Genomic DNA, 57,041 nt, shown 5'->3' with positions numbered 1-57,041 from the left:
AAATACGACCAGGACGGCCAGCCCGAAGAGGGCCTTCTTGTTCGTGAGGATGCCGTGGACGAACCCTCCGTGGGCCAGTCGTCCGGGGACCGGAGGTTCGGGTACTTGAACGGTGGGGTTGCCGGCCGTGGTGGTCGCGGTAGGTGTTGAGTTTGTAAGTGACATGGGGGACCTGTTTCTAGCTGACCCGGACCCGGGGGTCCAGCCGTACGTAAATGATGTCGACCAGGAAGTTAGCTGCCAGCACGGCGGCGGTGATGGTCAGGAAGATGCCTTGGGTCAGCGGGTAGTCCAGCGCCTGGACGGAGGTCAGGAGCTGGTAGCCGATGCCCGGGTACGCGAACACGGTTTCGGTGAGGAGAGCGCCGCCGACGACGAAGCCAAGGGACATGCCGAACGACGTCACTGAGGGCAGCATGGCGTTGCGCGCCGCGTACTGGAACATGATCCGTGCCGGACGGAGTCCCTTGGCCCGAGCCATCGTGATGTAGTCCTCAGAGGTAGTGGCGATCATCGTGTTGCGCATCCCCAGCATCCAACCGCCGATGGAGACCAGGACAATGGTCAGGGCCGGGAGGATGAGGTGAGCGGCTACGTCGCCGATGTATTCGAAGGAGAACGAGGCGCTGAGCCCCGTGGAGAAGGCATGGCTCAGAGGCAGCCAGCCCAGGGTTATCCCAAACAGATATAGAGCGGCCATGGCCAGCCAAAAGTAGGGAAATGATCCGACGAAAATCAGCAGCGGAGGAAAGACGGAATCCAGGAACTTTCCGCGCCGCCATGCTGCCAGGACGCCGAGGAAATTGCCCAGAATGACGGCAATAACCAGGGAGGTGCCGCCGAGCAGGAGGGTCCATCCGATCTGTGATCCGATCACCTCCGAAACGGGGGAGGGGAACCGGGACAGCGAGATGCCCATGTCCCCACGGAAGATGTTGCCGATGTACGCGAGGTACTGTTCCCAGAGGGGCCGGTCGTCCAGACCGAAGAGCCGGCGGAGCGCATCCACCTGGTCCGGGCGCATCTGAGACTGGACTTGGGAGAACATTCTGCTGACGGGGTCCCCGGGCATCAGCCGCGGGAGGAAGAAATTCAGGGTGATGCAGGCCCAGAAGGCGATTACGTAGAACCCCAGGCGGCGGAGGAGGAATACCATGATTCCGCTTCTTTCTTGATGATTGTTGCGCCGCCCGGGGATCGGTCCGGGTCCGGCAGGTGGTAACGGTGCGGTGCGTGTGTGCAGCGGCTTTGGTGGCTGTTCGGGGCCGGTGGCCCCGAACAGCCACGTGATGCCTACTGGGCCGGCTTGAGTGAGGTCAGAACCAGCACTGTGGTGGCCGAGCGGGCCGAAAGAGTTGCATACGGGTTATCGTTGCTGGGCCAGCCCGTGAATCGCTGGTCGGTGTAGGCGCCCCACGCCGGACCGGAAAACAGCGGGATCACCGGGGCCACGTCATTGAAGCGTGCCTCCAAGGAGTCAATGAGGGTCTTCTGCGCTGCCGGGTCTGCCGTTGCCGCCAGCTTGTCGAGCGTTGCGGTCGCTTCCGCGTCGCCGAACCGGTGGTAGTTTTCGTTGGCTTTTTTGCCGACCGGCACAACAACCTTCTGTGACATTACGCCGCGGTAGAACTCGAAGGGCGTCGCGGCGGAGTTGCTCCAGACGATGCCGCTGTCGAAGGATCCGTCAGTGTACCCGGAGACGACCTGGGACCAGTCAGGGGAGTTGACCTCGACCTTCACACCGAGTTTTTCCATGTTCTTGGAGATGATCTGACCGACGGAGAGCCAGTCCGAAGATGCCGAGCCGACAGAGAACTTGAACTGGAACGGCTTGCCGTCCTTGAGGGTGCGGATACCGTCGGTTCCCTTTTTGTAGCCGGCGGCATCGAGCATCTGGTTGGCTTTGTCCGCGTTCAGCTTCGTCCAGTCGCACTGCTCGACGATGCCCTGGTCGCGCCAGCTGTTGTAGGCGTCGCTGAGGCCGGTGCAGTCGGCGGGGTGGGTGTAGCCTGACATGCCCAGGCTGGCGACCTGATCGCGGTCCACGGCCATGCTGAGTGCTTTGCGTACGACTGGATCGTTAAAGGGAGCCTTGGTGGTGTTCAGCTGCCAGTTGATCGTGCCCCCGGTGGTGGGGTACCAGAAGTGGCGGTGTGCCGGATCCTTGTCGATGAAGGTTTTCTGGACGTTGGGGATGAACTGGTCGCTCCAGTCCACGTCGCCGTTCTGCAGGGCGAGGTTGGCCCCGGAGTTGCCGGCGAATGCCAGCATCCTGATCCCGGTAAGCTGCTGCTTTTCCGGCTGCCAGTAATTGGGGTTCTTATCAAGTTCGAATGACTGTGTCTGGAAATGGGAGACCTGTGTGTAGGGGCCGGTGCCCACCGGGTTGTCGTTGGTGGCCTTTGCCGGGTCCGCGATCTTGGACCAGACATGCTTCGGGGCGATGACCTGCTGGCCGACTTCGTAAAGTCCGGGTGCGTAGGGCTTGTTGAAATCGAAGCGGACGGTGTGTGCGTCGACGGCGGAGACCTTGGCCAGGTAGTCGAATCCGCCTTGGATCTTTTTCTGGAGTTCAAAGGTGTACACAACGTCGTCGGCGGTCAGAGGCTGTCCGTCTGACCACTTAACCCCGTCGCGGAGGGTGAATGTCACTCCCTTGCCGTCTTTGTCTGCTTTCCACGATGCCCCGAGCCAGGGTACGGGTTCGCCCTTGACAGGGTTGACGATCAGCAGGGCCTCAAAGACCGACTGCTGCGTCATCGGAAGCGCGTTCGGGGAGAACGGGTTGAAGTTGCTGGTGAACGTTGCGGTGTCCTCCCGGGGGATTGTCAGGAGCCCGTTGGAGGAGCCTCCACCTTTTGCTGCGCCTCCAGATGTGTTTCCGGCGCTGCAGCCGGTCAGAGCCAGCGCGCCGATCGCCAGTGTGGCTGCAACCACCGACAGCGACCTTTTGGGATGGATTTTGGGCATGAGGGAACTCGATTCGTCAGTGAAATGGAGATGGGGTTAGCGGATGGTGGACGTCAGGACGCCGGGACCGGCAGGCGCGCGGATGTACGCTCCACCAGAGGGCATTCGATAACGTGTTGGAGCGGGGCCAGATCGCGGTTCGCTGCCAGTTTTGCCAGCAGCGCGACGCCGGTTGCGCCCATTTGCCGGAACGGCAGTGCGACGGTCGTCAGGCTCGGTCGCAGGTAGTTGGCGATAATTTCCTGGTTGTCGAAGCCAACCACGGAGATATCGTCCCCGATACGAAGCCCTCGTTCTTTGATGGCGTCGTAAGCGCCCATGGCCATACGGTCAGTGGCGCAGAAGATCGCGGTAGGCGGCAAAGCGCTGTCAAGGAGGGAGGACGCCGCGCGGTAGCCCTGATCTGCCTCGCCGTCCTCGTTAATGATCAACTTCTCATCTAGACCTATACCTGCCTGTTCAAGGGCGCGGATGTAACCGGACCGGCGGCCGATGGCTGCTGGAATGACCGGATCAAGGTTGATGAGCCCGATCCGGTCGTGTCCGGCCCCGATGAGCCTCATCGTGGCGGCGTAGCCACCCTGAGCCTCGTCAGGAATGACGGAATGGAGTTTGGCCGCCTCGTCAAAACAGTGAACCAGGACCGTCGGCACCTCGTCCGCAACAGCAGGCAACCGCACACCCCTATGCCAGCTTGTTGCATAGATCAGACCCTCGACACGGTGCTCGAGCATCGTCTCGATGGCCTGCCGGTCGGCGTCAATGCTGCAGTCAGTGCTGGCGATGAGAAGTGTCTTACCCTCCCGCGCGGCCTGTTCCTGGGCGCCCCGGACGATGTTGGCGGCAAAAGGCGCGGTCACGATTTCCGTAATAAGCCCGTACAGCCTGGTCTGCTTGGACGCCAACGCTCGTGCTCCCGCGTTCGGGCGGTAGCCCAGTTCGGTCACGGCCCGGTGGACGCGGTCACGGGTTTCTTGTGGAATCCCGTTTCCCGTTCCACCATTCAGGACAAAGGAAACCGTCGTCCGGGAGACCCCGACATGGTCCGCGACATCCTGCATCGTCACTTTGGCCTGCCGTGAGTTCGTCTTCATTGACCGTCCGATGTCTAGTAACTAGGGCTGAACTTTGGATAAGAGTCTAGCTGGATCCACTTATGCGCGTTACTAACGCGCGTTAGTGGATGTGAGGTAAAACATATCCCGCGTTGGGTTGGGGTGTCAAGGAGCATGTGAGCGACCACTGTAATAACCAGCCGCCTGAGTGCATGGCAGATCACAGCGCAGGAAGGGGACATACCGGCCCTGGGGCGCATGAAGTGGTCGCCATGGTCCAGCTACCGTGCTTGTTCATGCGGCGCCGTCGAGGGGCAGCAGGTCCTGTCTTGCAGATTATGCAATCGGAGCACTTCAGGTTGGCGTAATCTTCGCTATCGGTACTCACCGTGAGGGCGGCGGGTAGCGCGGTCTGACTCACGTCAGGGGGCCGGGACCATCCAGAAACCGGCGACAGCAGCGCTGCCCGGTTCAGTGGTCATGCGAAAGGCATGTGCCGATACCGGCCCTACGTTAAGGTCCAGATTCACGCTTTTTGCCTTTCCGCAATCGAGGGCCAGCTCGTGCCCCGTTCCTCCTCGGCGATCGGGCTGCGAGATGGTGAGCGATGCCTTGAGTACGCCGAGGCATGCAGCGGTTACCTTGTAGCTTCCCTTGGGTATGCCAATGACCGAGGCGCGGTACCCGTCGCCGCCCAGTCCGCCTGAGCCGCCCAAAACGACACCATCAGGTCTAGGGCCCAGGCGGAAATCCAGTTGCGCCTGGTTACTTGCCCGGACGGCGGCGAGGTCGGGGTCGGCCTTTGGCGGGGGAGGGGGTGCTGGCCGGGAGGTGCCGGCGTGTGCGGTAGCCGGAGCCGCCTCCTCGTTCATGTATTCACAGGAACATAAAGCCACTCCAGAACTGGCTAAAACCAGTAACATCGCGATACCGCGGATCCAACATTTACCCCCAAGAGTTGACATGCCCGAAGCCTATCTCCATCCTGGCGGAGGTAAACCGTACTTTTGCACTAGTGAAGTTGCACCGGAGCCTTCCTCAGTTCTTCAACCGTCCTTAGTCAAGATTGATGCGTTTCCCGTGCGGTTTCAGTCTGCGCCTCGTCAGGAGTGGGGATCGCACGGGTAGGCAATGTGGGTCTAGCTGTTTCGCCGGCCCGCCCCGGCGGGCAGTTGCAGACCATCGCACCACGGGCCCCCTTCCGAGCCGCAGCTTGACATAATGTAGATTATCGGCGTTTAAACAACGGGAGTAGAAGTGGATGCGAGAACTCCCGCCCCTGGGAGAATCCGGTGTTTCCGCAGGTCAGACGTAGTTTCGCAGCCCTTCATGATTCTGGCGCGTCATTTGGATTTGATCCACTGCGGCCGAAAGTTATAGGTTTCCTGCATCTAATGCATGTTTCCATGGTTTAGGGGTTGCAGTGAGTGGTGCCGTTCCGGGTTTCGTCCCGCGGATGCTGGTGGATCCGGATGTTGGGCTTTTTCGAGCCGATGAGCGGGTTTTCACGGCCATGCTGGATGGCTGGCGGGCACAGATGCTGGCCCGCGGGCTCACGACGCAGACCATCAAGCAGCGCTGCCAGCTGCTGGAACGGTTCCAGGGATTCACCGGTGAGTTTCCGTGGCAATGGCGTCCGGCAGACGTCGATGATTTCCTGGCCGGACTGCGTTCCGGTGAGAAGCCGATCAGCCTGAAGACGCTGCGCTCCTATAGCAATGCCGTGGCGATGTTCTGCTCCTATCTGACGCATCCTGGCTATGGATGGGGTGAGTTCTGCGAACGGACTTTTGGCGATATTCCGAGCCAGATCTGCTTTGAATGGAACACGCCCAGGCACACGACCGATGACGCCGTCCCGGCAGCGAGGCGGGCGTTCACCAAGGTGGAACTGCAGCGGATTTTCGATCACATCGACGATCTCGTTGACCGTGAGTACGCGGCCGGCACCAAGCGCTGGCTGCCACTGTTCCGCGATTCGGTGGCGTTCAAAGTCTGTTATGCCTATGGGCTTCGCCGGCGTGAGATGACGATGCTGGATCTGGAGGATTTCGGCCCCAATCCCCACGTGAGTGAATATGGCCGCTTCGGTGCCATCCAGGTGCGGTTTGCCAAAGGCACGGCAGGTTCCGGGCCCCGGCGGCGCACTGTTCTGACGGTGCCGGAGTTCGACTGGGTCGTCGATCAGCTGAGGACGTGGACATCCGGAGGGATGCGGGCGAACTTCGCAACAGCGGACCGGTCATCGGCGATGTGGCCAAGTGAGCGGGGCGCCCGGATGTCGCTTGGTTCGTTCGGGGATGCCTTCGCAGCTGCACGTGACGCCGTTGGATTACCCAAGGAACTGGGACTGCACTGCCTCAGGCATTCCTATGTGACCCACCTGATCGAAGCCGGCTACGACCCGGCGTTCGTGCAGACACAGGTTGGCCACTCGTACGCCTCGACCACCGGCCTCTACACATCGGTATCGTCGGACTTCAAGCAGAAAACCGTGCAGCAGATGATTGCACGCCGCATCACGACCTTGGAGGACTCAGATGCCTGAACAGCGCCGGATCGGCTACCGCTGGAACTTGCGTGCCCTCATGGCCAAGCGCAACCTCTGGAAGACCACGGAGTTGATGCCCCTTCTGAGATCCCGCGGAATCAATCTCTCCGAGAGCCAGGTCTACCGGCTGGTCACGGCCACGCCCGAACGCATCCCGGCCAGGACGTTCGCGGCGCTCTGCGACATCCTGGACTGCACCCCAAACGACCTGTTCGAACCATTCGTTGAGATGCGCGCCGCGGCGACAGCCAACGCACCGCAGCGCAGCGAAGACCTCGGAATCCAACCAGGTAACCCGATCGCCAAGCGTATCCGCCTCGTCACACCCGAGGACGGTGAGTAGGCCACGTAAAGCAGAGGACCCCATCCGCTGGCCGGTCCCCTGCAACCGCTGCGGCCAACACCACCAAACCGTCGCACGATGGCCCGACGGCGGAGTCTGCGGCTACTGCTACCAGCAAGCCAAACGCACCCGCGGCACCTGCGCCTGCGGCCACGAAGGCGTCCTGCCAGGAATTATCGATGAGCAGCCGGCATGCCGCCGGTGTTCGGGCGTTCGGCTCAACGTCGACTGCGTGGGCTGCGGAGAAGAGGATGAACTCTACAGCGGTGGACGCTGCTGGACCTGCGTCCTCGGCGATGTCGTAGATGACCTGCTTACCAACCAGGCCACTGGTTCAATGGCCAAGGAGCTGATCCCGCTGGCAGCTGCGCTGAAGTCGATGAAACGGGCCAACAGCGGCCTGACCTGGATCCAACAAAAGCACGTCACAGCCTTCCTCCGGAACCTCGCCGTCGCGCCAAACATCAGCCACGAAACCTTCGACGGATTACCCAACACACGCACCCGCGAATACGTCCGCGGACTCCTCATAGAACACGGGGTGCTCCCCCAACGCGACGAGCTGCGGATGCGCTACGACAGCTGGGCGGCAGAAGCCATCGAACGCGTGAAGGACCCTCAGCACCTTGACGTGATCCGCCGCTACATCCGCTGGCACCACCAACGACGGATGAACCAGATGGGCGAAGTCACCCGCGGCACCTTCCTGCGCGCCAAGCAGCAGGTGACCGTCGCCATCGACCTGCTCAACTGGCTCACCGGCCACGGCACCAGCCTCGCCGAGCTGACCCAGGCTCATCTCGACCTCTGGCAGGCAGAAGGAGCCACAACCAGGCGGATTGCTGAACACTTCCTGAAATGGGCAATCAAGACCAAAACCGCACCCGCAGGACTGACTATCATCCCGCATCGTCGAGGAACGAGCGCCAAGCTCGACAAGACAGGGCAGGACGAAGCACTCGGCCGCGTGCTCCACTCCGGCGGCGAAATCGAGGCACGAGATCAGGCCGCCGCGATACTGGTCCTTGTTTTCGGGCAACAGGCAGAACGCATTGCCCGCCTGACCTGGGAAGACGTGGCGATTACCGAAGAACTCGTCACCATCCAGCTCGGATCAATAAACATTGCGATGCCGGCCCCGTTGGATGAGCCTTGGCGGGAATTGGCCGAGAACCCCAGACATGGCCTCACGGCCGCGCATCCCAACAGCAAGTGGGTCTTCACAGGACACTCCCCTGGAAACCACATCCACCCCGGATACCTAACGCAACGCTTGACCCGGATCTTCAGCACTCGCGCCGCCCGGCTCGGAACCCTCCACGAGCTCACCAAACTCGCGCCCGTCGCCATTATTGCCGAAGCCCTGGGCTACTCCCCCAAAACTATTGAACGGCACGCCACCAACGCAGCTTCCACATACATGCGCTATATCGCCGCCCAGCAGGGCGGGTGAGTTACTCCGGCTCACGAAAAACCGTGCATGCCAGTTAATGCTGCTGCCCTACGGCCGCCTGCCTCCGCCATCTTGTCGACCCTAGCCCGAGGGTTGATTGGAGGATGAGCCTGCGTTGCCGCACGGCATCAAAAGTGAACTCGAGGTTGTGCCGCTTATCTGGCTTTGTCGGCATCCCATCCGTCGTCGCTTTCCAGATTTCTTAATTGTTCTAAGAATGTCTCGGACCGCAGCTCAGGATGGTCTGCGGTCACGGCTTCGACTTGGTCCGCGACGGTCCGCCACGCGCCAGCCATCCAAGCCATCGGATCCGCGCCGTTTTCCCGGAGAAACGCATCGAGCGCTGACCGGCGATATACCAAACTCTGGCCCTCTTCCTCAGTGACAGGGCCACGACCAAGTGCATTCAGGCTCTCCAGCACCTCAGCACTGACACCGTACCCGACTAAACCGCTCAGGTAAGCTGCGGCTTCCGTGCTCGACATCGTTTTGTCGGGTGCCGGGTCATTCATATCGTTCGCGTCCATCAAGCTCAATCCGATGCATGGAATACTCTCTGGCGAGCGTAGCAGTGGCCTGGAAGCGGGTCACGCGTGCAGCCGAAATGCTTCGCTGAAGCAGCTCTCTTGGCGCCCACGGCCAGCCCGCCTACGGCATGCGGAAGAAACAATGACGCCGGCGCGAGCCGTCGTCTTCTGACGATTCCACCAGGAGAACGGATCCTGGGGACGGAGGAGGGAACTCCCGTCTCACGAATAACCGTGCATGCCAGTTCTATAATCAGCCGGAAGGGGCTGATCGGCGCAGTATCAAGTCGCGTCGTTGCACGCGTCGTGTACGCGTTGATGGCGCGACTCCAACTTCAGTCGGTGACCAACCTGCCGACGTCGGCTGTACCGAAGTTGAGCGCGGATCGAACGCCAAAGCCGAAGTTGAGCGCGGATTAAACGTCAAACCTGCAAGCGCCGCACAAAAGAAACCACTTCGAACCTGATATGGCGTCATCGAGTCCAAGCTCAACGTGGTGTCCAAGTGCCGCAACCGGCTCATTGCAGCCGTCTGATCGAATCAGCCGGCCACGGCAACGTCGGCTTCGCCATTCCCGGGCTTCGCCAGTACCTCGGGGCCCAGACCCAACCCTGAACCAATCAGGGTCGGGTGGATCTCCCGTATCTCACGCGCCGACGTAGGCCGCGAGGTGCTCGCCCGTCAGGGTGGAACGGGCGGCGACGAGGTCGGCCGGTGTGCCCTCAAAGACGATCCGGCCGCCGTCGTGGCCGGCTCCCGGACCGAGGTCAATGATCCAGTCGGCGTGCGCCATGACCGCCTGGTGGTGCTCGATGACGATGACCGACTTGCCGGAGTCGACGAGGCGATCGAGCAGGCCGAGCAGGTTCTCGACGTCGGCGAGGTGGAGGCCGGTGGTCGGTTCGTCGAGCACGTAGATGTCGCCCTTTTCTGCCATCTGGGTTGCCAGCTTGACCCGCTGCCGCTCGCCGCCGGAAAGCGTCGTGAGCGGCTGGCCAAGGGTGAGGTACCCGAGCCCGACGTCCACGAGCCGGTCGAGGATCTTGTGGGCGGCCGGAGTACGTGCCTCCCCGTCGCCGAAGAACACCTCCGCCTCGGTCATTGACATGGCCAGCACCTCGGCGATGTTGCGGCCGCCCAGCGTGTACTCCAGCACCGGCGCCTGGAACCGCTTGCCCTCGCAGTCCTCGCAGGTGGATTCGACGGTGGCCATGACGCCCAGCTCGGTGAAGATAACTCCCGCCCCGTTGCATGTGGGACAGGCGCCTTCAGAGTTGGAGCTGAACAGTGCGGGTTTCACGCCGTTGGCCTTGGCGAACGCCTTGCGGATTGGTTCGAGCAGCCCCGTGTACGTCGCCGGGTTGCTCCGACGCGAACCCTTGATCGCGCCCTGGTCGATCACCACGACCCCGTCGCGGCCGGCGACCGAGCCTTGGATCAGCGAGCTCTTGCCGGAGCCGGCGACGCCCGTGAGCACACAGAGCATGCCCAGCGGGATATCGACGTCGACGCCCCGGAGGTTGTGTGCCGACGCCCCGCGGACCTCAAGCGCGCCGGACAACGTCCGCACCGACTCCTTGAGCCTTGCCCGATCGTCGAGGTGGCGACCGGTGATGGTGTCGCTCCCGCGCAGGCCCTCGACGGTGCCCTCGAAGCACACGCTGCCACCTGCCGTGCCCGCCCCGGGGCCGAGGTCGACCACGTGGTCGGCGATGGCGATGGTCTCGGGCTTGTGTTCAACGACGAGCACGGTGTTGCCCTTGTCGCGCAGCTGCAGCAGCAGCTGGTTCATCCGCTCGATGTCATGCGGGTGCAGGCCGATCGTCGGTTCGTCAAAGACGTAGGTGATGTCCGTGAGGGACGAGCCCAGATGTCGGATCATCTTGGTGCGCTGGGCCTCTCCCCCGGACAGCGTGCCCGCCGGCCGGTCCAGCGAGAGGTAACCCAGCCCGATTTCCGCGAACGAGTCGAGCAGGTGCTGCAAGCCTTTGAGGAGCGGCGCGACCGAAGGCTCGTTGAGCCCGCGGACCCACGCGGCCAGGTCGCTGATCTGCATCTCACACAGCTCGGCGATGTTCTTGCCCTGGATCTTCGAGGACCTGGCCTCCGGGCTGAGCCGCGTGCCGTCGCACTCGGGGCAGGTCTGAAACGTGATGGCGCGCTCCACGAAGGCCCGGACGTGGGGCTGCATTGCTTCGACGTCCTTGGAGAGCATCGACTTCTGGATCTTGGGGATCAGCCCCTCGTACGTCAGGTTGATGCCCTCGACCTTGATCTTGGTCGGCTCCTTGTAGAGCAGGTCGTGCATTTCCTTTTTGGTGAACTTCGCGATGGGCTTGTCCATGTTGAAGCCGGCACCGCTGAAGATGCGGCCGTACCAGCCGTCCATGCTGTAGCCGGGGATCGTGAGGGCACCCCCGGCGAGCGATTTGCTGTCGTCGTACAGCGCCGTGAGGTCAAAGTCAGAGACCGAGCCCATGCCCTCGCAGCGTGAACACATGCCGCCCAGATACACGGCACCCTGCACCACACTCTTCTCGACCCGGCCACCGGCTTTCTCGGTGCTCATCACCCCGCTCGCTTTGCGCGTCGGGACGTTGAAGGAAAACGCCGTGGGCGGCCCGACGTGCGGCTGCCCGAGCCGGCTGAAGAGAATACGCAGCATCGCATTGGCGTCGGTGGCGGTGCCCACCGTGGAGCGCGGGTTCGCACCCATCCGCTCCTGGTCCACGATGATCGCCGTCGTCAGGCCTTCGAGCAGATCGACGTCGGGCCGGGCCAGGTTCGGCATGAAGCCCTGCACGAACGCGCTGTAGGTCTCATTGATCATCCGCTGCGACTCCGCGGCGATGGTGCTGAACACCAGCGAACTCTTGCCTGAGCCGGAGACACCGGTAAACACCGTCAGCCGGCGCTTGGGGATCTCGATGCTGACGTCCTTGAGGTTGTTCTCGCGTGCGCCCTGCACGCGGATCAGGTCGTGGGTGTCGGCAATCGGCTGCGCTGGCGACTGCGTGTCCGTCTGGGTGGCCGTGATCATCGTGTCTCCATCTGTTAGCGGGCCGCGTTCGCGGTCTCCGTCGGCGTCCACTGGCTCCATCTAACCAGCCTCGAGCGGTACGCCCGGTTCACCATCGTGGGCGCGTCACCCCTCCGGGGCCCGGCACTTATCGGTCCTGAAGCAGCCCCAGGACGTTCCCGACGTAGTAGGACTCATCGGTCTGCGGCGGTACGCCGAGCAGGGCGGAGTACACCGCTTTGGCAGCCGCCAGGTCGGAAACGGGATGCAGCACTGTCTTGATTCCCTGGGTGGAAGAGCCGGTCATGGTCACTCCTGAAGTCGCGCATCGGGATTATCTGGCTCAGTCTAGCCGCGGCACGTGACCGTCGCTTCTCGATTCCTGACCGGTCTGGACATCTGATCCATGACGCACGACGGCCAGCCGGCCCATCCATTGTCTTAAGGCGTGCTCTCACTAAGAATGAACGAATGACGGTCTACGTGAGAGCACTCGAAACAGCTGTTCCGCCCACATTGCTCATCCAGACGGAAGCACGCGACGTGTTTGCTGCCCAGCCCGGCCTCACACGGCTCGGCTCACGGCTGGTTTCCACCTGCTTCGACTCAGCCGCCATCGATACCCGCTACACGGCAGTCCAGGAACTGACCATGGATTCGCGGGCGGAGAACCCGCAGTTTTTCGATCCCGCCACGGGACTGCTCCGGAGCCCCAGCACGAAGGCCCGCAACGACCTGTTCGCGAGGGAAGCCACGAAAATCTTCATCGAGGCCGCCTCTGCTGCCGTCTCCAGCTGCGCCGGGATCGATCCAGTTGACATAACTCATCTCATCACCGTTTCGTGCACGGGGTTCTTCAACCCGGGCCCGGACTACAAGATCGTCCGTGCGCTCGGTCTCAATCCTGCAGTGCAGCGCTACCACCTCGGGTTTATGGGCTGCTATGCCGCGTTCCCGGCGCTCCGTGCTGCGAAGTCCTTCTGCGAGGCGGACCCGGAGGCGGTCGTCCTCGTCGTCTGCGCCGAACTCTGCTCGCTCCACGTCCGTACCTCCAACGATCCGGACGCCATCATGGGCTCAGCTCTCTTTGCGGACGGCGCGGCAGCCGCCGTCGTCACAGCGCGCGAAGTACCCGAATCAACGCCGCTGCTGCAGCTGGACCACTTCGAAACTGTCCTCACGCCGGTAGGTGAAGACTCAATGGCCTGGAACATCGGTGATGAGGGCTTTGAAATGGTCCTCGGCAACTACGTTCCGCACATCATCGACGACCACATTGTGGGCGCCCTGGAACCGCTGCTGGCCCGCGACAGTTCGCTCACCGGACTCCCCTACCGGGACATCACCCACTGGGCCATCCATCCGGGTGGTCGCAGCATTCTGGACAAGGTGCAGTCCCGGCTGGACCTCACCGACAAGCAACTGGTCCCGGCACGTGAGACCCTCCGGAACTTCGGCAACATGAGCAGCGCCACAGTGCTCTTCGTCCTCAGGCACATCCTCGATCTTCCGCCGCAGGAAGGCGACGAACGCATCTGCTCCATGGCCTTCGGACCCGGGCTGACGGTCGAAACCGGACTTTTCACGAAGATAAACCAACCGCTCCAAGACCCTCGGCTGGCGGACGAGGCCGAATCCTCCCTGGCCTGACCGCGCCATGGGACTACTGGGCGCGCGCGACGCCGAGGCCATCGAGGACATGGACCGGCCGGACTGCGATCCGGAACGCCTTAACCGCACATACAGCCAGTTTGCACTCGTCAACCGCGCCGTCTCGGGCTGGCACCCCCTGTACCGCAGCAGGCTCCGGCCGCTCCTCACGCCCGCCGCACCGGCCACCCTGCTGGACATCGGTTGCGGCGGCGGGGACCTGGCGCTGATGCTCGCCAAGTGGGCGGCCAGGGACGGGATTCAGCTCAACATCACGGGCATAGATCCCGACGCCCGCGCCTACCGGTTTGCAGCGAGCCGGGAACCCGTGCGGGGGGTTCAGTTCCGCCAGGCCACGAGTGCCGAGCTCGTCGCGGAGGGCAGGGCCTACGACATCGTCATTTCCAACCACGTGCTGCACCACCTCACCCCTGCCGAACTGCAGAACCTGCTCAGCGATTCCGCGGTGCTGTCCCGGCGCATCGTGTTCCACAACGATCTCCGGCGCAGCGCCCTGGCCTACGCCCTGTTTGCGGCGGGCGCGCTGCCACTGGCCGGCTCGTACATCCGCCGCGACGGCCTGACCTCCATCAGGCGCAGCTACACCGTGGCGGAACTTGCCGCCGTCGTGCCTTTTGGGTGGTCAGCGGAGCCCCACTCCCCTTTCCACTGCCTGCTCACCTACTTGCGGGATGCCAGCCGTGACTGATGTCCTGATCGTTGGCGGCGGCCCGGTGGGCCTCTATCTCGGCGCGCTGCTGCTGCAGCATGGAGTGGCCGTCCGCATCCTTGAAAAGCGGACCGGGCGGAACCCGCATACACGGGCCATCGGCATCCATCCCCCGGCACTGGCCGCCCTGGACCGCATCGGCGCAGCCTCTCCGCTGGTCGCCCGGGGGATCCCCATCCGCCGTGGACGCGCCGTATGGCTGGGCCAGGAAATCGCGCACATGCCGTTCGCGCCGGTGTCGGAGCGCTACCCGTTCGTCCTGGCCGTCCCGCAGCCGGTCACTGAGGCCGTCCTCGAGGCCCGGCTCCTGGAACTGGACGGCGGTGCCCTGGTTCGCGGAGCGCAGGTGACGGACATGCACGACGACGGCGGCAGGGTCACTGCAGACGTCACGGTCGCCGGCACCCGGCAGAGGTTCTCCGCCTCGCTGGCGGTGGGGGCGGACGGCGCAAATTCCACAGTGCGGCGGCTGCTGGGCGTGCCCGCCGCGGAGCGGCGATACCCGGACCACTATCTGATGGGCGACTTCCCTGACTCGAGCCCGTATGGAGAGGACGCTGCCCTGTTTCTCGAGGCCGGCGGGATCGTCGAATCCTTTCCGCTGCCGGGCGGAGTCCGCCGCTGGGTTGTCAGGCTTTCCCGGCCGCCGGACCGTCCCGACCCTCATCTGCTGGCCGGCCTCGTGGGCGACAGAACCGGCATTGCCGTGGACGCCGGCAGCAACAGCATGCTCAGCAGCTTCGGCGTCCGCTCCCGCCTGGCGGCCCGCATGGTGGCCGGGAGGACCGCCCTCATCGGAGATGCCGCCCACGAGATCAGCCCCATCGGCGGCCAGGGCATGAACCTTGGCTGGCTGGACGCGGAATCCCTGATGCCGGTCATCCTGGCCGCTTTGCACGGCCGGCCATCCGGGGCGGACCTTCGCCCGTTCGACGCGTCGAGGCGCCGGGCAGCCGCGGGCGCGAAACGCCAGGCCGAGGTGAACATGGCGCTGGGCAGGCCGCTCCCGGACGGTCTGCTGCGGATGCGGAACGCCGCGATCGCGCGGATAGGAGCGGCGCCGGCGCTGAACGCCCTGGTGGCCAGACGGTTCACCATGCAATGACAGGCCCATGACCGTGCAACACAAATTCCGGCTGGCGGGGAGCGCCCCCAAGGCTCCCATGTCCCGGACTTCCCACTCGGTAAGTGCCGCAGGCGGCTGTGTTCTCGCCATTGCTGCGCTGCTCGGTGCCGGCGCGTGCACCCCGCAACCTGTTCAGCCCGACGGGCAGCCGAGCCCGGGCGCGGGTTCCTCCTCCGCCGCGCCGCTCACCGCGATGGTGAACCAGTTCCGTGACAACTACGGGAACCAAATCATCGAGATCCAGTTGACCAACAACGGCAAGGACACTGTGACGGTGCAGTCAGCGGGCGTCGCCAGCCCGTTGTTCGCAGCAGGGATCGACTGGCACGGCTCCCCGGACGGAGTCGACCTCCCGCCCGGCCAGGGCAAGAGCCTGCCTGCGAAGTTGACGCCTGCCAGCTGCAGCCCCGGCCCGGCTCCGGATGGCGGCAAAAGCCCTGGCGCCGACATCCCTCCGCCGGTCGTGACCGTCACGCTGGTGCCCGGCTCTGCGCCAGGCCCCGCACAGCGGAACCTTCCTGCCACGGACCCCTTCGGCGTGCTGGCCCGCAACAATTCGGAGCAGTGCCTGGCCAGTGATGTACGTGCCGTCGCCGGGATCGTCCTCGGACCGGAACTCACTGTGTCCGCCGACGGCGAGCGTGCCGCGCTTCATCTGTTCATCCGGCCCGGCGTTCCGAAGCCCTCCGCAACCGCCAGCGGGCCGGCTCCCGGTTCTCCAGCGGATGGCGCACCGGCCCCCGGCCGCGGCGGGGCCGCCACGAGCCTGGTCATCGAGCGCATAGAGACCACAACGCTGTTGGCCGAGGATCCCGCCAGACCCTGGCCCCGGGACCTCATGGTGAAAGCCGGCGGCCCGGCCCTCAACCTGGACCTGGGAATCCGTCCCGCCCGCTGCGATCCGCACGCGGTTGCCGAGGACAAGGTGGGCACGCTCGTTCCGCTCCGCGTTGCCGTGGGTGCCCGCACAGGCCTCGTGAAAGTCGCCGCCGGGACCGCCTTGAGGGGCAAGATCTACGACTTCGTCACGGCGGCCTGCGCGCCCCATTAGGCTTTCCCCATGAACCAAGCATCTCCGCCAACCTCCTACACCCCTGACCGCATCCGGGAGACCGTGCAGGAACTGCTCGCGCTGGAAACGCTGCCGCCCATAGTCCAGGCAGGCCATCCTGTCCTGAGGCAACGCTGCGCTCCGTTCGAGGGGCAGTTAAGCGCGGCCGAACTCGATCAGCTGGTTGAGGTGATGAGGAAGGTAATGCACGCGGCACCCGGTGTGGGCCTGGCGGCGCCCCAGCTCGGGATTCCGCTTCAGCTGGCCGTCCTCGAAGACCGGTTTGAGGTCGATGACGACATGGCGGCAGCAAGGGGCCGGATACCGCTTGAGTTCTTCGCCGTCCTCAACCCGGCCTACCAGCCGCTGGGAGACCGGACTGCTGCCTTTTTCGAAGGCTGCCTGTCCCTTTCCGGGCTGCAGGCCGTGGTGGAGCGGCCGGAAAGTGTCCGGCTGGACTACCTGACGCCGGCAGGAGATCCGATGAGCCGGGACTTCAGCGGCTGGCAGGCGAGGATCGTCCAGCACGAGACTGACCACCTCCACGGAACGCTGTATATCGACAGGGCCGAGCTCCGCTCGCTCAGTACCAACAGTGAGTACGCGGCGCGCTGGGCCGAGCCTGGCATTGGGAAGTCCCGCCAGGAGCTTGGATTTCTGCAGGACTCCTCAATACCCGGGCTCCCAAGTGCGGGCCACCCAGACGGCCGCTAGTCCTCCACCCGCTAGTCCGCGGCCTCCTCGTTCCGCGCCTCTTGGCCTTCCGCACCACGGTTGGACTCCGTCGGCAGGTACCGTGCCCACCACGCCAGGATGTGCTCAAAGCGCTGACGGCGGTGATGAGGCGTGCCGGACCGGGACAGTTCATGGTCTTCGCCGGGGAATACCAGGAACGCCGATTCCACGCCTTGCTGCTTCAACGCAGTGAAATACCGCTGGCCCTGTTCCACCGGGCAGCGGAGATCGTCCTCGCTGTGGATGACCAGGGTGGGCGTCCGGACGCCGGCGATCGTGGCCATGGGGCTTTGGGCCGCCACCTGCTCGGGTGATTCCCCGGTGTATTCGCCGCCGAAGAACCAGCCGATATCGGATGAGCCGGCGAAGCTGACCGGATCCAGGAAACCCCGCTCCACGATCGCGGCCTTGAAGCGGTGGTCCTGGCTGATGGTCCATGCGGTGAGATATCCGCCGTAGGAACCTCCCATGATCCCGAGGGCCTTGGCGTCCAGCGCGGAGAATTTGTCCAGGGTACCCTCCAGGAAGGCGAGAACGTCCTGCATGTCCACAGTGCCCATCCGCTCCTTGATGGCCCTTCCGTGCGCCTGCCCGTAGCCTGCCGAACCGCGCGGGTTGCACATCACCACCGCGTAGCCGGCCTCCGCGTAGACCTGCGCTTCGTCAAAGAGAGCCACGGTGTATTGGGCGAACGGACCGCCGTGGATGTTGAGCAGCACCGGGTGCGGGCCCTTGCCCGGCGGCATCAGCACCCAGCCGTGGACTTCGTACCCATCCGGCGACGGGACGACCAGCTCCCGGGGCTCGATGATGCCGGCCTCCGTCCGCAGGGCGGCCGAGAAATCCGTCAGTAGCCGCAGCTGGCCGTTGCCGAGGAAGGCGACGTCGCCTTCCGTGGCGGAGTCCGTGAAGCTGATGAACAGTGACGCGCCGGCGGCGCCGGCTCCGGTGACCACCCTGTCGCCGTGGACCAGCAAGGCATGGCTGCCCGTGGCGCTGAACTCAAGCAGTTCCACCGTGCCTTGGGCGGTGTTCAGGGCCAGGGCGGCGTCGCTGCCGCGGAGCTCGATCCGGGCACCAGGGGCGGCAACGTCCATGTTTTCGGCGTCACTGAGCGCCCGGGCATCTCCGCCCGCCGCGGGCATGACGTGGAGAACGGTGTTCTTTGCGACGAAGTCCCGGCTGGAGCCGCCAAGGTCCTGGGCGGTGAAAAACAGCCACTTCCCGTCCTGCGACTCGCGGACGTCAAGAACGGTCTGGGGCCCAACGTTTGGGGCCTTGACCGGCACCGGATCACCGCCGCCGGAGGGAAGGCGGTAGATGCCGCTGACCAGGTCCTGATCGCTCGCCTCGTGCAGTTCGGCCACAAAGTAGACCGATGATCCGTCGCTGCTGAAGGATTCACCGGTGTGGTCCGTTGCCGCCGTCGTGAGTTGCCTCGCGTCCGGAAGGCCGATGGCCGCTCCTGCGTTGCCGGCGGACTGCCCGGGCCGGTCCCCAGCGGTGCGCGCACCGTCCCTGAGCGCGCGGCCTGCGGGCCTGATTTCGGGCTCCCCGCCAAGTTCCGGAACATCCAGAATGAAGAGCTGCAACGGCTTGTCGCCCGTGTAGCCAACGCCGTTCATCCTGTACTTGAAGCCGGTGATGAGGCGGGCATCTTCACCGCCTGCGCTGACGCCCTCGATGGTGCCATAGCGGCCGTCGTCAGGCTCCCTTGAGCCAAAGACTATGCGCTGCGAGTCCGGTGACCAGGCGTAGGAGGAGACCCCGAGGGGCCTGTCCGTCAGGAGCTGGGGCTCTCCCCCGGCGGCTTCCACCACGTGCAGCTGCGGCTTGCCGCCGGGGGTGGCCCGCAGGAAGGCGAGGACCCGGCCGTCAGGGGAAAAGGCCGGAGCGGTGTCCCGGAAGCCGCGTGTTATTCGGCGCGCCGGTTTTTCGGGATCCTGGGGGACGCTCCACAGTTGGCCCACGTAGGCGTCGGCATCGAAGTCGGGGCGGGTGACCGACACAATGGCGCGTGAGCCGTCGGGGTGGGCGGCAGGGGCGGAGACGGACATGAGCAGCGGCAGGTGTTCAGGCTTCATCCACGTGAGCCTAGCGTCTCGGCCGAGGCGTGTGAAACACCTCACGGTTCCCTTTCCCCACGGCTTTACCTTCTGGCGCACCCGGTCAACAGCCCTAGGATTGTCCCCATGCCATCCCGCCTGCCTGCCCTGCTGTGTCCTGTCTGCCGCGCCGGCCTCGCTCCCGTCCCGGCCGGGGCGGATGGAGGCGCCGCCTCCCGCGCCCGTGCCCTCACCTGCCAAGCGGGCCACAGCTTCGACGCCGCCAGGCAGGGCTACTTCAACCTGCTGGTCGGCAAGGGAACTGCATTCGAGGCGGACACTGCTGACATGGTGGCCGCCCGCACCGCCTTTCTCGACGCCGGACACTATCGGCCGCTTGCAGATGCGGTGGCTGCCGCGGCCGTACCTGCCCTGCGCGGCCCGGAACCAGCAGTCCTTGATTCCGGCACCGGAACCGGCCACTACCTGCGGGCGGTACTCGACCGCGTGGGCACAGCGGTGCCTGTTGCCGCCGTCGGACTGGACATCTCAAAGTTCGCGCTCCGGCGCGCGGCACGGCTCAACCCCGAGGCCGTAAACCTGGTGAGCGACGTGTGGCAGCCGTTTCCGGTGGCGGACGCCGCCGTCGACGTCGTGGTGGTGGTGTTTGCGCCGCGCAACGCCGCTGAATTCTCCCGCGTACTCAAGCCCTCCGGCCGGCTGGTTGTGGTGACGCCCCGGCGGGGGCACCTCGGCGAAATCGCCAGCCAGACGGGAATGCTCGGGATAGAGCCTGGAAAGGATGAACGGCTGGCCGACGCTCTCGCGGCCCATTTTGAACTGCTGTCCGCGGAGGACCTCGACCTAAATCTTGAGCTCTCCCCGGCTGACGTTGCCAACCTGGCCCTCATGGGCCCTGCCGGCCACCACACCGACCGCGGCGAATTGGCGGCCCGGCTGGCCCGCTTCCCAGCTCTGACCGGTGTCAGCTGTAAGTTCCGGATCAGTGTCTTTCTCCCCGCGGGGGTGGCCGCTAAATAACGGCTTGGCCACGTTCTGGCCGCGGGCTCGCCGGTCACCTGCCCGGCGTTGCCGGTTCGATCTAGGATGGAAGAAAGTTACTGAGGGTCTGCCCCGCAGCCCCCGGGATCAAGGGGGAACCGAATGTTCGAATGGCTAGGCGAAAACTGGTGGGCACTCTGGCTCACGGTATTTCTCGCGTTCGCAGCCGTGGAGATGCTGACCCTTGATTTGTTTTTCATCATGCTCGGCGGAGGCGCCCTGGCCGCGCTTGTGGCCGATTTCACCGGGGCTGACCTGTGGCTTCAAATCGTAGTCTTCTGCGTAGTGTCCCTGCTGATGATCGCCTTCGTCCGGCCGGTCACGCTCAAGCACCTTCACAAAGGACCCGCTGAACAGCGCACGAACATTGACCGCCTGATCGGCGAGACGGCGCTTGTCATGGAGGCCGTGTCCTCCACCGGGGGCCTGGTCAAGATCGGCGGCGATATTTGGAGTGCACGCTCCGACTCCGGTGTGCTGGCGGAAGGCCAGCGCGTGATCGTTGCCGCCATTGAAGGCGCGACGGCGGTCGTGGCACCACAGTCGGAAACCGCCATCCAGTAACCGCCGGACATCAAGATTTCTGCTGTCTCCGAGCAGGCGGCAGCAGATATGGCGGCTGAGCCGTCAACGTACAGCTTCACTGAAAAATTGGGGAATGAAGGAGAAGTATGGATAGTCCAGGAGGATTCGCCGTCACGATCGTGATGCTGGTCCTGATCGTCTTTGTCGTCATCGTGCTGGTTCGTTCAGTGCGGATCGTGCCACAGGCCCGGGCCGGTGTTGTTGAACGCCTGGGAAAGTACCAGCGGACCCTGAACCCTGGCCTGACCATCCTGATCCCGTTCGTTGACCGGTTGCTGCCGCTGCTGGATCTTCGCGAGCAGGTGGTTTCGTTCCCGCCCCAGCCCGTGATCACGGAGGACAACCTGGTGGTGTCCATCGACACCGTGGTCTACTTCCAGGTGACGGACCCCCGCGCTGCAACGTACGAAATCGCGAACTACATCCAGGCTGTGGAGCAGCTGACCACCACGACGCTCCGCAACGTGGTGGGCGGCCTGAACCTCGAAGAGGCGCTGACGTCCCGCGACCAGATCAACGGCCAGCTACGCGGTGTGCTGGACGAGGCCACGGGCCGCTGGGGCATCCGGGTTTCCCGAGTGGAGCTGAAGGCGATCGATCCGCCCCACTCCATCCAGGATTCGATGGAGAAGCAGATGCGGGCCGAACGTGACCGCCGTGCCGCGATCCTGACGGCCGAGGGCACCAAGCAGTCGGCCATACTGACGGCGGAAGGCCAGCGGCAGGCGGCCATCCTCAAGGCAGAGGGTGACGCCAAGGCGGCCATCCTCCGCGCCGACGGTGAAGCCCAGGCGATCCAAAAGGTGTTTGATGCCATCCACAAGGGCAATCCGGACCAAAAGCTCCTCGCCTACCAGTACCTGCAGACGCTTCCCAAACTCGCCGAAGGTTCTTCCAACAAGCTGTGGATCATCCCCAGCGAGGTGGGCGAAGCCCTCAAGGGAATCGGCAACGCGCTGGGCGGCACCAATCCCGACCCGCGCTCCGGCGACCTGTTCGGCGCGGGTGACGACGCCGACAAACAGCCTGCATCCTAGATTGCGGAATACGAGGGAGGCACGCCGCCGGGCGGGCCTCCCTCTTCCATGGCGTGGAGGGAGCAGGCCCTTGGAGCCGCCTCCGCGTTGCTGGAGAGGCAGCAAATCCGTATAATGAGATATTTGTCCGGTCGGTTCACTCCGCTCGGAACAACATTGCTTGGCAGAGCGTTCCAATTAGTGATGCTACGTAGAGCACAACGTAGTCCGGAGGCAGCTTTGAAACCTCCGGCTAGCGCGGAGCCCGCTCCGCGAACCGACCAGAGGGAGAAATCATGAGCGATCGCAGCCTGCGGGGCATGCGTCTTGGCGCCCAAAGCATGGAGACCGAATCCGGCGTGGAGCCGGCTCCGCGTCAGCGGGTTGAGTACCGGTGCGAGGACGGCGAGCAGGTCTTTGTAACCTTCTCCTCCGAAGCCGAGATCCCCCCTGTCTGGGTTTCCAAGACCGGCAAAGAAGCGCTGCTCGTTGATGGCGAACGCCCGGACACCAGCAATGAAAAGGCTGTCCGCACACACTGGGACATGCTGCTGGAACGCCGGTCGCTTCCCGAACTTGAGCAGATCCTCGAAGACCGCCTCACCATTCTGCGCGAACGGCGGGGCGAAAGGCGCTCAGCCTAGCCCCCAGTGAAGCGCCAAAAGGCCGGATCCGCTGCGCACATGCAGCGGATCCGGCCTTTTGTGTAGCCGGCGAAAGTTGAGCCGGTCCAGCCGGGCGGAGCGGCTATGCCCGGCTGGACGCCGGCCGCCTTCCCGTCAGTTTGTTCCAGCGGGCCGTCAGGCCCCACTTCGTCACATTGATCATGGCTTCGACCACGATGTTTCCGCTCATCTTCGAGGCGCCCAGTTCACGCTCCACGAACGTGATGGGGCACTCGACGATTTTCAGGCCCATTTTGGCGACGCGCCACGCCAGGTCCACCTGGAAGCCGTAGCCCACAGACTCGATCTGGTCCAGGTTCAGCTTCTCCAGGGTGGTGCGTCGGAAGGCACGGTAGCCGCCCGTCACGTCCCTGATCTTGACTCCCAGCATGATCCGGGAATAGGTACTGCCGATGCGGGATATCGCCTGCCGGTACAGCGGCCAGTTAACGACGCTTCCTCCGCGTACCCAGCGTGAGCCCATGGCGAGGTCGGCACCCTGATCCACAGCGTCCAGCAGCAGGGGCAGCTGCTCCGGCTGGTGCGATCCGTCGGCGTCCATTTCGACTAGGACGTCATAGCCGGCTTCGAGACCCCACTTGAACCCCGCAATGTAGGCTGCGCCCAGCCCTTCCTTGCCCTTGCGGTGCAGGACATGGACCTGGTTGTCTTCGGCAGCGATACCGTCCGCCAGCTGTCCGGTGCCGTCCGGGCTGTTGTCGTCCACAACGAGGACGTCGGCTGCCGGCACCGCCGCACGCAGGCGTCCCAGCGTGATGGGGAGCGACTCCAGCTCGTTGTAGGTGGGAATGATGGTGAGGACACGCACGGGGGAGGCCTTTCCTGGATGGGAGCGGTCAGCACGCGTGGAGTGTGGCGGGGCCGCCGACTCGCAAAGCGCAACTCTCCATTATACGGGCGATCCGCAGACCGTCTTTCCGCCGCTCCCTGCACACCTTGTCCTCAGCCGGGACTCCGCTGCGACTGTTCTGAGTGCGCCCAGCCATGCCCGCCCTGTGCCGGACATGCCACGGGCAGGTCCACACACGCCTCGGGCCAGTTCCGGTTTACGCGGTTGCCGGTAAGGGAACTGTTTTCTGATGCGTTATGGACCCGCCCACGGGGTGCCACCGCCGCGTGTCGCCGGGTGGCTTGCGCGTCCGATTTGTCTCGCTGGTGGCCAGACAGACACCGCTCCAAATGCATCCGTCCGTTGACCCTCAATGCTACGGACTGCCGATGCCCTGTCAACCGGCACCTGACCTGCCCCTTAATGTATAGCCGCTGGTCAGGGTCGGATTCACCGCGGGCAATCCACCGCAAATTCACGGCTCCGTGGCGCTTTGTTGCGGTGCCGTCCGCCGCTGCAGCCCTTAGCCGCGGAAGCCCGCCGAGGAGTGCAGTTCCAGTCCGTCCCGAACGGTCTGGAGGCAGCGCGGATCGGAACCGGTGTCCAGGGCCGGAAGCAAGGGTGTGCGGGCACGCGGATCGGTGCTCCAGGACTGGACCCTGCCGTCGGCGACCTGGACCATGAGCTCCTCGACATCCCAGACCGCAAAAGTGGCAGGTGCGCCTGGCACTAACTGTCCTGCCATCGGATTGGCGTGCCTGGCTGCCCGCCAGCCGGCGCGTGTGTGGCCAAGGAAAGCTGCCCGGGCCGAGATCCGCTCGGCAGGGTTATTGTGCTCCAGGCAAGCTCTCACCGTGGCCCAGGGCCGCAGCGGGGTGACGGGGCTGTCGCTGCCGAAGCAGACAGGGACGCCGGCCGAGTAGAAGGACGCGAACGGGTTCATATGCCGGCTTCTGGCACCAAGGCGCTGCTCATAGAGCTTGCCGGGACCGCCCCAGGCAGCGTCGAAGGCGGGCTGGACGCTCACTGTGACCGCGTACTTGCCGAGCCTCGCGATTGCCTCCGCGTCAGCCATTTCGACGTGTTCAAATCGGTGTCCCGCCGCGCGGATTCGCTGTTCTCCTACCTCCGCGGCGGCCTGCTCCAGCGCGTCCAGGGCGGCATCGAGGCCGGCGTCGCCGATCACATGGAACCCGCCCTGGATCCCCAGAACGGAACAGGCCGCCAGGTGGGCAGCCGCCTCATCCGTGGAGAGGTACGTCGTTCCTCTTTCCCCCGGTGCATCCGCATACGGCTCCCGGAGGGAGGCGGTGCGAGAGCCGATTGACCCATCGATGTTCAGGTCGCCTGCCAGCCCGCGGACCGGAACCCCAAGCTCAGCCAGCAGCGCCTCGGCTTCCGCCTTCGATGAGACCAGCTGCCCCCAATACGGCAGAACCTCCGGCATTGCCGTGTCGGATTCAGCGGCAATATTCCACCCGGCTGCAAGCTGCAGGTCCAGCACGCTTCCGATGTGCGGGGCGCCCATCTCCACCAGTGCGACATAGCCGTTCGCGGCAGCTTCTTTCAATGCACGCCGCTGATATCCCCGAAGGGCCGCAGCGGGAAGACTCCGGGCCGCTTGCCGGGCCGCGGCGTGTGCCTGCCGCTTGACATGCCCGCTGGTGGCGAAGCCGTCGAGTTCGTCGAGCCGTGCCGTGGCTGCCAGGGCCGGCGAGACAAGCGCCGAATGCGCATCGACGCGGGACAGGAAGACCGGCCGGCCCGCAGCGGCCCGTTCCAGCTCGTCCGGGTCGGGGAGGGCAGGATCTTCCCACAGCGACTCATCCCAGCCGTGACCCAGGACGGGGCCGGCCGTGGCTGCCCCCGCAACAGCGTCGAGGAGCTCCCGTGCGGAACGGACACCGCCCAGCTGCAGCGAATCGAGGGCAATGCCGGTTTCCGTCAGATGCGCATGGGAATCGACGAATCCGGGTGCCAAAAGCGCGCCGCGGAGGTCAATGACGTCCATCGAACTGTCAGCAATCGACGTAGCTGCCTGTTCCGAACCCACCCACGCGACAGTGTCACCGTCCACGAGCATGGCGGTGGCGAACGGATCGGCCGCCGTGTAGACGGAGCCGTTGCGGTACAGCGTCACTCGTGACGGGCCGGGACTGGCCTTGCCGCTGGTGGTTGCGTCGGTCATGAGGGATGGAACTCCTTGCTGCTTGTTCTGGTGTCGCAGGATGAGGCGCGGGTCAGGCCACCGTGGAGTATGCCACGACCCCGCGCCGGACGATCTTGATGGCTTCGCTGCACAGCCTGGCAAGCCGCGGATCCAGCCCGGGGATCTTGGCCAGCTGGTCGAGCAGGTCAATCACCTGCTTGACCCAGCGCACGAAATCGCCGGCGGCCAGGTCAGTGCCGCTGAGTACTTCCTGAAGGTGCCGCCCGCGGGCCCACTTGTACATGGGCCAGACCAGACCAAGCTCAGGCTCACCGGTCAGGGGCAGCTTGTTCTGCTCCTCCACGTCCTCCAATGCCGACCATTCGCGGACCACGACGTCCACCGCTGTTTCCAGCGAAACACTGGGCATGCGCGGGCGCAGGCCGCGGTCTTCCCGCTTCGCCTGGTACACCAGCACGCTGGCAAGTGCGGCGACCTCCACGGCGTCGAGATCATCGAAGGCACCCTGGCGCAGAGCCTGTGAAATCAGCAGGTCCTTCTCGCCATAGATCCTGCGGAGGCGCTGGCCGTCAGCGCTGATTTGGTGCTTTCCCGGCTCTGGTGTTTCGAGGTACCCGTAAGCGGACAGGACGTCACAGACGCGGTCGAACGTCTTGGCGATCGTGTTGGTGCGGCCCTGGATCTGGCGGATTAGCCCGTCCGTTTCCTTGCGCAGTTTCCACCACCGTTCGGACCACCGGGCGTGGTCCTCGCGTTCGCTGCAGCCGTGGCACGGGTGTGACCGCAGGGCACGCCGAAGTTCGGCGATCTTCTTTTCCTGGTTCGGAAGCCCGGCCCCCAGCCCAAAGTCGTTGTTGCGGGGGCTGCCGGGCGCCGGCGGGCGGTTTTCACGCAGAGCATTGCGGACGGACGAGGCCAGGTCGCGCCGGGACTTGGGGACCTTCGCGTTGAAGGACTTTGGAATCCTGATCCGGGTCAGCGGGGAAATCGGGCCCTCGAGGTCATCGATGCCGATTCTGCGCAACTGGTTCTCCATGGTGAGCACGGCCGGCCGGGGTTCGCGCGAGCTGTGGTCGGAGCTCAGTACTACAGCGTAGCCGGGGGCGCGGCCGGCCGGAACATTCACTACATCACCCGGCAGGAGGCGGCTGAGCGAATCTTCGTTGAGCGACTTCCGGGCCCGGGACTTGCCGCGCGAGGCGAAGTTCTCGGCGTCGGACAGTTCGCGCCTCAGCCGGGCATATTCGGTGAAGTCACCCAGGTGGCAGGTCATGGACTTGGCGTAGCCGGCCAGCGATTCCTCCCGGCTTCTCACCTGCTTGGCCAGGCCCACCACAGACCGGTCAGCCTGGAACTGGGCGAACGAGGACTCAAGAATTTCCCTGGCCCGGGGCCGGCCAAACTGGGCAAGGAGGTTGATGCTCATGTTGTAGGTGGGCCTGAAGCTGGAGTTCAGCGGGTAGGTCCGCCGGGACGCGAGGCCCGCAACTGCCGCCGGGTCGGTGCCGGGCTGCCACAGCACCACGGCGTGGCCTTCGACGTCGATGCCGCGCCGGCCTGCCCGGCCGGTGAGCTGGGTGTACTCCCCTGCCGTGATGTCCACGTGCGCTTCGCCGTTGAACTTGTCCAGTTTCTCCAGGACCACGGACCGGGCAGGCATGTTGACGCCGAGGGCCAGTGTTTCCGTGGCGAAGACAGCTTTGACGAGTCCATCGGCAAAGAGTTTCTCTACGACTTCCTTGAACGTGGGCAGCATGCCGGCGTGGTGGGCCGCAATACCCCTGAGCAGCCCGTCCCTCCAGCTCCAGAAGCCCAGCACCTCAAGGTCGTCGGACGGGATGTCCTGCCCGGCTTCGTCGACGCGCTGGGCAATGATGCGCTGTTCCCGCTCCGTGGTGAGCCACAGTCCGGCTGCAACGCACTGGGACACCGCCGCGTCGCAGCCTGCCCGGGAGAAGATGAAAGTTATGGCGGGGAGCAGGTCCTGCCGGTCCAGGCTGGCAATTACCTGTGGCCGGCTGGCCTTCCGGACGGCAGTGCGGGGAGCTGCCTGCTGGGACCGGTCGTCAGCGCGCTGCCTGTGCTGCCTGCGCTGGCTGCGGCCGCCGTGCCCGAACCGGCCCTGGAAGTTCAGCTGGCTTTCCGACCGGGCCATGGACAACAGTTCAGGGTTGACTTCGAAGCCGCGTTGACCGGCGTCGTCCCGACTGGGCGCTTCCGGCAGCGCCGAGGCGGCCGCCGGTTCCCCCTCGGGGGCGATTTCGTCGAAAGTGGTTTCTCCGGCGAACAGATCCACAATCTCCTTGCCCACCATCACGTGCTGCCAGAGCGGAACCGGCCGGTGCTCGGACACGATGACGTCGGTGTCCCCCCTGACGGTGTCCAGCCATGCACCGAATTCCTCGGCGTTGGAAACCGTGGCGCTGAGCGAGGCCACCTGGACTTCGCTGGGCAGGTGGATGATGACCTCCTCCCACACGGCGCCCCGGAAGCGGTCCGCAAGGTAGTGGACCTCGTCCATGACGACAAAACCAAGGTCATCCAGCGAATCGGAGTCGGCGTACAGCATGTTCCGCAGGACCTCGGTGGTCATCACCACCACCGGGGCTTCGCCGTTGATGCTGGTGTCTCCGGTCAGCAGTCCGACGCTGTCCGCACCGTATTTTTCCGCGAGCTCGGCGTACTTCTGGTTGCTCAGCGCCTTGATCGGGGTGGTGTAGAAGGCCTTCAGCCCGCGCTGCAGGGCCAGGTAGATCGCGAACTCACCCACGATGGTCTTGCCGGCGCCGGTAGGCGCAGCCACCAGGACGCCGCGTCCCTCCTGGAGTGACCGGCAGGCCTGCCGCTGGAAGTCGTCCAGCTCAAAGTCCAGGGTTCCGGCGAAGGACCCCAGATAGGTTTTGGATTCCGCGGTCCGTTCGGCGCTGGCCCGGTAGCGTTCGGACGGCGACGGGGACCCGGTGGTGGTGGACATGCTTCAAGCCTAGCCGGGACGGAGCTAGAGATTCCTCAGCTCGCTGCCCGGAGTCGCGATATCGGCAGTGGCCTCGGTCTCAGCTGCCTGCTTGGCGGCGCGGCGGTCGCGGCGGCGGTCATTGAGGATGCAGAGGCCGATGGCGGCGAAGAAGAGCAGGAGGAGCGGCCCGGCCAGCAGGAACATGGACAGGGCATCGGCTCCCGGGGCTGCCACGGCGGCCAGGACGAAAACGAGGAAGACCGTGATGCGCCAGGCTTTGAGGATCGTTTGGCCGCGGATGATGCCCGCCATGTTCACGCCGACCAGCACCACGGGCACCAGGAAGGCGAGGCCCAGGAACAGCACCATGCGCGTGACGAAATCAACGTAGTCTCGCGCGTCGATGAGGTTGGAAAAACCGGACGGGGTGAATTGGGTCAGCGCACGCACAACCTGTGGCGTCACCATCCAGCCCACCCAGACGCCGGCCAGGAACAGCGGGACGGCAGCTGCCATGTAGCCGAGCGTGTACCGCCGCTCCTTTGACGTCAGCCCGGGCGTGATGAAGGCCCAGAGCTGGTAGATCCAGATCGGGCTCGAAATGACCGCACCGATCAGCAGAGACAGCTGAAGTTTAAAGTCGAAGGGAGACGCGATGCTCGAGAAATTCACCGACGACGTGCCGCCGGTATGCTCGGCAATCCGGTCCACGGGTTCCTTGAGCGCGCTCAGCACCGGATCGTAAAGGATCCAGCCGCCAATGCCGCCAATCACCAGCCCGATCGCCGATTTGATGAGCCTGTTCTTAAGCTCATTCAGGTGGTCCATGAGAGCCATGCGGCCCTCAGGGTTGGCTTTGCGGCCCCTCGTCACTGCCACTTCAGGTCAAGCGCGGTTCGACGGCGGAACGTCTGTGCCGTCAGTCGGCTCGCCGTTCGTCGTCCGGGACTGCGGGTGGTTCACCACTCGACCCTCAACCGGACCGGTGCCGTCCGGGTTTTCCGGCTTGCCGTCGTTCTTCATTTCCTTGACCTCGGATTTGATGATCCGCATGGACTGGCCGAGGCTGCGTGCCATGGCCGGAAGCTTGGGCGCGGCAAAAAGAAGCAGAGCCACGATGATGATGATTACGATGGGCCAAGGGCCATCAAAGAGTCGTCCCACTGGAAGTCCTTTCCTCTAACTACATCCTACGTTTATCTGAATTCGATGTCGTGCAACGCCTGGGGCTGCCCCCGTTCGGCCTTGCGACGGATCCGGCGCTGCCGCCGGGCTTCCACACGGGATGACTTGGATGCGTGGTAATCATGGCGCATCTGGTGCGGTGAGGCAAAGACTGCGGTTCCCGGCACTGTTTGTGTCGCTGCCGCTGGATCCGCGGGCGGATCTGTTGCCGGGCCAGGAACAGCAGCGGGGTCAGGCAGATGCCCGAGTTTGTCTCCGGCTGCACCCAGTTCCGTCACGGTGGCCATGAACTTCCGCCATAGCCGGATGCCCATGAGCACGTAGAACAGCAGGGAAAGCGCTATCAGCGCAATCCAGATCAGGATCCATGACCACCAAGGCATGCTGAGTAGTCTAGCTGGCGTACCGGGCCAGGGCCGCCTCGATCCAGTCCCGGGCCGCCCCCGCCAGCGCAGCCGGTTCGAGAATCCGCACGGCCCCGCCGTGCTGTGCCACGAACATGGGCAGCCAGGACGTGCTCCCGAACCTTATTTCCGCCACCAGCCCGCCATCGGGCAGCGGGGCGGTGCGTTCGGCGTAGTAGTCGTCCGCAAGGCCGGCACCGTGGCCGGTGAGCTGCACCGTCACAAGGATGTCGTCGTCGTTAGGGGTGAAGAGCTTCGCCGGGAACCCGCCGTCGGGCCTGACCGGGGAGGAGACCGGCTTTCCGTTCGGCTTGAGCTCTTCGATGCGGTCCAGCCGGAAGTTCCTCAGGCCGGCCGCCGAATGGCAGTACGCCTCGAAGTACCAGGTGTTGTCCATGGAGTAGAGCCGCAGGGGGTCGACGTCTCGCTCCGAAAGGGAATCCTTCTGCGCCGAAAGGTAGACGAGGTGCAGCTGTGAAGCAGAGGCAATGGCGCTGCGGATCATCTCCAGGCTGGCGGAATTGGCGGGGCCCACTTCCGGCCCGGACAACGCACCCGCCCTGAGCCCCTCCTCCCCCGCCGCCGCCATGAGTTTGAGGGTGACAGACTCCAGGGCACTCCCTTCGGCGAGCTCGGGCAAGCCGTTGAGGGTCTCGAGCCCCGTCAGCAGGGCGCAGGCCTCGTCCACCGTGAAGCGGACCGGCCGGTTCAGTTCCAGCGACTGGGTGATGAAGACGTGGTCGTCCTCCCATTGGATGTCGAGCAGCTCGTCGGGATATCCCTGCGGAAGTCCCGAGCAGATGAGGATCAGCAGATCGCTTTCGAGTTCCTTGCGGGTGATGCCGAACTTGTCCGCCACGTCCTGGATATGGAGTCCCTGGTTGTGCACGAGGAACGGCACCAGTTGGAGCATGCGCGTCAGCTGGTCTTCGGAGGTGCGTTTGCGGGCACGCTTTCCGGGGCCCGCGTCGGAGAATGCGTAGGACGGCACGGGTGCGGCAAGGAAGGCGGCGGCGCCCGCCAGGCGACGCTGTACTGCGGCGGCGAGCTCTTCGGGTGCCACGACAATGGCGTTGGGACCGTAGGAGGCCAGTTCCTCACCCAGCAGTTCAGCGTCACGGTAGGGAACCGCCAGCCGGTCCCACCCGCCGTCGGGCGTTCCTTCTGCCGGGCCGACGGCGGCGGCCCGCTTCCGCAGCCCCAGCAGGCGGTCCTCGCGGACGTCCACGGCGGCGGACCGGAGCGGCAGTTCCGGGAGGCTGTCAAGTTCGGCGCGGACGTTGAATCCGGCCGGAGGCGTAAAGGTCTCTTTCGCCAGCACCGAAACCGCCGATGTGAAGCGCGAGAGCCGGAAGTACCGCTGCGCGCCACGGACCCGGTCAAAGCCCACGAGGTACCACTGGCCGAACCGGCTGCCCAGCCCCCAGGGCTCGACCACCCGCTCTTCCTCCCTGCCGGTGCTGCCGGCGAGGTAGCGGAACCGGACGGCGTGCTGGGTGTGCATCGCGGCAATCAGGTCCTCGAACGCCTGGCCTGCGGGCTTGATGCGGGGCTGCACGCCGGCAGGCAGCTCGACGTCTGCCAGGCCACCCGACGCTTGGAGCTTGCGCATGGCATTCGTGGCGGCAGGGCCGAGGGCTGCCTGCTCCCAGAGCTGGGAGGCCAGCAGAAGGACCGTCCATTCGTCGGGCGTGAGCTCCACGTCAGGCAACCGGTTCGACTCCTTGCCGATGCGGTACCGCGTGGTGGCGGGATCGTCCGAGCTCCAGCCGTGGTCCGTGACCGTTTCGACCTCGAACCCAAAGTCCCGCAGGTCGTTCTTGTCCCGCTCGAACATCCGGCCAAAGGCCGCGTCGGTGGCCGCTCCGGCGTGGTAGATCGTCTCCCGCAGCTCGCTGCGGCGCAGCCCGTACTTGGAGTTCAGGAGGGCGATCAGGAGGTTCAGCAGGCGTTCAGTACGTATGGCGGACACTCTCGCTACGTTACTAAAGCTGTCGCGGGAAAAAAGCGAAAGCGCGGCAACGATGCGGAATTTGCTTCCGATTGTTACCGCGCCTTCGGCTGCGCACCATCCCGGCATCCGATGGAGACGCCGGGGAGGTGCAAGAACAGCCGCTGGGTTAGCGGACGCCCACGAGGTCGACAACGAAGATCAGGGCCTCGTTCGGGCCGATGGCGCCGCCGGCACCGCGCGAGCCGTAGGCGAGCTCCGAGGGGATCTCGAGCCGGCGGCGGCCGCCGACCTTCATGCCGAGAAGGCCCTGGTCCCAGCCCTGAATGACCTGGCCGACGCCCACGCGGAAGTCCAGGGGCGCGCCGCGGCCCCACGATGCGTCGAACTCTTCACCGGTGGACCAGGCCACACCGACGTAGTGGGTGGAGACGGTGTCGCCGGCCTTGGCCTGTGGACCGTCACCCTCGATGAGGTCCGTGATGACCAGATCGGTGGGAACCGGGCCTTCAGGGAAGTCAATTTCCGGCTTCTGGCGGTCGAGGTCTCGCTGACCAAATGACATGGTTGCTCCTTCTGCTTGGTAGGGGAACTGCTGTGGAGGACTTATTTGACGCCGAGGATGTCTACGACGAACACGAGGTCGCCCTTGGCATCGCCCTGGCCCGCGTCGCCGTAGGCGAGATCCTTCGGGATGACGAGCAGAACGCGGGAGCCCACGGTCTTGCCGGCAAGTCCTTGGGTCCAGCCCTTGATGACATTGCTCAAGGGGAAGGAGGCCTTCTCCTTGCGGTCGAAGCTCGAATCAAACTTCTTGCCGCTCGCCAGTGCAACGCCCACGTAGTTCACGGTCAGCGTGTCCGTGGCCTTAACCTCGGCACCCTTGCCCTTGATCAGGTCCTGGGCGATGAGCTTCTTGGGTGCGGCGACGCCCTTGACGTTAAGCTCGGGCACGCCGTCCTTTTCCGTGACGGCCGGCAGGCCTGCCGGCGGCGTGACCGTGTCGCCCTCGGGCTTGTCCAGCACCTTGGGTGCGTCCTTGGCCGACAGCACCTTGATGATGAGGAGCTGCGACGGCTGGGCCGCGGCGCCCTGTGAGGCGGCCTGAGCCGGAGCGGCCAGGGCAAGGTGGGAACCGATCTTCGCGCCCACAAATGCGTTGTAAATGATGGGGCTCTTGGTCTTGAAGTCGTCGCTCAGCTCGATGGCCTGCGGTTCCTTGGCGAAGGTGTCATCCAGGGTGGATCCGTCTTTGCCGTTCAGCGCCAGGACGGAGACCTCGGCGATCTGATTGGCCTTGACCCGCTCCCCGCTGCCTTCGGTGACGACCTTGACCGTGGGCTCGGTGACATCGAGGGGCTTGGTGAATTCGACCTTCGGAGCTTTCTTGTCTCCGTTTTCCGTCAGCTTGAGGGAGTCCAGCTTGGCGGTCTCACCCGCGGACTGGCTGGTCGGTTCCGGGGCTGCAGGCTGTCCGCCGCCGCAGGCGGTCAGCAGAAGCAGTCCGGGAATGAGAATTGCTAGTAGTCGGCGCACGTAAGAACTTTCGTCGGGGCAAGATGGATGCTGAGCCGGGCGCGGAGTGCCAGCGGCAAAGCAGTCGGGGCCGAAAAACAGCCTCTTTCCAGAGTAACGCCTGAAGCTGGGTATCAGCCCATGGAGTCCAGGAGGGCATCCACGCGCTCGTCAACGCTGCGGAACGGATCCTTGCACAGGATGGTCTGGTGGGCGCGGTCGTTGAGCTTCAGATGCACCCAGTCCACCGTGTAGTCGCGTCCCAGCTCCTGCGCCCGGCGGACGAAGTCGCCGCGCAGCTTTGCCCTCGTCGTCTGCGGCGGTGCATCCACCGCGTCCTTGATGGCCGTGTCCTCGGTGACCCGCCGGACCGCCCCGCGTGCCTGGAGGAGATAGTAGAGGCCGCGGGTACGCGAAATGTCGTGATAGGTAAGGTCCAGCTGCGCGATGCGCGGGGCATCAAGTCCCAGGCCGTGGCGGTTCCGGTAACCGTCCATGAGCTTCTTCTTGATGGCCCAGTCGATTTCGGTGTCGATGGTGCTCGTGTCGCCGCTCTCAATGGCCTGCAGGGTCCTCCCCCACAGGTCCAAGATCCGCGGGACGTGCGGGTTGTGCGCGCCGTGTTCCTGGACGAAGGCCGTGACCTTGTTCAGGTACTCCTGCTGGATTTCCAGCGCAGTGAGCTGGCGCCCGTTGGCGAGCCGGACCAGGGCGCGGCCGCTCAGGTCGTGGGAAATTTCGCGGATGCTGCGGATCGGATTTTCCATCCGCATGTCACGCATGATGACACCGGCTTCGATCATCCTCAGGATGAGGTCGACCGTGCCGACCTTGAGCAGCGCGGTGGTTTCCGACATGTTGGAGTCGCCGACTATGACGTGGAGCCTGCGGTAGAACTCGGCGTCCGCATGCGGTTCGTCGCGCGTGTTGATGATCGGCCGGGACCTCGTGGTGGCGGACGAAACACCCTCCCAGATGTGATCGGCGCGCTGGGAGAAGGCGTAGGTCGCGCCGTGCGGCGTCTTGAGGATCTTCCCGGCCCCGGCAATGAGCTGGCGGGTGACGAGGAACGGGATGAGGATTTCCGCGAGGCGGGTGAATTCACCCCGGCGGGGAATCAGGTAGTTCTCGTGGCTGCCGTAGGAGTTGCCTGCGGAGTCGGTGTTGTTCTTGAAGAGGTAGACCGTCCCGTTGAAGCCTTCCGCGGCGAGCCTGGACTGGGCTTCGTCCACGAGGTCATCAAGAATGAGTTCCCCGGCACGGTCGTGGGCGATCAGCTGTGCGAGGTCATCGCATTCGGCGGTAGCGTATTCCGGGTGCGAGCCCACGTCCAGGTAGAGGCGCGAACCATTGGTCAGGAAGACGTTGGATGACCGTCCCCAGCTCACGACCTTGCGGAACAGGTACCGTGCCACTTCCTCCGGGGCCAGCGGGCGGGAGTCCGGACTCGAATACGAAATGCCGAATTCGGTCTCAATACCGAAGATCCTCTTGTCCATCTCAGCTCTCCTCAGCCAGCAGTTCCATGACGTCGGCGTCGGACAGCCTCCGGAACGCCCGCCGGGTCCCCCTGCTGCTTTCCGACCCCCTGTCCAGTAGCGCAACTTCCAGTGCCTTGGCCGGAAGGTCGGGTGACTCGTTGTCCGTGACAAGGCCCTGGACGGCGAGCCGGATCGCGGCGGCGAAGGAAAGGTCGCGCTGCCACCCGGTCTCGACAGCCCCGGAGACTTTATCGGCCTGGCCGCCCATCACGATGAAGCCCTGCTCATCCGCGATCGAGCCGTCAAAGGTGAGCCGGTACAGATGGTCCCGGTCCTGGGACGCCCCGACCTCGGCAACGGCAAGTTCCACCTCAAAGGGCTTCTGCTCAGCCGTGAAGACAGCGCCCAGGCTCTGTGCGTACACGCTGGCGAGACCCCGCGCGGTGACGTCCTCGCGGTCATAGGAATAGCCGCGGACATCCGCGTAGCGCACTCCGGCCTGGCGGAGGCTTTCAAACTCGTTGTATTTGCCCACTGCGGCGAAGGCGATTTTGTCGTAGATCTCGCCGATCTTGTGGAGCGAGGGAGAGGGGTTCTCAGCCACAAGGGCAATGCCGTCCTCGCAGCTCACGACCACCACGGACCGGCCCCGGGCGATGCCTTTCCGTGCGAAGTCCGCACGGTCCTTCATCAGCTGCTCAGGCGATACATAGAACTGCTGGGTCATATCAGGCCTCCCGCCGGGCAGCTGCCCGGGCCTCGATGATAGTGCCGGCGACGGCGGCGAGTTCGCGCTCGGCAACGCGCCGGGCTCCGGCACGGTTGACCGTGTATACCACCGGCCAGAGCTGCCGGACAGGGTCCGGGCCGCCCGTGGCGGAATCGTCGTCGGCTGCGTCATAGAGGGACTCGATGGCAACGGAGACTGCCTCGTCCTCGGCGAGGTTGGGACGCCAGAGTTTTTTCAGTGCACCGCGGGCGAACATGGACCCGGAACCGACGGCATGGTGCTCCTGTTCCTCGTACCGGCCGCCCGTGACGTCATAGGAGAACAACCGGCCCATCTGGGCGGCGGTGTCGAAGCCGGCAAATAACGGGACCACCGCGAGTCCCTGCATGGCCATCGCCAGATTTCCGCGGATCATCGCACCGAGCCTGTTGGCTTTGCCGTCCAGGCTCAGCAGCGTCCCCTCAATCTTTTCGTAGTGTTCCAGCTCAACCTGGAACAGCCGCGTGAGGTCGATGGCGATGCCCGCCGTCCCGGCGATGCCGAGCACCGAATACTGGTCCGCCGGGAAGACCTTTTCTATGTGGCGGCTGGCAATGATGTTGCCCATGGTCGCGCGGCGGTCACCGGCCATGACGACGCCGCCGGCGTACGTCATGGCGACGATCGTGGTGGCATGTGGCACCTGCAGTGGCTGGCCGGCGGTCTCGCTGACCAAGAACGGCCTGTTGTAAGGAAGCAGTTCCGGACGGTCGCGTTGGAGATGCTCAGTGAACGACGACGTCGCGTTTGCGGCTACCTTGTTGGCTGTTGTCTCCTGCACTGGTGCACTCCTTCAACGTGTAATTCAGCGGTACCTCAGGCTTCCGTGCCCGGTGCGGGTTGGGGCGCTGCCGGGTTACTGTCCGCCCTTTTGCACGAATGCCCGGACGAACTCCTCGGCGTTGGATTCCAGTACGCCGTCGATTTCGTCCAGGAGGTCATCAACACCCTGCGTGGATGCGGATGCCTGTCCCTCCGCCGGTGCGGGCGGCACGGGGACCTCTTCCTCGACCTCGCTGTCGCGTGGCTGCGGCTGCTGCTGCTCCTGCCCTGCCATGTTCATCTCCTTCTCGCAGTCCCGCCATCTCCGGCGGGACATCCTGTATGCCCATATTGCCACGCGAAGCGGCTCTTCGGGGGGTTTATGCCGGCGGCGGAGCAGGTGCCGATCCAAGCAATTCTGCAAGGAACGGTCCGGCCTCGCGGTGCCGGGCAAACAAGGCTCCCGTCAGGGCCTTTGTGCCGCGAAGCGGCTCCCTCGTCGGGACGCGCTGGAGCCTTCCGTAACCGGGAACATCGAAGATGACCGAATCCCAGCTGGCGCCCACCACGTCCCTGCTGAAGCTGCTGACGCAGCGTCCGCGGAAGTATGCCCTCGTGTCCGACGGCGGTTCGGTCACCGCGGCGGCGATATCGGCGTCGTTAACTATTCGCTGCATGCGCTCCCGCGCCAGCAGGCGGTAGTACAGGCCCTTTTCGGGCCGGATATCCGCCCACTGCAGGTCCACCAGGCCGAGGCGGGCATCGTCCCAGTCGAGGCCGTCGCGCTGCCGGTAACCCTCGAGGATGGACAGCTTGGCCAGCCACTCGACGGAGTTGGCCGCGGAGGAGCGGTCACTATCCAGCTGGGTCAGCGTGGCGGCCCACTGGTCCAGCACGGCATGGGTATGTCCGTCGCCATCCACCGCATCAGCCACGCCGGTGTCCTGGGCGAGCTTGGCGGCGGCCTCGTGGTACATCCACTGGAGGTCCAGCGCCGTGACACGCCGCCCGTCCACGAGCCTGATTTTCGCTGTCAGGGATGTGTCGTGGCTGACGGTTTGCAGCGCAGCGACGGGTTCGTGGACTTCAATCCGCGGGGCCAGTCCGGCCTCGATGAGGCTCAGGACCATGGCCGTGGTTCCGAACTTGAGGTAGTTGGAGGCCTGGCTGAGGTTAGCGTCGCCAATGATCACGTGGAGACGGCGGTACTTGTCGGCAGTTGCGTGCGGCTCGTCACGGGTGTTGATGATGGGGCGGCGGATGGTGGTTTCCAGGCCCACCTCAGCCTCGAAGAAGTCCGCACGCTGACTGATCTGGTAGCCGGGTCGGGAGCTGTCCTGCCCGATCCCCACCCGGCCGGAGCCGCAGATGATCTGGCGTGTCACGAAGAACGGCGTCAGTCCCTTCACGATGTCGCTGAAGGGGACCGAGCGCGGCATGAGGTAGTTCTCGTGGGAACCATAAGAGACGGACTTGTTGTCGGTGTTGTTCTTGTAAAGATTGATTGGCGGGAGCTCAGGGTCACCGGCCAGCCGCCGGACCGCGGACAGCGCCACGAGGTCGCCGGCCGCGTCCCAGGCGACGGCGCCGGCCGGGTTGGTCACTTCCGGGCTGGAATATTCCGGATGCGCATGGTCCACGTACAGCCGGGCACCGTTGCCAAGGACCATGTTCATCAGGAGGGAACCGGATTCGTCCTCACCATCCAGGTCCAGCTCGTCCCGGCCGTAGGCCAGGGCCACGGCCTCCGCATCCAGCACCGGGGGCTGGTCCGTCAGCTGGCTCGGATGGGCCTGTCCCCGTTCCAGCGTCCAGCCGCGGGCGTCGTGAAGGGGCTCCTCATCCGTATAGTCCCACCGGGTCTCGGCGCCGCCTGCAGCGCGCAGCCGGGTGACCTGGGCATAGGCCTGCACCACCCGGGCGGACATCATGGTGGCGTTGGCCCCGGGTGCCGAGGGCGCATGGATGCCGTATTCGGTTTCCGACCCCATCACGCGCATGGCGCCACCCGGGGGCAGGGCTCCCCCGGGTGATGACTCGGAACCGGCCGTCACAGGTACTGGCCCGTGTTGGGCATGGTCTCGATGGACTTGCCTGGCTCCTGCCCCGCCTTGCCCTGGACGATGGTGCGGATGTAGGTGATGCGTTCGCCCTTCTTACCGGAGATGCGGGCCCAGTCATCGGGGTTGGTGGTATTCGGCATGTCCTCATGCTCCCGGAACTCGTCGACCACTGCCCTCAGCAGGTGATCGATCCGCAGGCCCTTCTGCTGCGTCATCAGCAGGTCCTTGATCGCATACTTCTTGGCGCGGTCAACGACGTTCTGCACCACCGCTCCCGAGTTGAAGTCCTTGAAGTACAGCATCTCCGTGTCACCGTTGGCGTAGGTGACCTCGAGGTACTCGTTGGACTTCTCGGTGGAGTACATGGCTTCCACGGTGCGCTGGATCATGGCGTCGACGGTCGCCTCGACGTCGCCGTCGTGCTCGGCGAGGTCGTCCTCATGGAACGGCAGATCCGTGGTGATGTACTTGTTGAAGATGTCGGCCGCTGCTTCGGCGTCAGGCCGCTGGATCTTGACCTTCACATCCAGGCGCCCCGGCCGAAGGATGGCGGGGTCGATCATGTCCTCACGGTTCGAGGCACCGATGACAATGACGTTGTCCAGGCGCTCCACACCGTCGATCTCGCTCAGCAGCTGCGGCACGATGGTGGTCTCGACGTCCGAGGAGATACCGGTGCCGCGTGTCCGGAACAGGGAGTCCATCTCGTCGAAGAACACCACCACGGGGCTGCCGTCCGAGGCCTTTTCCCGGGCGCGGGAAAAGATCAGCCGGATGTGGCGCTCGGTTTCGCCGACGTACTTGTCGAGGAGTTCCGGTCCCTTGATGTTAAGGAAGTAGCTCTTCAGGTCAATGTTGCCGGACCGCTCGGCCGCCCTGGCAGCCAGGGAGTTGGCCACGGCCTTGGCGATGAGGGTCTTGCCGCAGCCGGGAGGGCCATAGAGCAGGATGCCCTTGGGCGCCTTAAGGCCGTGCTCGCGGTACAGGTCCGGATGCAGGAACGGCAGCTCGATGGCGTCCCGGATCTGTTCGATCTGGGGGCCAAGGCCGCCGATGTCCTCATAGGTGATGTCAGGGACTTCCTCGAGGACGAGGTTCTCCACCTCGGACCGCGGGACTTTTTCGAGGGCGTAGCCGGTCCGGGAATCGATGGACAGGGCGTCGCCCACCCGCAGCTTCTCGGCGAGGAGCGGCCCGGCCAGCCGGATGACGCGTTCCTCGTCTGCCCGGCCCAGGACGAGGGCGCGGTCCGGGCCCAGCATTTCCTTGAGCGTCACGAGTTCGCCGGCGCGCTCGTACCCGAGGCCGGCCACCACGAGCAGCGCCTCGTTAAGGAGCACCTCCTGGCCCACCGCAAGCTGGTTCATGTTGACGAGCGGGCTGACGCCCACCCGCATCTTCCGTCCGGCGTTGAAGATGTCCACCGATTCCTCGGTGGCGGCCTGTCCGCTGCTGCCGGACGCGGGCTGGCGCCGCGGGTTCAGCTGGAGGATGGTGCCGAAGCTGTACGGCGGCTGGCCCTCCTGGTCGAGGGCATTCTTCAGCCGAAGGATCTCGGACTTGGCCGTTTCCAGCATCGCCACGAGCTTGGAGTTGTTCTGCGTGGCAGCTGCCAGCTGACGGTCGATGTGCCGTAGCTTGTCCCGAAGGATATTGACCTGCCGGTCTGCAACAGACAGCTCATTGGCCGCTGCCTGCTCGGCCGGCGTAGGTACAGAGTCATTGTTCGGCGTCTCCATGATGCATCAGCCCCTTCCTGCGCTTCTGTTAAGACCATAGCCCCAAGTTGGCGAGTACTGCTGGAGACATCCGAAATACGGACTAGTTTGTGATCTCCGGATCGTCTTTGACGTTGGTGCCCGCGATCGCGTCACGTGCAGCCCGCCGCAGCTTCTTGTCCGAGACCAGGCGCTCCCCCACGGCTCCGGGGGTCCAGGCGTTGACATCGTCCTCGTTGAAGTCGGTCTTGGACGGGCGACGCTTCACGGAGATGCCAGTGACGCCGTCGGCCAGTCGCCGGGTGACCAGCAGGAAGCCGGTGTGGGCCACCATCCGGTGGTCGGGGCGGACGGCGAGGCCTTCAAGGTGCCAGCCGCGGACCATGGATTCCCACGCGTCCGGCTCGGTGAAGCGGCCATCGGCGCGGATGGCCTCGGCCGTGCGCGAGAGCTGGGTGACGGTGGCGACGTAGTTGATCCAGACACCGCCGGGCGCAAGGACAGTGGCCACGGCGTCGAGGCATTCCCAGGGAGCGAGCATGTCCAGCACCACGCGGTCGATGGAACCGGGTTCTTCGCTGCGGACCACTTCCTCCTGGAAATCGCCCAGCGAAATTTTCCAGGCCGGGTGCTGTCCGCCGAAAATGGTCTCGACGTTGCCGCGGGCGATCGCAGCGAATTCCTCGCGGCGTTCGAACGAGTGCAGGTATCCCTGGTCTCCCACAGCACGGAGGAGCGAGATGGAAAGCGCACCGGAGCCCACACCGGCTTCCACCACCCTCGCCCCGGGGAAGATGTCCGCCATGGTGACAATCTGGCCGGCGTCCTTCGGGTAAACCACTGCCGCGCCGCGGGGCATGGACAGGACGAAGTCGGAGAGGAGGGGCCGGAGGGTCTGGTACTGCTGGCCCACGTTGTTGACGACGACCGATCCATCCACCTTGCCGATGATGTCGTCGTGGTTGAGGAAGCCGCGGTGCGTGTGGAACGCTCCGCCGGATTCGAGGCTGATGGTATTCATGCGGCCGCGCTCGTCAGTCAGTTGCACACGCTCGCCCTCGCGGAAGGGTCCCCGCCGCCGGGCAGCGCCGACCGGCTGGTCCGCCGTACCTGCCGCCGTTTCGGTCACCGTGCCGGGTACCGTGGCGGAAGGGGCCGCGCTGGACCCGTTGGCGGCAAGTTCGCTGCTCATGAATATTCCTCGCTCCTGTAAAGCTGTGTCGCCGTGCTCCATGGCGGCCCGGGCAGGCTGCTCTGTGGCTCGGCTGCCGATTTCACGACCGGCACGTAACTCTACCGGCTCTGGCCCTGTGGGCGCCTGTTTTCGCGGGGCGCCTTGCCTGTAATGGCCGTCACCACGGTGGACTGCCGCAGGATTCCGGTGACGCGCCCGTTGTGGTCAATCACTGCGTAGTCATGGCCGTCCAGCTGTGCGAGGTACTGGATCAGTTCCTGGCCCTTGGACCACTCCGGCACGTACGCGCCTGCCCCGAGGGCGTAGGCAACTGCGGTGGCTGGAGTTGTTGCGGTCACCGCTGCCGGGACGGCTGCCATGGCAGCGTAGTCCACGAGGCTGCTGGGCCTGCCGTCGGGAGCACACAGCACGACGCCGTTGCGGCCGTCCGCTGTCAGGGCCAGGACGTCCGCCACGGTTGCCGATTCCGGAAGTCCGACGGCGGGTTCGGCCAGCGCCGCTGCGCTCACCAAATGGAGGCGGCTGCGCAGGCGGCCCTGCTGGATGGATGCCGACGCGCCCATCCAGAGGAATCCGCCGACGAGGACAGTGATCAGCAGGTTGCTGGTGTCCGGCGTGTCTCCGCGGAGAACGGGAAGCGCAAGGAACCACACTCCCAAGGCTATGACAATGATGCGCCCGCCCCACCCGGCGGCGATGGTGCCCTTCGCGTGGCTGCCGGTGGCTTTCCAGACAGCGGACTCGACAAGCCGGCCACCGTCGAGTGGCAGGCCGGGCAGGACGTTGAAAATGCCGATCACCAGGTTGGCCCAGAAGAAGATGTTGGTCAGGATGTCTGCTACGCCGGCCAGGTTGGCCGTGGATATCAGCAGCCAGGCCGCCCCGGCAAGCACAAAATTGGCGGCCGGACCCGCAAGCGCCACGAGAACCGACCGCCCGGGGGTGGCCGTGAAGCTTTCGAACTGCGTGTGGCCGCCCCAGAGGTTGAGGACAATCTTCTCGCTGGGCCAGCCATAGATTTTTGCGGTCAGGGCGTGGGCCAGTTCGTGGACCAGGACCGAGATGAGGAGCAATAGCGCGTACGCGAAGGCGACGTAATAGGCCGCGGCGCCGAGAGCCGGGTTGTTGTGCTGCAGCACAGGGCCGTATACGACGACGGTGAAGGCGGCGATGATGAACCACGAATACGCAAGGATGACGGGAATGCCCGCAATCTTGCCCAGGCGTATGCCCTCGCGGCGGCTGCCGCTGTCCTGCGGGGCGGGGCCGGTTGAAGCGGGGTCGGACACGTGCGCTACTCCTTTAATTGACGCTTTCCAGCGTTGATGCCGCCTTGGCCAATCCATGCCTGAGGGCGACAAGGCCCTGGAGGTCGGTGACTCCCCGGTTTTCCAGCGAGTCCCACGTGGCCCGGCGCGGATCGGCGGGCAGCGGCACGATGTGCGGAATGGCAACGGTGACCGCTCCGGAGGCGAGGGCGGCGGCTACACCCGGGGCTGAGTCCTCCAATGCCACACACTGGTGCACGGTGAGTTCCGGGTCGTCCTGCCTGAGCAGTTCCACGGCTTTGAGGTAAGCCTCGGGGTCCGGCTTGCCCTTAGTGACGGTATCGCCGGTGACCAGGAACTCGAAGTACGGCCGTGGCAGGCTGGCCACGATTTCCCGGGCAAGCGGCGCTTCTGACATGGTCACAAGGGCACAACGCACACCCGCGCTGAAAAGTTCGTCGAGCAGTTCACGCGCTCCGGGGCGCCACGGGACATTCTGCCGTACCCGGCTGATGACCTGCGCGGTCAGGGTATCGATGATTTCCCGGGTTTCGAGGCTGACGCCGGCCTTCTGGAGAACGCCGGCAGAAAAGACCAGGGATTGGCCCACGAGCTGCATGGCCTGCTCGTGGGACCACCTTCCGCCATGCGCAGCCACGAGCTCGTGCTCGGCCTCAATCCAATACGGTTCGGTGTCGACTATGGTGCCGTCCATGTCCCATAAAACGGCTTTGAGCAGGGGCTGGTCGGCTGAGGATCGCATGCCTTCCAGTCTACGGGCCCCATGTGGCAGCGCCCTTCCAAGCGGTGGCGCCTACGCCCTCGGCGAATATTGCGTGAATGTGGCAGGGCGGCCGGCCCGATTCCCCGGTCCGGACCGGATGTGGGCGGTTCATTCACTGCATCGGGAACTGTCTTGGAAGTAGGGTGAAGGGATGAATAGCTTCGACGGAGATACCACCGAACCGGGTACAGCGCCCGAGCCGGAGCAGCTGCTGCAGCCAGTTCCCGAGGGACAGCGCATTACAGTGATGCTTGCCGCCTTCGAAGGCTGGAATGACGCCGGGGAAGCGGCCAGCGACGCATTGCGATATCTCAACAAGCTGTGGGCCGGGAAAAAGGTCGGTTCCATTGACGCCGACGAATATTACGACTTCCAGTTCACCAGGCCCACAGTACGGCGAACGGCCTCCGGGGAACGCAAGATCAAGTGGCCGTCCACGCGCATATACAAGGCCAGTGCGCCCGAAACCAATGTTGACGTGATTTTCGTCCAGGGTACCGAGCCGTCCTATAAGTGGCGTGCCTACACGGCCGAGCTGCTGGTCCACGCCGAGGCCCTCCACGTGGACTACGTGGTGCTGGTGGGTGCCCTGCTGGCGGACGTGCCGCACAGCCGTCCTATCCCGGTCAGTACTTCGACCGACGACGCTGCCTTGCGCGAACGGCTGAACCTGGAGGCCTCGCAGTACGAGGGGCCGGTGGGCATCGTGGGGGTGCTGTCCGAGGTGGCGTTGCTTGCAGGGATTCCCACGGTGTCGCTGTGGGCGGCCGTACCGCATTACGTGGCCCAGGCGCCCTCGCCCAAGGCGCAGTTGGCCCTGCTGCACCGCGTCGAGGAACTGCTGCAGGTTCCGCTGGACACCCACGAGCTGGCCGAGGAGTCCGACGCCTGGGAACGCGGCGTCAACGAATTGGCAACGGAAGACCCGGAAATCGCCGCCTACGTGAGGCAGCTTGAAGAGGCCAAGGACACCGCCGACCTTCCCGAGGCCAGCGGTGAGTCCATCGCCAGGGAGTTCGAGCGCTACCTGAAAAGGAGGGGCAAGGACAAGCCGTAAAGCCCGCCCGCTACGGGCGGATTTTTACAGTTCGATGCCGAGCAGCGCGTCGACGGCGTCGCTCACCAGGGCGCGGTCGGCCGCGGACCTGTTCACGCCGCCGGCCAGCGCCCGATCGGCCCAGCGGTCGACCGCGGCCAGCGCCGTGGGAGCGTCAAGGTCGGCGGCCAGTGCCGCACGCATTTCCTCCAGAAGAGTCGCGGCCGAGCCGTCGGGTGCCACGGCCAGCGCCGTGCGCCAGCGTTCAAGCCGTTCCTTGGCATCCGAGAAGCCATCCTCGGTCCAGGACCAGTCTGAGCGGTAGTGGTGGGCAAGGATGGCCAGCCGGATGGCGGCAGGTTCCTCCCCCGCGGCCCGCATCTTGGACACCAGGACAAGGTTGCCCTTGGATTTGCTCATTTTTTCGCCGTCCAGCCCCACCATCCCGGCATGGGCAAAATGCTTCGCCAAGGGCACGCCCGAGAGCGAATAGGCGTGGCCTGCCCCCATTTCGTGGTGCGGGAAGACGAGGTCGGAGCCGCCGCCCTGCACCGTGAAGGGTGCCGGCAGGTACTCCTGGGCAATGACTGTGCATTCGATATGCCAGCCGGGGCGTCCCTGGCCCAGCTCGCCGCCGGCCCAGCTGGGCTCGCCGTCACGGCCCACCCGCCATAGCAGCGGGTCAAGCGCCTGGCGTTTGCCGGCGCGCCCGGGATCTCCGCCGCGTTCGGCGAACAGTTCAAGCATTTCAGACTCGGGCAGGCCGGAGACGGCTCCGAGTGTCCAGGCGCCGACGTCGACGGCGTGCTTGCCGGCGGCCTCGACGTCATAGTAGACGTCCCCGTCGGGCTCGCCGGGTGTGCTGTTGACGCGGTAGGCCAGGCCCAGGTGCAGGAGCCGCTCGATGGCCGGGACGATCAGCGGCATTGCTTCGACAGCACCCACGTAGTGGTCGGGTGCCAGGACGTTGAGGGCTTCCATGTCGGTCTGGAAGAGCTCGATTTGGCTGGCCGCCAGCTCGCGCCAGTCGACGCCGGTGGCGGCCGCGCGTTCCAGCAGGGGGTCGTCCACATCCGTGACGTTCTGGACGTAGGACACCTGCTGCCCGCCGTCCCGCCAGGCGCGGTTCAGCAGGTCAAAAGCGACGTAGCTGGCTGCGTGCCCCATATGTGTGGCGTCATACGGGGTGATTCCGCAGACGTACATTGACTGCTCACCGTTGGCCTGGAGGGTGACGAACCCGCCCGCGGCTGTGTCAAACAGGCGGAGGGCAGGCATTTTGCCCGGCAGTTCAGGAACGGGGCGGGATATCCAGGACTTCACAGCCCAAGCCTAGTGCTAGGCGCTGATGACATTGAAACCGAGCAGCAGATAGAGGGCCAGGCCCAGGAAGATCCGGTACCAGACAAAGAGCCGGTAGCTGCGGGTCGAAATGAACTTCAGGAACCAGCCGATGATGACGTATCCCACAACGAAGGCAATGACCGTGGCCAGGGCTGTCTCGGGCAGACCGAACGGCCCGCTCACCCCGTCCTTGGCCACGACTTTGAAAAGCTGGTAGAGGCCGCTGCCGAAGACCGCCGGAATGGCCAACAGGAATGAGTATCTGGCGGCGGCTTCCCGGGTGTAGCCCATCAGGAGACCCGCAGTGATGGTGCCTCCGGAGCGGGACACCCCCGGGATAAGGGCCATGGCCTGGGCGAGACCATAGAGAATGCCGTGCCGGTACGTCAGCCCGGTCAGGTCCCGGTCCTGCTTGCCGATGGCGTCTGCCACGGCGAGGATCAGGCCGAAGACGATCAGTGTGGTGGCCACGATCCACAGGCTGCGAAGGACTGATTCGATCTGGTCCTGGAACAGGAGGCCCAGGACAATGATGGGCAGGCTGCCCAGGATCACAAGCCAGCCCATTCGGGCGTCGGGGTCCTGGCGCGAGACCCGTCCCCTTAGCGAGCCGAACCAGGCCTTGACGATGCGGACGATGTCCCGCCAGAAGTAGACAATCACGGCGGTTTCGGTACCCAGCTGTGTGATCGCCGTGAAGGCGGCGCCGGGGTCCGCCGCATTTGGCAGAAAGGAGCCCACAATTTTGAGGTGGGCGCTCGATGAAATCGGGAGGAATTCGGTCAGTCCCTGCACAAGACCCAGCAGGGCCGCTTCAAACCAGTTCACGCTAAGACCCTACGTCATGACACCGGTGGTTTCCCCGTAAGCTTGCTGCTATGCAGCAGCGTTACGTCGGCAACAGTGGGCTTCGTGCCTCCGCCCTGTCCCTCGGCACCATGTCATGGTCCCGTGAAACTGATGAGCAGGACGCTTCCGAACTGTTGCGGACGTTCGTTGACGGCGGCGGCACGTTGGTGGACACGGCGGCTTCCTACGCCGACGGCCAGGCAGAGGCCATGCTGGGGGAAATGCTCGGCGACGTCGTCTCCCGCACGGAAGTGGTGATCTCCACCAAAGCGGGACTATCGGCGTCGGACGGACGGCAGAAAGTGGACGCCTCGCGGAACGCGATGCTGTCCGCCCTGGACGCGAGCCTCGTCCGGCTGGGGACCGACTATGTCGACATCTGGTTCGCCCAGGCGTGGGACCACAATGTTCCCCTGGACGAGACCCTCTCTGCCCTTGAGTTTGCGGTCCGCAGCGGACGCGCACGTTACGCCGGGATCTCCAACTACAACGGCTGGCAGACAGCGAAGGCTGCTGCCGTCGCCGGATTCCCGCTCGTGGCCGGCCAGTCGGAATACTCGCTCCTCCGCCGCAAGCCCGAGGAGGAGATCATCCCAGCCGTCGAGGATGCAGGGCTGGGACTCATGGCGTGGGCTCCCCTTGGCCGCGGTGTCCTCACCGGCAAATATCGCGGGCATGTTCCAGCCGACTCGCGGGCTGCCGGAACCCGCCTTGCCACGTACGTGGAACCCTATTTGGAGCAGCCTGCGGCGCAGGTTGTCGAGGCGGTTGCCATGGCGGCGCGCGGACTGGGCCGGTCCCCGTTGGATGTGGCGTTGAGCTGGCTGCTTTCACAGCACGGTGTGGCCACCGCGGTCGTGGGACCCCGAACGCCCGTGCAGCTTAAAGAGATCCTGGATTCGCAGTTAACGCCCCTGCCGGCAGAAATTGCCCGCGCACTCGAGGACGTCTCAAGCAGTTCCGTCTAGATCAGCAGTTCCGTCTAGATCGGTAGGTCCGGCGGGGCCGGGTCCTCTCCCCACCGATTCACTCGTCGACGATCTCCAGATCCTCGTCATCGTCCACTTCGCTGTCTTCGTCTTCGTCTTCCTCGTCGTCGAAAACCTGGAGCGGCGTGACTTCGTTGTAGGCCTCGTACAGCGCGTCCTCGTAGACTTCAAAGGCATCAGCAACTGCAAAAAATGCCGCTTCCACCGCAGGGTCGCCATCCCCCCTTCGCGTTGAAGCTGCAACCATATGTTCTTCCAAGGCGGAGGTCAGGGACTGAAGCGCGACACGCGGATCGATGCTCATGACTTCACGTTAGCGGGAAAAGGACGAAAATGGAGAGCAATGAAGGAACATTTTCTGACCAGCTCGGTCCTGCGGGAACGGGACTACGTGAGGCAGTACGAGTACCTGGTACTGACGCTCAGTCCTGACGATTCACTGCACGAAGCGCGCCGGCGTCTGGTTGAACACTCTGAATACGGCAAGTGGGAACTGGAGCGGAGCCGACTCTACGTGGGCGGTGGCCGCCGCTTCTGGCTGCGCCGCCGCGTCACGCAGGTTCAGAGGACTGTTTAGGTCCGGCACGCTCCCGGCCCAGGCGCAGTTTCACTGCGCCCCGAACTCCCTACTCCTCGAGCGGGCCCAGCCAGGCGTTGGCAACGGTGTTGTGCGCCGACTCGTCGTCCGACGGATGGAACATTCCGGCCAGGACGTCTCGGTAGAGCCGTTCGAGTTCCGTTCCCCTGAAGTAGCTTGAGCCGCCCGAGACCCGGATCGCCAGATCCACGACCGTCCGGGCGGTCTCCGTTGCGCGGACCTTGAGCCCCACGAGCTTCGGGAACCACTGGCTTCCGTGATCCACCAGCTGATCCACGTCCCTGGCCACTTGTGCAAGCTGAGGATAGAGCGCGTCCATGGCCATCGCTGCTTCAGCGACCTTCCACCGGATGTCGGGGTCTTGGGCGTAGCTCCGGCCGCCATTCTTGAAGGACGTCCGGCGCCTGGCCGCCTCGACGCCCAGGATCAGGGCCCGCTCGCCTATGCCTGTGTACACCGCGCCAAGGAGCGTTTCAAAGCACGCGAAAATGGCAAAGATCAGCGGATCCGCATTCGGCCCCACCGGCAGCTTCCTGAAGATACGGTCTGCCGGCACCGTGGCACCGCGCAATATGGTCGTATTGGACTGGCTGGCGCGCATCCCCAAGGTGTTCCAGTCGTCGAGGATCTCATAACCGGAGGCAGTGCGGTCAATGAATCCGTGCACCAGCTCGCCATCGCCGCTCCGTGCAGAGGTGTCCTTGCCGAAGATTCCCAGCCGGGTCCAGGCCGGCGAGAGGCTAGTGAAGATCTTGGTTCCCGTGAACGAATAGCTGCCGCCAGTGAGCGGCTTCGCCTCCGTGAGGGAGTCAAAGAGGACGGAGTCGTTGCCGGCTTCGGAGTTTCCAAAGGCGAAAATCTCGCCGGCGGCAGCTTCCTTCAGCACAAAGTCCAGCGAGGTGTCACCGCGGTCCGCCAGGACCCTGGCCACTCCGGTCCAGACCAAATGCATGTTCACGGCCAGCGCGGTGGCGGGGGCCGCCGTCGCCAGCCGCCGCTGGCAGCCCGCGACGGCTTCGAGACCAAACCCGGGTCCGCCGTCGGAAGCCGGAACGAAAACCTTCAGATAGCCGGCGGCAGTGAGTTCCTCGAGATCTTCGAAGAAGAACTCATTCTTTTCGTCATAGCCTGCGGCCCTCCCCCGGATCCGTTCAAGCAGGGAGTCCGGCAGCAGCTGATCGGGACCCATGCGAGTCCTCAGTAGCTGGTGAGCAGCGTGTTCAGGACCCGTGCGCCGAATTTGAGCGAATCCACCGGGACCCGTTCGTCCACGCCGTGGAACATGCCCGTAAAATCCAGGTCGTCCGGGAGCAGCAGCGGGGCGAAGCCATATCCAGTGATCCCCAGCCGGCTAAGCGACTTGTTGTCGGTGCCGCCCGAGAGCGTGTACGGCAGGACCTTCGCGCCAGGGTCTTCGGAGTGCAGGGCGTCGATCATGGAATCCACGAGGTTCCCTGAGAAGGGCACCTCCAGTGACACGTCGTTGTGCACATAACTGACCTCCACACCGGATCCTGCCAATTCGCGGACCATCTCCAGCACCTGCTCCTCCTGGCCCGGAAGCGTCCGGCAGTCAACCAGCGCCTCGGCGGACTCGGGAATGACGTTGTGCTTGTAGCCGCCCCTGAGCTGGGTGGGGTTGGTGGTGTTCTGCAGGGTGGCTCCCACGAAGCGGGCAACGGTTCCCAGCTCCTTGAGGAGCTTGTCCGGATCGTCTGGATCGAATTCGACGCCGGTGAGTTCCGTCACGCCGTCGAGGAACTGCCGGGTGGTGGGCGTCAGTTCAACCGGCCACTTGTACTCACCGATCCGGGAAACGGCACTGGCCAGCCGCGTCACGGCGTTGTCCGTGTTGATCTGGGACCCGTGGCCGGCGCGGCCGTGGGCAACCAGCCGCAGCCAGGAGAGTCCTTTCTCAGCGGTCTGCAGCAGGTAGGTGCGCTGCCCGCCGATGGTTGCGGAGAAACCGCCGACCTCGGAGATCGCTTCCGTTGCACCCTCGAAAAGCTCGGGGCGTTTTTCGACGGCATGCCGCGCGCCGTAAGTGCCGCCCGCCTCCTCGTCCGCGAAGAAGGCGAAGATCAGGTCCCGTTTCGGCTTGCGGCCGGTGCGCGCGAAGTCCCGCATGACGGACAGGATCATCGCGTCCATGTCCTTCATGTCCACGGCGCCACGGCCCCAAATCAGCCCGTCCTTGAGTTCGCCGCCGAACGGATCCACGGACCACTGCTCCTTCAGGGCCGGCACGACGTCCAGGTGACCGTGCACCACGAGGGCGCTTGCGGACGGGTCCTCCCCTGCCAGACGGGTGACCACGTTGGCCCGGCCCGGCTCGGATTCGAAGATTTCGACGTCGAGTCCCACTTCCGAGATCAACCCCGCCGTGTACTCGGCCGCTGCGCGTTCGCCCGGCCCGGAACCGTCCCCGAAGTTGGACGTATCGATACGGATGAGCTCCTGGCAGATGTTGACGACTTCATCCTCGGGCCGGATGTGAGACATTGATCACTCCTATTGCATAGCGAATGCGGTTTCGGCGCGCAATGGCGGGGTTTATGCCGCCGGCACGCGTACGTTCAGCCTACCCACTCGGCCCGATTCCATCTTTCCGCAAAGTTCGTGTTAGAGTTTTTCTCGCTGCTTCGGAGAGAAGCGAAACGCTGAAAGGCGAGTCGGAACCTCCGAATTACCACCTGCGCGGGTGGCGGAATGGCAGACGCGCTAGCTTGAGGTGCTAGTCCTCGAAAGGGGGTGGGGGTTCAAGTCCCCCTCCGCGCACAAGGGAAAACCCCTGGAATCCAAGGATTCCGGGGGTTTTTTTGTTGCCCCACTCACACGAAACATGCTTGCGGGGCCTGTAGCCCGGCTTGCGCGCACCCGACGCTTCCAACCAGCGCCAATCGGGTGCCGGCCGCAGCTCACACCTGTTCAAGAGTGAACAAAGACGGCACTGTGACTCGGTGTGTCCCCGCGGGTCGGACCTAAGGCCGTGTCACAGCCCATGTAACAGCACTGGGCCTTGTCGCCCTTGCACAGGGTGGCCGCCGCGAGAATCAATACCTTTCCGTTCGGGTTCGGGCTCTGATTCCGTTTCATGAATCGCAGGAGCAGTGGAGAATGGCGGTCATGAGCAACGACCCGTGGCAGGACCGGGCAACTTCGTGCGAGTTCCGGCTGCGCCCCGGGACCGTCAGACAGTGGTCGTCACTCATTACCCCGACGGCACCGAACACCGTTCGCCGTCGTTGCTTACCGACGCTGAGCTGGAATCAATAGACGACGACATCGACGCGTATGTGGCCGATGCCGGGCTGCCACCGAGGCCCCGCGGCTACGACTGGTTCATCCGTCGCCCCCCGAACACAGGCTCCGCGGAAGAAGAGTTCTGGTCTGCTGTTTGGTCGGCCACGACGGCGGCGCTGCCGCACGATGCGATGGACCCGTGGAAGTTAAAGGGGCCGGCCAGGGACGCCCTCGCAATGATGTACCGAGGGTGAGAGCTGCCAACTGTCGCCCAGCGCCGAGAGCTGCTCTTTCAGCCCGGGAGCCGCCGGCGTATCGTGGTACCGCACCGGGCAGGTCACCGGAACCGGACGAAAGGACAGTCCAGATGGGTGCGGCCGCGCAGATACTGCAGCACTACGATTCAATCCGTCTCGAACAGGAGGATTTCTACCAAGACCTCCACCGGAACCCAGAGCTTTCCCATCAGGAACACCGGACCGCTGCAAACGTCGCGCGCTGCATGACCTCTTACGGTTTCGAGGTTGAGACCGGGATCGGCAAAACGGGAGTTGCGGCAGTGCTGCACAACGGGAGTGGGCCTACCGTCCTGCTTCGCGCCGACATGGACGCACTGCCCCTGAAGGAAGGGACCGGCGCCGACTACGCGAGCACTGTCACGGAGGTGGACCAGACAGGAGAACAGGTGCCGGTCATGCACGCCTGCGGGCACGATATCCACGTCGCATGCCTGCTGGGCGCCTCGCAGTTGTTCGCCAGGCACCAGGAGCTATGGAAAGGCACGCTCGTGGCGCTGTTCCAGCCGGCCGAGGAAACCGGCGACGGCGCCCGGGCCATGATCGACGACGGTCTTCTCGCCCGCATTCCCGCACCGGAGGTCGCCCTCGCCCAGCATGTGCTGCCCGGTCCCTCGGGCCGCGTCGCCACCCGGCCTGGGGCTGTCCTGTCCAGCGCGGACAGCGTCCGCATCACGGTCCACGGCCGCGGTGGGCATGGCTCGATGCCGCACAACACCGTTGACCCCGTCGTCCTGGCCGCCATGATCGTCGTCCGGCTCCAGCCGATCATTTCCCGGGAGACCCCGCCGACCGAACCGGCCGTCCTCACAGTCGGAAGCCTTCGGGCCGGCACCAAAAGCAACATCATTGCCGACGAGGCGGTCCTGGAACTGAACCTTCGCACCTACACCGATTCGGTCCGGCAGCGCATTCTCGCCTCGATCCGCCGCACCGTCCAAGCCGAGTGCCAAGCCAGCGGTTGCCCGAAGGAACCGGAGTTCGAGATCTTCGACAGGTTCCCGCTTACGGCCAACGATAAGGAAACAACCGCGCGCGTCGCAGGGGCGTTCAGCAACTATTTTGGAGACCGCGCCGGAGGCTTGGACCTGCAGACCGCCAGCGAAGACTTCAGCGATATTCCCCTGGCCGCTCGCATCCCCTACACCTACTGGGGTATCGGCGGAACGGACCCGGAGGCCTGGCATGCCGCCGAGCTGGCCGGGCGGGTCCAGGAAGACATCCCGGCCAATCATTCGCCAATGTTCCTGCCCGTCCTCCAGCCAACCCTGCGGACCGGAACCGAAGCGCTCGTCACAGCAGCCCTGGCCTGGCTCGACGCCGACGACCCTTGACAGGCCCCGGCGCCCTGAGGACGCCTGTAGTCCGCGCCGCTCTCCGACGCCCTTACACGTTTCGCCTAGGAACGTCCCATGTACGGGCTATGGCTCCACGTCACACGTGATGAAGCTGGAGTCCTTCAGGAACGTGGCACTGGCCTGGGTGGACGCTGCGTTCCCTTCAAGTGCAGCCGTCCAAATCAGGAAATTCGCGGCCGGGCTGATCAGCGTAATTAGTTTCGCTCCGAGTGGGAATGTTTGAACTGCTTGGAATGCTTCCGCCGCCAGAGGACCGGAGGGTTCTCGGCTGACACTGAGTAGACGCCACTCGTCTTCGAGGCGTTCGCCGTCGCGGGCCAGGTGGACGGCGAATTTCTCGGAAAGGCCGATCCGTTCGGCGCGTCCGCGGAACTGCGCGTCCGGGCCGTCCTTTAGGACGCCGAAGCGGACGTTGAACTGATCGAAGTTCAAGAAGGGATTCGCGATCCCGGGTACTGCATCCAGTCCGGTAATTACTTGCAACGGATTGTCGTGCGTCTCGACACTCCATACCCCAAATTCAGTCTTGGCCATCATATGTTCAACGGGTTTATCGTCCGACCAGAGCGTGATCTTGACGTCGCTTAGTTGCAGGGTCCTCAGCTTGGTCGCTGCTGCCAGCGGGGATATATCCGCGATCCGATTGCCCCCGATACTGAGCACCTCGAGGCTGGGATAGTGCCCGAAAGCTGACACATCCCTGATCTCGTTGTTTGAAACATCGAGCTCACGCAGAAACGCCAGTCGCGCGGGGTCGAGTACCTGTCCGATCCGGTTCCCCGCAACATTGAGCAGCTCAAGCTTTTCCAGCTGCTCTATGCCTTGCAAACTCGTCAGCGCGCCCTCGTTATGGTCGCCGCTGATCACTAATTCGGTGAGGCGGTCCTTTGGGATCATCGCTGGAAGGTGTGCGATGGATGTGATGCCCATGTTGTCGGGATACCACTCGATACGGAACTTCTCCATGCCGTTCACGGCTTGTGCAAGCGCCTCACCGCGCATGTGTTCTGTCTTCAGCGGGTCGCCGCCTGGATCCACAATCCCTTCAAGATTGTCGATGCGGTCGTGTACAGCCCAGGCAACCTGATTGACCAGCTTTCGGTCGTCGGAAAGAATGCCGGGCTGGTCCCTCCTCTCGTACCAGTCGGCGTAACTGCGTTCTACTCCACCGATCCGCCGCCGCAACTCGACGGCCGGAAACTGCAGTGGCGGATCAACCGCAGCCGGGTCGAAGAGTTGGGGCGGGTCGATTTCGCCCCTTGAGAGCCGGATGGCGTGGCGGGTCACGGCGTCGACAGCGCGCGCGTAAGCCTGCGTGGCCGCGCGGATTTCGGTGGCAGGAGGAGGATCCTCGAAGAACTCCGGGTGTTCCGCCGCAAACGTGAAGTCGTTGTACTTCTGGAGATAACTCAGTCTTTGACGATCTGCATCGGCCGTCGCCACTACGAAGGCGTCTTGCCAAATTTTCGGGGGGACGGGTACCGGCACCGTGTCGTAGGTCGCCACTTCGATCTCATACGGAAAGGGATGCCTTGCAACAGCGGACGGCAGTGACTTGAGGCGGTCCTTAACGTCGTCAACGCTCGTCGTCGTCCCTATTTCTTCCTCCCCCTCGCCGCCCTTCTGGTAGAACACCACATGGAGTTCCACCCGTGAATGGGCTTCACTCTTATAGGTGTCATATTTTCCCGTGAAGGAAGCTGCACCGACGGCACCGTTGATTTCCGCCTGCAAGGTCACTGCAAGGTCAGTTTGAACGGCCGTATCCAACGATGTGATCCGGAGCACCGCAAAAAATTCACCGCCCCTGAACTGACCCCGGACGAAGGAGTCTCCGTAGGCCGTGGAAAACGCGTCCGAATCTGCCGTTAGCAGACGACGCGCGTCTTCCTTAATGCGGAAATTCCGTCCCCGCACAACTTGGTTGTTTACGACCATTTTTGCCACAACGAACGTTGACACAGAGTTGTATGAAGTATTTTTCGAAAAGTCGACTTTCAGGCCTGCCGAAGCAAAGCCATATCTCCCCTCTGCCTCCGCCGATACGCCCAGTGATTCCATCAGCGCCTCATGCGTCGTGATGATTTCCGCGGTTGCCTTCGCCTCTTGCCCCGACTGCCGCACCGGTTCGTCAAAATCAAGCGCAGTGCCAATGGCGAGACCGCTGTCGCTATTGAATCCCATGCCAATGTCTTCACCGTTGTAAGCCAGAACGCGCACTTGGGGCAGTTTGGTGCTCATGGCCAATCCTCTTCCGTGCCGGCCGCACGCCATCACAGGCCCTACACCAACGGGAATCGACGAGGCAGGCCTGTTCCGGTATTCCGGCCACCGTTGATGGTGACTGATCTTACAACCGAGGATGGCGCGAATGGCAGTGGTGAAATGTGGAGGATCGCACTGGGCTAGGGAGCCAGTTCTCTGCGCGCCGGTCGGCGGTGGATTGTGGCTGGATCGGACGACTCAGGGCGCGTATTCTTGTCTCACATCTGACGGGGTGTGAGCTGCAATGATGGCAAGAAATCGCCTGTCATCCCGAATGGGCAGGTTCCTGGCAAGGATGCTCGGGTTCGTCCTCCTGAGCAGCATCTGCGGTGTCCTCGTCGCGGGCTACCTCGTTCCACAGATCGCCCTCGCGGGCACCACCGTCAGCAGGTCCATCAGCTTCTTCAACGGTCTCCCAACCGAACTGGCGGTGCAAACGCCGGCGCAAACCACCAGGATGGTGACCGCGGATGGAAAGCTGATCGCCAGCTTCTATGAGGAAAACCGGATGCGGATCCCGCTGAAGAACATGTCCCCGTACGTCAAGGATGCGATCATCGCGATCGAGGACAGCCGTTTCTACGAGCACAGCGGAGTGGATGCCCGGGGCCTGCTGCGGGCGCTGACCAGCAATCTGACAGGCGGGGAGCGGCAGGGGGCGTCCACCCTCACCCAGCAGTACGTCACCAACGTGGCCAACGAATCCAAAACTTCCGCCGGGCGCGAAGACCAGGTGATTCTCAGCGGGCAGAAGAACATGGGAGACAAGCTGCGCGAGATGCGGCTCGCCATCGCGCTGGAAAAGAAGTACACCAAGGACCAGATCCTCGAGGGCTACCTCAACATCGTCTTCTTTAACCGCAACGCGTATGGCATTGAGGCGGCCGCCCAGTACTTCTTCAGCGTTCCGGCCAGCAAACTCACCCTGCCGCAGGCGGCCCTGCTGGCCGGGCTGGTCAACAGCCCCAGCGTCTACGATCCCGTAACCAATCCGAAGAACTCCATCCAGCGGCGCAACCAGGTCCTGGACGCCATGCTGGAACAGGACAAGATCACCAAGAAGCAGCATGACGCCGCCAAAGCCTCCGGCGTGGGCCTGAAGGTCAGGCCGTCCCGGCAGGGTTGTGCCGCCGCCGCCATGGCCACCTACTTCTGCGATTACGTGAGTCATCTGATCCTCAACAATCCGGCGTTCGGCCCGGACGCCGGAGCGCGCGAACAGAAGATGCGCCGTGGCGGGCTGACCATCACCACCACTTTGGACAGCAGGCTGCAGGCGGCCGCGCAGGCACAGGTGGACTCGACGGCCGGGGCCAATCCGGCCAAATGGGGCTCGTCCCTGGTCTCCGTCCAGCCGGGAACCGGCAAGATCCTCGCCATGGCGCAGAATACGGTGTTCCTTCCCCAG

Annotated in this window: 50 protein-coding genes and 1 tRNA gene (1 of these 51 running past the window's edge); 19 read left to right on the top strand and 32 right to left on the bottom strand. The window is 64.4% G+C overall.

Annotation, left to right across the window (positions count from 1 at the left end; translation table 11 throughout):
- The 4 genes from AC1DDG_RS06715 to AC1DDG_RS06700 all read right to left on the bottom strand — a co-directional run.
- On the bottom strand, positions 1-165 hold the start of the coding sequence (locus AC1DDG_RS06715) for an ABC transporter permease (protein ID WP_230119409.1). The gene continues 774 nt to the left of window position 1, outside the view; the window shows 165 of its 939 coding nt (coding positions 1-165); it begins with the start codon at positions 163-165; its stop codon lies beyond the left edge, outside the window.
- A 13-nt stretch (positions 166-178) separates the two neighbouring features.
- Positions 179-1,156, bottom strand: a complete 978-nt coding sequence (locus AC1DDG_RS06710; RefSeq protein ID WP_476875442.1) for an ABC transporter permease — start codon at positions 1,154-1,156, stop codon at positions 179-181.
- 137 nt (positions 1,157-1,293) lie between these two features.
- Positions 1,294-2,970 (bottom strand): ABC transporter substrate-binding protein, encoded by a 1,677-nt coding sequence (locus AC1DDG_RS06705; RefSeq protein WP_476875441.1) that lies wholly within the window; start codon positions 2,968-2,970, stop codon positions 1,294-1,296.
- A 53-nt stretch (positions 2,971-3,023) separates the two neighbouring features.
- Complete coding sequence (locus AC1DDG_RS06700) at positions 3,024-4,064, bottom strand: LacI family DNA-binding transcriptional regulator (RefSeq protein ID WP_230119406.1); 1,041 nt, start codon at positions 4,062-4,064, stop codon at positions 3,024-3,026.
- A 1,417-nt stretch (positions 4,065-5,481) separates the two neighbouring features.
- On the opposite strand from AC1DDG_RS06700, the gene AC1DDG_RS06695 reads away from it, so the two are divergent.
- The 3 genes from AC1DDG_RS06695 to AC1DDG_RS06685 are packed head-to-tail and all read left to right on the top strand — an operon-like array spanning position 5,482 to position 8,372.
- A complete protein-coding gene (locus tag AC1DDG_RS06695) occupies positions 5,482-6,573 on the top strand; it encodes a tyrosine-type recombinase/integrase (protein ID WP_476875440.1) in 1,092 nt (363 codons plus the stop codon).
- Entirely contained in the window at positions 6,566-6,919 is a 354-nt protein-coding gene (locus tag AC1DDG_RS06690) for a helix-turn-helix domain-containing protein (RefSeq protein ID WP_069949793.1), read from the top strand. Before AC1DDG_RS06695 ends, AC1DDG_RS06690 begins: the two co-directional genes overlap by 8 nt.
- The gene (locus tag AC1DDG_RS06685) at positions 6,912-8,372 is read left to right on the top strand and encodes a Fis family transcriptional regulator (protein ID WP_476875439.1); all 1,461 of its coding nucleotides are present in this window, start codon (positions 6,912-6,914) and stop codon (positions 8,370-8,372) included. Before AC1DDG_RS06690 ends, AC1DDG_RS06685 begins: the two co-directional genes overlap by 8 nt.
- Before the next feature lie 155 nt (positions 8,373-8,527).
- On the opposite strand, the gene AC1DDG_RS06680 is transcribed toward AC1DDG_RS06685, so the two are convergent.
- From AC1DDG_RS06680 to AC1DDG_RS06670, 3 genes are all read right to left on the bottom strand, one after another.
- Positions 8,528-8,899, bottom strand: coding sequence for a hypothetical protein (locus AC1DDG_RS06680; RefSeq protein ID WP_476875438.1), 372 nt, complete (start codon positions 8,897-8,899; stop codon positions 8,528-8,530).
- 647 nt (positions 8,900-9,546) lie between these two features.
- Positions 9,547-11,940, bottom strand: coding sequence for an ATP-binding cassette domain-containing protein (locus AC1DDG_RS06675; protein WP_476875668.1), 2,394 nt, complete (start codon positions 11,938-11,940; stop codon positions 9,547-9,549).
- 127 nt (positions 11,941-12,067) lie between these two features.
- Entirely contained in the window at positions 12,068-12,226 is a 159-nt protein-coding gene (locus AC1DDG_RS06670; protein ID WP_230119404.1) for a hypothetical protein, read from the bottom strand.
- Positions 12,227-12,390: 164 nt separating this feature from the next.
- Here AC1DDG_RS06670 and AC1DDG_RS06665 point away from each other — a divergent pair, with 164 nt between their 5' ends.
- The 5 genes from AC1DDG_RS06665 to AC1DDG_RS06645 are packed head-to-tail and all read left to right on the top strand — an operon-like array spanning position 12,391 to position 17,190.
- Positions 12,391-13,569, top strand: a complete 1,179-nt coding sequence (locus tag AC1DDG_RS06665) for a type III polyketide synthase (protein ID WP_476875437.1) — start codon at positions 12,391-12,393, stop codon at positions 13,567-13,569.
- Positions 13,570-13,576: 7 nt separating this feature from the next.
- Positions 13,577-14,278 carry a class I SAM-dependent methyltransferase gene (locus tag AC1DDG_RS06660; protein WP_476875436.1) on the top strand — a complete coding sequence of 234 codons (702 nt, stop codon included), beginning with the start codon at positions 13,577-13,579 and terminating at the stop codon, positions 14,276-14,278.
- Positions 14,271-15,404 carry an FAD-dependent oxidoreductase gene (locus AC1DDG_RS06655; protein WP_476875435.1) on the top strand — a complete coding sequence of 378 codons (1,134 nt, stop codon included), beginning with the start codon at positions 14,271-14,273 and terminating at the stop codon, positions 15,402-15,404. Before AC1DDG_RS06660 ends, AC1DDG_RS06655 begins: the two co-directional genes overlap by 8 nt.
- 7 nt (positions 15,405-15,411) lie before the next feature.
- A complete protein-coding gene (locus tag AC1DDG_RS06650; protein ID WP_476875434.1) occupies positions 15,412-16,476 on the top strand; it encodes a hypothetical protein in 1,065 nt (354 codons plus the stop codon).
- A gap of 9 nt (positions 16,477-16,485) precedes the next feature.
- Positions 16,486-17,190, top strand: a complete 705-nt coding sequence (locus AC1DDG_RS06645; RefSeq protein WP_476875433.1) for a peptide deformylase — start codon at positions 16,486-16,488, stop codon at positions 17,188-17,190.
- An 11-nt stretch (positions 17,191-17,201) separates the two neighbouring features.
- On the opposite strand, the gene AC1DDG_RS06640 is transcribed toward AC1DDG_RS06645, so the two are convergent.
- Entirely contained in the window at positions 17,202-19,295 is a 2,094-nt protein-coding gene (locus tag AC1DDG_RS06640) for a S9 family peptidase (RefSeq protein WP_476875432.1), read from the bottom strand.
- A gap of 108 nt (positions 19,296-19,403) precedes the next feature.
- Between AC1DDG_RS06640 and AC1DDG_RS06635 the strand changes: the two genes are divergently transcribed.
- The 4 genes from AC1DDG_RS06635 (at position 19,404) to AC1DDG_RS06620 (ending at position 22,563) form a co-directional block, all read left to right on the top strand.
- On the top strand, positions 19,404-20,297 hold the full coding sequence (locus AC1DDG_RS06635; protein WP_476875431.1) for a methyltransferase domain-containing protein: 894 nt from the start codon (positions 19,404-19,406) through the stop codon (positions 20,295-20,297).
- A 123-nt stretch (positions 20,298-20,420) separates the two neighbouring features.
- Positions 20,421-20,882 (top strand): NfeD family protein, encoded by a 462-nt coding sequence (locus AC1DDG_RS06630; protein WP_230119396.1) that lies wholly within the window; start codon positions 20,421-20,423, stop codon positions 20,880-20,882.
- A gap of 107 nt (positions 20,883-20,989) precedes the next feature.
- A complete protein-coding gene (locus AC1DDG_RS06625; protein ID WP_230119395.1) occupies positions 20,990-21,940 on the top strand; it encodes an SPFH domain-containing protein in 951 nt (316 codons plus the stop codon).
- Between the two features lie 275 nt (positions 21,941-22,215).
- The gene (locus tag AC1DDG_RS06620) at positions 22,216-22,563 is read left to right on the top strand and encodes an RNA polymerase-binding protein RbpA (protein ID WP_003802221.1); all 348 of its coding nucleotides are present in this window, start codon (positions 22,216-22,218) and stop codon (positions 22,561-22,563) included.
- Positions 22,564-22,666: 103 nt separating this feature from the next.
- On the opposite strand, the gene AC1DDG_RS06615 is transcribed toward AC1DDG_RS06620, so the two are convergent.
- The 18 genes from AC1DDG_RS06615 to AC1DDG_RS06530 all read right to left on the bottom strand — a co-directional run bounded on the left by AC1DDG_RS06615 (position 22,667) and on the right by AC1DDG_RS06530 (position 43,634).
- Positions 22,667-23,413, bottom strand: coding sequence for a polyprenol monophosphomannose synthase (locus AC1DDG_RS06615; RefSeq protein ID WP_476875430.1), 747 nt, complete (start codon positions 23,411-23,413; stop codon positions 22,667-22,669).
- Between the two features lie 544 nt (positions 23,414-23,957).
- Positions 23,958-25,622: an amidohydrolase gene (locus tag AC1DDG_RS06610; protein ID WP_476875429.1), complete on the bottom strand. Its 1,665-nt coding sequence runs from the start codon at positions 25,620-25,622 to the stop codon at positions 23,958-23,960.
- Between the two features lie 52 nt (positions 25,623-25,674).
- Positions 25,675-28,578, bottom strand: coding sequence for a DEAD/DEAH box helicase (locus AC1DDG_RS06605; protein ID WP_476875428.1), 2,904 nt, complete (start codon positions 28,576-28,578; stop codon positions 25,675-25,677).
- Positions 28,579-28,602: 24 nt separating this feature from the next.
- The gene (gene tatC, locus AC1DDG_RS06600) at positions 28,603-29,397 is read right to left on the bottom strand and encodes a twin-arginine translocase subunit TatC (protein ID WP_230121489.1); all 795 of its coding nucleotides are present in this window, start codon (positions 29,395-29,397) and stop codon (positions 28,603-28,605) included.
- Between the two features lie 48 nt (positions 29,398-29,445).
- Positions 29,446-29,724, bottom strand: coding sequence for a Sec-independent protein translocase subunit TatA (tatA, locus tag AC1DDG_RS06595; RefSeq protein ID WP_230121488.1), 279 nt, complete (start codon positions 29,722-29,724; stop codon positions 29,446-29,448).
- A gap of 32 nt (positions 29,725-29,756) precedes the next feature.
- Positions 29,757-30,128, bottom strand: a complete 372-nt coding sequence (locus AC1DDG_RS06590) for a hypothetical protein (protein WP_476875427.1) — start codon at positions 30,126-30,128, stop codon at positions 29,757-29,759.
- Positions 30,129-30,138: 10 nt separating this feature from the next.
- On the bottom strand, positions 30,139-32,121 hold the full coding sequence (locus AC1DDG_RS06585) for a helix-turn-helix transcriptional regulator (protein ID WP_476875426.1): 1,983 nt from the start codon (positions 32,119-32,121) through the stop codon (positions 30,139-30,141).
- 148 nt (positions 32,122-32,269) lie between these two features.
- Positions 32,270-32,665 (bottom strand): FKBP-type peptidyl-prolyl cis-trans isomerase, encoded by a 396-nt coding sequence (locus AC1DDG_RS06580; RefSeq protein ID WP_230121115.1) that lies wholly within the window; start codon positions 32,663-32,665, stop codon positions 32,270-32,272.
- Positions 32,666-32,706: 41 nt separating this feature from the next.
- Entirely contained in the window at positions 32,707-33,636 is a 930-nt protein-coding gene (locus AC1DDG_RS06575) for an FKBP-type peptidyl-prolyl cis-trans isomerase (RefSeq protein ID WP_230121113.1), read from the bottom strand.
- Between the two features lie 113 nt (positions 33,637-33,749).
- Positions 33,750-35,114, bottom strand: a complete 1,365-nt coding sequence (gene pafA, locus AC1DDG_RS06570) for a Pup--protein ligase (RefSeq protein WP_230121112.1) — start codon at positions 35,112-35,114, stop codon at positions 33,750-33,752.
- Position 35,115: 1 nt separating this feature from the next.
- On the bottom strand, positions 35,116-35,823 hold the full coding sequence (prcA, locus tag AC1DDG_RS06565; protein ID WP_230121105.1) for a proteasome subunit alpha: 708 nt from the start codon (positions 35,821-35,823) through the stop codon (positions 35,116-35,118).
- A gap of 1 nt (position 35,824) precedes the next feature.
- A complete protein-coding gene (gene prcB / locus AC1DDG_RS06560) occupies positions 35,825-36,646 on the bottom strand; it encodes a proteasome subunit beta (protein ID WP_230121096.1) in 822 nt (273 codons plus the stop codon).
- 75 nt (positions 36,647-36,721) lie between these two features.
- A complete protein-coding gene (locus AC1DDG_RS06555; protein ID WP_215052505.1) occupies positions 36,722-36,922 on the bottom strand; it encodes a ubiquitin-like protein Pup in 201 nt (66 codons plus the stop codon).
- Positions 36,923-37,007: 85 nt separating this feature from the next.
- Positions 37,008-38,627 carry a depupylase/deamidase Dop gene (gene dop, locus AC1DDG_RS06550; RefSeq protein ID WP_476875425.1) on the bottom strand — a complete coding sequence of 540 codons (1,620 nt, stop codon included), beginning with the start codon at positions 38,625-38,627 and terminating at the stop codon, positions 37,008-37,010.
- A 50-nt stretch (positions 38,628-38,677) separates the two neighbouring features.
- Positions 38,678-40,429, bottom strand: coding sequence for a proteasome ATPase (gene arc / locus AC1DDG_RS06545; RefSeq protein WP_476875424.1), 1,752 nt, complete (start codon positions 40,427-40,429; stop codon positions 38,678-38,680).
- A gap of 82 nt (positions 40,430-40,511) precedes the next feature.
- A complete protein-coding gene (locus AC1DDG_RS06540; protein WP_476875423.1) occupies positions 40,512-41,600 on the bottom strand; it encodes a tRNA (adenine-N1)-methyltransferase in 1,089 nt (362 codons plus the stop codon).
- Between the two features lie 101 nt (positions 41,601-41,701).
- Positions 41,702-42,892, bottom strand: a complete 1,191-nt coding sequence (locus AC1DDG_RS06535; protein WP_476875422.1) for a site-2 protease family protein — start codon at positions 42,890-42,892, stop codon at positions 41,702-41,704.
- A 13-nt stretch (positions 42,893-42,905) separates the two neighbouring features.
- Complete coding sequence (locus AC1DDG_RS06530; protein ID WP_476875421.1) at positions 42,906-43,634, bottom strand: HAD family hydrolase; 729 nt, start codon at positions 43,632-43,634, stop codon at positions 42,906-42,908.
- 172 nt (positions 43,635-43,806) lie between these two features.
- Here AC1DDG_RS06530 and AC1DDG_RS06525 point away from each other — a divergent pair, with 172 nt between their 5' ends.
- The gene (locus tag AC1DDG_RS06525) at positions 43,807-44,712 is read left to right on the top strand and encodes a PAC2 family protein (protein ID WP_476875420.1); all 906 of its coding nucleotides are present in this window, start codon (positions 43,807-43,809) and stop codon (positions 44,710-44,712) included.
- 24 nt (positions 44,713-44,736) lie between these two features.
- Here AC1DDG_RS06525 and mshC read toward each other — a convergent pair whose 3' ends face one another.
- Positions 44,737-46,014: a cysteine--1-D-myo-inosityl 2-amino-2-deoxy-alpha-D-glucopyranoside ligase gene (mshC, locus tag AC1DDG_RS06520; protein ID WP_476875419.1), complete on the bottom strand. Its 1,278-nt coding sequence runs from the start codon at positions 46,012-46,014 to the stop codon at positions 44,737-44,739.
- 15 nt (positions 46,015-46,029) lie between these two features.
- Entirely contained in the window at positions 46,030-46,863 is an 834-nt protein-coding gene (locus AC1DDG_RS06515; protein WP_230121079.1) for an undecaprenyl-diphosphate phosphatase, read from the bottom strand.
- Between the two features lie 50 nt (positions 46,864-46,913).
- On the opposite strand from AC1DDG_RS06515, the gene AC1DDG_RS06510 reads away from it, so the two are divergent.
- A complete protein-coding gene (locus AC1DDG_RS06510) occupies positions 46,914-47,852 on the top strand; it encodes an aldo/keto reductase (protein WP_230121077.1) in 939 nt (312 codons plus the stop codon).
- Between the two features lie 58 nt (positions 47,853-47,910).
- On the opposite strand, the gene AC1DDG_RS06505 is transcribed toward AC1DDG_RS06510, so the two are convergent.
- On the bottom strand, positions 47,911-48,177 hold the full coding sequence (locus AC1DDG_RS06505; protein ID WP_230121075.1) for a hypothetical protein: 267 nt from the start codon (positions 48,175-48,177) through the stop codon (positions 47,911-47,913).
- Between the two features lie 39 nt (positions 48,178-48,216).
- On the opposite strand from AC1DDG_RS06505, the gene AC1DDG_RS06500 reads away from it, so the two are divergent.
- Positions 48,217-48,450: a DUF5703 family protein gene (locus tag AC1DDG_RS06500; RefSeq protein ID WP_476875418.1), complete on the top strand. Its 234-nt coding sequence runs from the start codon at positions 48,217-48,219 to the stop codon at positions 48,448-48,450.
- A 49-nt stretch (positions 48,451-48,499) separates the two neighbouring features.
- On the opposite strand, the gene AC1DDG_RS06495 is transcribed toward AC1DDG_RS06500, so the two are convergent.
- Positions 48,500-49,660, bottom strand: a complete 1,161-nt coding sequence (locus AC1DDG_RS06495) for an acyl-CoA dehydrogenase family protein (protein WP_476875417.1) — start codon at positions 49,658-49,660, stop codon at positions 48,500-48,502.
- 8 nt (positions 49,661-49,668) lie between these two features.
- A complete protein-coding gene (locus AC1DDG_RS06490) occupies positions 49,669-50,973 on the bottom strand; it encodes a M20/M25/M40 family metallo-hydrolase (RefSeq protein WP_476875416.1) in 1,305 nt (434 codons plus the stop codon).
- A gap of 193 nt (positions 50,974-51,166) precedes the next feature.
- Between AC1DDG_RS06490 and AC1DDG_RS06485 the strand changes: the two genes are divergently transcribed.
- The 3 genes from AC1DDG_RS06485 (at position 51,167) to AC1DDG_RS06475 (ending at position 53,344) form a co-directional block, all read left to right on the top strand.
- A tRNA-Leu gene (locus AC1DDG_RS06485) sits at positions 51,167-51,249 on the top strand.
- Positions 51,250-51,581: 332 nt separating this feature from the next.
- Complete coding sequence (locus AC1DDG_RS06480) at positions 51,582-51,968, top strand: DUF5956 family protein (protein ID WP_476875415.1); 387 nt, start codon at positions 51,582-51,584, stop codon at positions 51,966-51,968.
- Positions 51,969-52,081: 113 nt separating this feature from the next.
- Positions 52,082-53,344: an amidohydrolase gene (locus AC1DDG_RS06475; RefSeq protein WP_476875414.1), complete on the top strand. Its 1,263-nt coding sequence runs from the start codon at positions 52,082-52,084 to the stop codon at positions 53,342-53,344.
- An 87-nt stretch (positions 53,345-53,431) separates the two neighbouring features.
- Here AC1DDG_RS06475 and AC1DDG_RS06470 read toward each other — a convergent pair whose 3' ends face one another.
- Positions 53,432-55,609 carry a leucine-rich repeat domain-containing protein gene (locus AC1DDG_RS06470; RefSeq protein ID WP_476875413.1) on the bottom strand — a complete coding sequence of 726 codons (2,178 nt, stop codon included), beginning with the start codon at positions 55,607-55,609 and terminating at the stop codon, positions 53,432-53,434.
- A gap of 271 nt (positions 55,610-55,880) precedes the next feature.
- Between AC1DDG_RS06470 and AC1DDG_RS06465 the strand changes: the two genes are divergently transcribed.
- The coding region (locus AC1DDG_RS06465) for a transglycosylase domain-containing protein (protein ID WP_476875412.1) at positions 55,881-57,041 on the top strand (1,161 nt) is incomplete at its 3' end.

The sequence above is a fragment of the Arthrobacter sp. 10L430 genome (assembly GCF_056395245.1).
The sequence above is the reverse complement of the archived record's forward strand: the minus strand, read 5'-3'. Positions and strand labels throughout refer to the sequence as shown.

Excerpts from the sequence above, each read along its gene's own strand:
- AC1DDG_RS06710 (WP_476875442.1), bottom strand. The coding sequence starts at position 1,156 with ATGGTATTCCTCCTCCGCCGCCTGGGGTTCTACGTAATCGCCTTCTGG.
- AC1DDG_RS06705 (WP_476875441.1), bottom strand. The coding sequence starts at position 2,970 with ATGCCCAAAATCCATCCCAAAAGGTCGCTGTCGGTGGTTGCAGCCACA.
- AC1DDG_RS06700 (WP_230119406.1), bottom strand. The coding sequence starts at position 4,064 with ATGAAGACGAACTCACGGCAGGCCAAAGTGACGATGCAGGATGTCGCG.
- AC1DDG_RS06695 (WP_476875440.1), top strand. The coding sequence starts at position 5,482 with ATGCTGGTGGATCCGGATGTTGGGCTTTTTCGAGCCGATGAGCGGGTT.
- AC1DDG_RS06690 (WP_069949793.1), top strand. The coding sequence starts at position 6,566 with ATGCCTGAACAGCGCCGGATCGGCTACCGCTGGAACTTGCGTGCCCTC.
- AC1DDG_RS06680 (WP_476875438.1), bottom strand. The coding sequence starts at position 8,899 with ATGGACGCGAACGATATGAATGACCCGGCACCCGACAAAACGATGTCG.
- AC1DDG_RS06675 (WP_476875668.1), bottom strand. The coding sequence starts at position 11,940 with ATGATCACGGCCACCCAGACGGACACGCAGTCGCCAGCGCAGCCGATT.
- AC1DDG_RS06670 (WP_230119404.1), bottom strand. The coding sequence starts at position 12,226 with ATGACCGGCTCTTCCACCCAGGGAATCAAGACAGTGCTGCATCCCGTT.
- AC1DDG_RS06665 (WP_476875437.1), top strand. The coding sequence starts at position 12,391 with ATGACGGTCTACGTGAGAGCACTCGAAACAGCTGTTCCGCCCACATTG.
- AC1DDG_RS06660 (WP_476875436.1), top strand. The coding sequence starts at position 13,577 with ATGGGACTACTGGGCGCGCGCGACGCCGAGGCCATCGAGGACATGGAC.
- AC1DDG_RS06650 (WP_476875434.1), top strand. The coding sequence starts at position 15,412 with ATGACCGTGCAACACAAATTCCGGCTGGCGGGGAGCGCCCCCAAGGCT.
- AC1DDG_RS06645 (WP_476875433.1), top strand. The coding sequence starts at position 16,486 with ATGAACCAAGCATCTCCGCCAACCTCCTACACCCCTGACCGCATCCGG.
- AC1DDG_RS06640 (WP_476875432.1), bottom strand. The coding sequence starts at position 19,295 with ATGAAGCCTGAACACCTGCCGCTGCTCATGTCCGTCTCCGCCCCTGCC.
- AC1DDG_RS06635 (WP_476875431.1), top strand. The coding sequence starts at position 19,404 with ATGCCATCCCGCCTGCCTGCCCTGCTGTGTCCTGTCTGCCGCGCCGGC.
- AC1DDG_RS06630 (WP_230119396.1), top strand. The coding sequence starts at position 20,421 with ATGTTCGAATGGCTAGGCGAAAACTGGTGGGCACTCTGGCTCACGGTA.
- AC1DDG_RS06625 (WP_230119395.1), top strand. The coding sequence starts at position 20,990 with ATGGATAGTCCAGGAGGATTCGCCGTCACGATCGTGATGCTGGTCCTG.
- AC1DDG_RS06620 (WP_003802221.1), top strand. The coding sequence starts at position 22,216 with ATGAGCGATCGCAGCCTGCGGGGCATGCGTCTTGGCGCCCAAAGCATG.
- AC1DDG_RS06610 (WP_476875429.1), bottom strand. The coding sequence starts at position 25,622 with ATGACCGACGCAACCACCAGCGGCAAGGCCAGTCCCGGCCCGTCACGA.
- AC1DDG_RS06605 (WP_476875428.1), bottom strand. The coding sequence starts at position 28,578 with ATGTCCACCACCACCGGGTCCCCGTCGCCGTCCGAACGCTACCGGGCC.
- tatC (WP_230121489.1), bottom strand. The coding sequence starts at position 29,397 with ATGGCTCTCATGGACCACCTGAATGAGCTTAAGAACAGGCTCATCAAA.
- AC1DDG_RS06590 (WP_476875427.1), bottom strand. The coding sequence starts at position 30,128 with ATGCCTTGGTGGTCATGGATCCTGATCTGGATTGCGCTGATAGCGCTT.
- AC1DDG_RS06580 (WP_230121115.1), bottom strand. The coding sequence starts at position 32,665 with ATGTCATTTGGTCAGCGAGACCTCGACCGCCAGAAGCCGGAAATTGAC.
- pafA (WP_230121112.1), bottom strand. The coding sequence starts at position 35,114 with ATGGACAAGAGGATCTTCGGTATTGAGACCGAATTCGGCATTTCGTAT.
- prcA (WP_230121105.1), bottom strand. The coding sequence starts at position 35,823 with ATGACCCAGCAGTTCTATGTATCGCCTGAGCAGCTGATGAAGGACCGT.
- AC1DDG_RS06555 (WP_215052505.1), bottom strand. The coding sequence starts at position 36,922 with ATGGCAGGGCAGGAGCAGCAGCAGCCGCAGCCACGCGACAGCGAGGTC.
- dop (WP_476875425.1), bottom strand. The coding sequence starts at position 38,627 with ATGCGCGTGATGGGGTCGGAAACCGAATACGGCATCCATGCGCCCTCG.
- arc (WP_476875424.1), bottom strand. The coding sequence starts at position 40,429 with ATGGAGACGCCGAACAATGACTCTGTACCTACGCCGGCCGAGCAGGCA.
- AC1DDG_RS06540 (WP_476875423.1), bottom strand. The coding sequence starts at position 41,600 with ATGAGCAGCGAACTTGCCGCCAACGGGTCCAGCGCGGCCCCTTCCGCC.
- AC1DDG_RS06530 (WP_476875421.1), bottom strand. The coding sequence starts at position 43,634 with ATGCGATCCTCAGCCGACCAGCCCCTGCTCAAAGCCGTTTTATGGGAC.
- AC1DDG_RS06525 (WP_476875420.1), top strand. The coding sequence starts at position 43,807 with ATGAATAGCTTCGACGGAGATACCACCGAACCGGGTACAGCGCCCGAG.
- AC1DDG_RS06510 (WP_230121077.1), top strand. The coding sequence starts at position 46,914 with ATGCAGCAGCGTTACGTCGGCAACAGTGGGCTTCGTGCCTCCGCCCTG.
- AC1DDG_RS06505 (WP_230121075.1), bottom strand. The coding sequence starts at position 48,177 with ATGAGCATCGATCCGCGTGTCGCGCTTCAGTCCCTGACCTCCGCCTTG.
- AC1DDG_RS06500 (WP_476875418.1), top strand. The coding sequence starts at position 48,217 with ATGAAGGAACATTTTCTGACCAGCTCGGTCCTGCGGGAACGGGACTAC.
- AC1DDG_RS06495 (WP_476875417.1), bottom strand. The coding sequence starts at position 49,660 with ATGGGTCCCGATCAGCTGCTGCCGGACTCCCTGCTTGAACGGATCCGG.
- AC1DDG_RS06490 (WP_476875416.1), bottom strand. The coding sequence starts at position 50,973 with ATGTCTCACATCCGGCCCGAGGATGAAGTCGTCAACATCTGCCAGGAG.
- AC1DDG_RS06475 (WP_476875414.1), top strand. The coding sequence starts at position 52,082 with ATGGGTGCGGCCGCGCAGATACTGCAGCACTACGATTCAATCCGTCTC.
- AC1DDG_RS06470 (WP_476875413.1), bottom strand. The coding sequence starts at position 55,609 with ATGAGCACCAAACTGCCCCAAGTGCGCGTTCTGGCTTACAACGGTGAA.